Here is a 54,957-nt window from a genome sequence, read left to right as displayed (position 1 = left end):
CCAAAATGGTGGGCGGCCTTTCGCTCGCCACCAGCCGCGTTGCGGTCGAGAAGGCAAGCGACGCCATGGTCAAGGCGTTTGCGAACTGGGAAGTGGCCGAGCAGGAAACCATTGCCGACATTCTGAAATCGATGGAATCGGCTGACATGAAGGCAGAGGGCGCACTGCATCCGCCAAGCGAAGCGGAAGTCGAGGCGATGCTCGATGAGGCGGGCAAAAAGGCTTTGGCCGATCTCAATGCGGCAAGCGGCGCGGCATTCGACAAGGCCTATGTCACGGCACAGCTCGATGGCCACAAAAAGCTTCTGGCAATCCAGGAAGATTACCTCAAGGTCGGTCAGAACCGTGAGCATCTTTCCGTCACCAAGCTCGCACGCGGTCAGATCAAGGAACACATCGACCACCTGACCATGCTGCAGTCCAAAGCAGGCTGAGCTATTTCACAATCAAATTTAAAAGCTCGCCTCTAAATGTCGCGATACAGTTCGCGTGCGTTCCCGTGAAGGCAAGCTCGGTACGTATAAGCCCTCGGACTAGGTTTCGGCCTAGTCGGGGGCTTTTTGATTGGTCAAGCAGGCGTTGGAACAACCCACTCAGATTTCCATTTAAAGCGGCTTCCATTCTAGCATTCAAAGGAGACGGCACATGGCAAAAGAGAAGACGCTTGAGGATCTGTTCTACGACACGCTCAAGGACATCTATTATGCCGAGCGCAAGATTCTGAAGACCCTGCCGAAAATGGCCAAGGCCGCGCAGTCGCCGGAATTGAAGGCTGCGATCGAAAAGCATCGCGACCAGACCGAAGGCCAGATCGAGCGCCTGCAGGAAGTGTTCGAGATCTTCGGCAAGCGCGCCCAGGGCAAGACCTGCGAGGCGATCGAGGGGATCGTGGCGGAAGGCGAGGAAATCCTCGACGAGTACAAGGACACGGCAGCACTCGATGCGGGCATCATCTCCTCGACGCAGGCCGTGGAGCATTACGAGATCACGCGCTACGGCACGCTCAAGCGCTGGGCCGAGACGCTCGGCCTGCAGGATGCGGCCAAGCTGATCGACCAGAACCTGGCCGAGGAAAAGCAGACCGATGCCGACATGACCAAGCTCGCCGACACGGCCGTCAACCAGAAGGCGGCCTGAGGCTGAACTTCGCCAAAGAGCGCAACAAGCCGTAGCACCCTTTGAAGCCCGCGATCCATCTGGTTGGTCACGGATTTCAGGTTAATTCCAATGGGCAGGAATATGCGTTTTCGTCCAAATAAGCCCAATCATTCGTCCACACCTATATCTATAACTTAAGGTATTTCAAAATTCGCGAACTGGGCGGAAACTGGTCGCTTCGCTAGGTGTATCTCTCCGAGATATGCCTATGGCCCCTCGTTTCGCAGCCCGCAGCAAGGCTGTATCTAGTCTTCTCAACAGTTCAGGTCAGAAAGTCCTCAGCCTATGCAGACGGATGGAAGCAGTAAACGACTGATCGTTCGTAAAACAGCCAGTCGCAGAAACACTTTCACCTTCGGTGTCTGCAATTGAAGCATGCTTGGTTCTGCCGGCAGTCTAACTTGCTTCGGCTCGTCATAAGAGGCGCGATCCTCAGCGTTGTATTTTTGCCGTTGATTGGCTGCGAAGGTGAAGTGCGGCCAGTGGAGGTGCGGCACCCGCTTAGTGCTCCAAACGGACCCAACGATCCTCGCATTTCCCAATATGAAGAGAACGCCTATCAGATCTCGCAAGGTGGGCGCTACGCGCTGTGGTACGGCTGCGAAGTTTGCCACGGTCCCAATGCAAGCGGCGCCATGGATCTCATGGACGAGAACTGGCAGCATGGCAGCGGTTTCCATGAGATCCATGCATTCATTGCAGACGGCCATGTATCGTCTATCCCTCGGTATGACGCGCATATCCCCGAGGAGCAACTTTGGCAGCTCACGGCCTATGTGCGAAACCTGAAAAACATCGGCGTGGAAAAAAGGCGCCGGGAGGGGTTCGACCAGGTTCGCGAGCCACGGTTATCGCCATGAGACGGATGGTCTCGAGGGCTGTATGGCCTGCCGTGCTTCTGCCGCTCCCTCTTCTTTGCGGATGCTCCAGCACCCAGTCCCCGTTGTTTCCTGCCGGGCAGCAGGCCGCGAATTTGTACGACCTGCTTTTACTCATGAGCATGGTTTGCGGCACCATCTACGTTCTGGTGCTTGGGTTTCTCGTGTTGAGCCTCGTGCGAAAGCGGCGCGCTTCTGTTGCGCCCAACACGGTTGTGGCCCCTCCTGATAAAGGGCTTCGCCATGTGCTCGTCGTTTGGAGCGGGTTTATCATCGCAGCGCTCAGTGTTCTGGTGCTGGGCAGCTTTCTCGCCGATCGTGGTCTTGCCCGGATGCAGGATGCCGAGGTTCTTGATGTGAGGGTTAATGGTCATCAATGGTGGTGGCGCATCGCTTATCGCGAACCGGGAGGCACAAGTTGGATCGAAACGGCCAACGAATTGCATCTGCCGATTGATCGGACCACACGCATTCAGCTCGTTTCAGGCGATGTGATCCACAGTTTCTGGGTCCCTAACCTTGCGGGCAAGACGGATGTTGTTCCGGGGCGCAATAATTCGCTCGATCTCACACCCCGCAAGACTGGCTGGTTTCGCGGCCAGTGCGCCGAATATTGCGGGCTCCAGCACGCTCACATGGCGCTCGACGTGAAAGTCGATACGGCTGGGGAATTTGCGGCATGGATCGCACGCCAAAAAGAAACGGCTCATCCTCCAACCGGCGACGCTGTTGCGAGCCGGGGCTTAGCGCTCATTGAGACGGGCACATGTGGGCTCTGCCATACGATCCGGGGCACTGCTGCCCAAGGCAGAGCGGGACCAGATCTCACACATATTGCCTCGCGCCATTCGCTTGCCGCCGGTTCACTTCCGATGAGCCGTGGCGCCCTTCAAGGATGGATCGCCCAACCCCAAGCTGTGAAGCCCGGAACGCTCATGCCGTTCATTCCTCTTGAGCCAGCCGATTTGAACGCCATCGCTCATTATCTCGAGCAGCGGCAATGACTTTTGCACTTCAATCAAATGAGCCCAAGACGTCGGAACGGCACGCTCGTCTTGCCCAGACATGGGCTGACGCCCCCGGCATTTGGGGCTTCCTAACCACGGTGGACCATAAGCGGATCGCTGCGCGCTATATTCTAACCACCGTTGTCCTACTGTTCGCAGCCGGCATGCTGGCGCTCCACATGCGTCTTCAGCTTTCCTTCCCGGAACTGAAGGTGCTCGGGCCACAAGGCTATAACGAGGCCTTCTCACTCCATGGCTCGACCATGCTGTTTCTGGTTTCCGTGCCTGTGATGGAGGCCATGGGGATATGGCTCGTGCCCCTGATGCTGGGACAGCGCGCCTTGGCCTTTCCGAGGCTGGCTGCTTTCAGCTTCTGGCTCTATGTCGGTGGCGTCATGACGCTCTGGGTGTCGCATGCGCTCGACATCACGCCCGATCTCGGCTGGTTTGAATACCCACCACTCTCAGGATCCGCGTATTCGCCCGGGCACCGCGCCGACATCTGGGCGCAGATGATTACCTTCACCGAGGTCGCCGCACTTGCAGCATCGGTTAACATGGTGGCGACGATACTGAAGATGCGTCCGCCCGGCATGACGCTTGCGCGAATGCCGCTTTTTCTCTGGGCGATGTTGGTTGCTTCGCTGATGACCATATTCGCCATGCCGGCGGTGATGTTGGTAACAAGCATGCTGATATCCGATCGGCTGGTTTCAACGGTCTTCTTTGCCCCGACACAGGGCGGGGACATCCTGCTCTTCCAGCACCTGTTCTGGTTCTTCGGACATCCTGAAGTCTATATGATATTCATCCCAGCAGTCGGCTTCATCACTGCAATCGTAGAAACATTCTCGCGCAGGACGATCGTTGGCCACACGGCCATGGTTCTGTCGGTGGTAGCTATTGGTGTGCTCGCCTTTGGCCTGTGGGTGCATCACATGTTCGCGGTGGGGCTGCCCAAGCTCGGCAATTCTTTCTTTACTGCAGCCAGCCTGGCCATCGCCCTTCCGGCGGGCATCCAAGTTTTCTGCTGGATCGCGACCATCTGGAGCGGACGACCGCAGTTCTACACACCATTTCTGTGGGTGATAGGCTTCATCATCACCTTCGTGATGGGTGGTCTGTCCGGGGTCATGACCGCTTCGGCCCCACTCGATCTGCAGCTAACCGACACCTATTTCGTGGTTGCCCATTTTCACTATGTCTTGGTGGGCGGCGCGATTTTTCCGCTGCTTGGCGCGTTCTGCTACTGGTATCCCAAAGCTACTGGGCGGATGATGTCTGAACGCTGGGGGTGGGCGAGCTTTCTACTGATCGTCGGTGGCTTCAATCTCGGCTTCTTTCCGATGCACATTCTCGGACTGATGGGCATGCCGCGCCGTGTTTATACCTACGATCCGTCGCTCGGCTGGAGTACACTGAATATGGTCGCCACGCTGGGCTCGGCAATTGCCGTTCTGGGTGGGCTGATCTTCGTCGCCAATGCATTTCTCAGCCTCTGGCGTGGCGCGCCCGCTGGGCCTGACCCTTGGGGCGGCTCGACGCTGGAATGGGCCGCGTCCTCCCCGCCACCGCAGCATAATTTCGATTATACGCCGGTGGTGAACAGCATCGCGCCCCTGTGGAGCGAAGACCCTCTCAGGATGCTCGATGGTGTCGGCGTCAGTAGGCGTGAAGTGCTGGTCAGTTCGCTGGCGGAAGCACATCCCGAATATCGCCAGAAGAGCGCGCAACCCTCGATATGGCCACTCCTGGCAGCCATTGCAGTCAGCATCATGTTCATCGGCAGCATTTTCACACCCTGGGCCGTCGTTTGGGGATCTCTGCCGATCGCTGGGGCGCTCACGGCATGGTTCTGGCCGCAGCGTCCGCGCAGCAAAACCGGTCCTTTGCGGGTGCGCGTGTAATGGCGACACAGAAGGAAGTTTCCGTCGTCGGTTCTCTTGCCGACCTTCCCGACCATGCCAACGGCGCGCGCCACCTGGTGTGGTGGGGCAATCTCGGATTCATGCTGATTGAGGGAACCGGCTTTGCACTTGCGATCGCAGCCTATCTTTACGTCCTGAGTCACAGTAGCGCATGGCCGCCGGCGGGCGACGCGCTGCCCGATCTCGGATGGAGCGGCGTCTTCACGCTTGGACTGTTGCTAAGCGAGATCCCCAACCTTTGGCTGCTGCGCCAAGCGCGTGCCAAGAAGGAACAAGCGGTGCGGATCGGCATACTTTTGATGACCGTCATCGGCGTCGGGCTCACAGTCATACGCCTGCTTGAGTTCGGACATCTGAATGTTCGATGGAGCGCCGATGGCTATGGATCGATGGTTTGGCTGCTGATGGTACTGCACACCACACATGTGTTCACCGAACTGGGGGAAACAGCCGTTCAGGCGCTGTGGCTCTTTACGCATGAGGTGGGTGACAACCAGTTCTCGGATGTGGAGGATACCGCCAATTACTGGACCTTCGTGGTTCTGTTCTGGCTGCCCATTTATGGCTTGGTCTACTGGATGCCGAGACTGAGCTGAAGGATGGTCAACTTTTCCGCCAGAACCACGCTCGCCATCGCTCTACTGATGCCGCCACTTGCCTGGATAAGCTTTGAGTATGGGCTGGCGATATCGGTAAGTTCAGCTTGCGTCGCAGTTGGATCGTGGCTCGGTCCTCTCTGGGGAGCCGGCGCGTTTTTTGCCTGTCTTATTGGGGCTATCATTGCCCAGCGCTCCATTCGATTGGGCCGAGCTCAACAGAAGGAATTGAATCGCTGGCTCGGAAAAGTAGCGCTTTTGGGCTGCGGAGTATTTTCTCTCGCGATCCTTTTTCAAACCGTTGCCACGCTCATCGTGCCGCCATGTGTCAATTGAGCAGGCATCTACTTGTCGCTTTTCCCTTTTCATTGGCAACGGTGCCGGCACTTGCCCATGGCAGCCACATTCATTTACCCGAGAGCTTTCCCTGGACATGGGACATTTGGATCACGGGCCCGCTTGCACTGCTCCTTCTTGTCTTTGCGCGAGGTTGGTGGCGGCTGAGATCTCGTTCAGCGCGTGGTGTGCCGGTTTTACAGCGTCGCGCCGTGACATTTGGAACGGGCTTGGGGCTGCTTGCCGTCGCACTGATTTCGCCGATCCACGCGGCAGGCGAGCGCTCCTTTCTCGTGCATATGATCGAGCATGAGATCTTGATGCTGGCGGCGACGCCTCTTCTTGTGATGGCGGAGCCTTTGCCTGTTATGTTGTGGAGCTTTCCGCCCCGAGGTCGACGGCTTTTGGGACGAGCAGGAGCGATGCTAAGTCGATCGGATTGGTGGCGGATCCTGTCTAGCCCGATCGGCGCAACGGTGCTTCAGGCTGCTGCGCTCTGGCTGTGGCATGCGCCCACACTCTTCAACCAAGCGCTGCAAAGCGATGCTTGGCATATCGTGCAACACCTCAGCTTCATCCTGACCGCCGTGATGTTTTGGAATGCAATGCTTAGGTGGCGCGGCACTCATGCCGGAGATACGGCTGCCAAGATGTTGGCGGTCCTCTGCCTCGTAGTCACCTCGTTGGTTGGAGGCGCGCTCGGAGCCTTGATGGCTTTCGCTCAAAGTCCCTGGTATGCGGCCTATCTAAAACTCGGCCCTCCGCCTTTCGGCTTGACCGCGATGGAAGATCAGCAACTTGCTGGCCTCGTTATGTGGGTGCCAGGTGGCCTCATCCATGTGGGCGCAGCACTTGTTTTAATGCGCCATCTGCTGAGTTCGACGGCTTCAACACAAGGCACCCACGATGCCGTCTAGCGTCAGATTCATGCTTATTCTTTTCACTGTCGCCTTCTTGGCCGGGACGGTCTCGCTGTCTCTATTTTATATTCAAACAGAAAAAAGAACGCGGGTTGCTGCCGAGCAGGCGACTGGTGGTCACGCAGAAGCGGCGCAAGCTCTGATGTCCCACTATGGCTGCGGCAGCTGTCATGAAATTCCCGGCATTGCAAAAGCGAACGGAAAGGTCGGTCCGTCACTGGAAGGGTTTGCAGGACGCGCCGAAATCGCGGGCCTTCTTTCCAATCAGCCTAATAATCTCGTCTTCTGGCTCCGAGAGCCACAGAAAGTCAGTCCTGGGAATGGAATGCCGGATCAGGGTGTAACAGAAGGGGAGGCGCGAAACATGGCCGCCTATCTCTATACGCTCCAGTGACGGATGATCTGATTCAATAGGCTAGTTGCGCGCCAGTTGCAAAAATGCGGATTGTTACCTTTCACGGCCATCCTCGCCTCGCTCTTTGGCCTCATTGAATTTCCGCAAAGCTTCGGCATGCCATTCGTGGTCGATACTGCCTTCTTCTGCCTTGTGGTAATATTGGGAGCACACTAGCCATCCCTTGAGTGGGCGGAGCAGTGCTACGCACAATCCGATGGTGAGCGGCAATGTCACAAGCAGATGTGCCCACAGCGGCGGATCGAAAGTGAACTGAAACCAAAGCGCGAATGCGAGCGCCGGGACGGCCACAATCGACATGGAGAAGAAAGCGGGGCCATCTGCTGGATCTGCAAATGAATAATCGAGTCCGCACACTTCGCAACTGGGCGCGAGTTTGATCAGGCCTTTGAACAGATGACCGCGCTGACACTGCGGGCATCGGCCGAGAATGCCGGTAAGGACGGGATTTGTGGTCGGCTCTATTGGCTTCTGTTCCATTGTTGAACCATCTGCCTTCAGCTTGCTTGAGCCATGATCAGTAAGGCAACCGGCTAGGCCGTGTTCAGTTGCCAAATTGCCCAACCACTCGTTCGTGGATCAAGACCGCGAGAGTGACGAAGAGGCGGTCAAGTGGCTGGAACTGGTCACCAAGCGTTTGAGTGAGGTCGTCAGCAAGCATCGCCACGTGTGGGAGGAACTGCTCGTGTAGATGGCAACGCAACAAACGTGGCCCGCCGCATTGCGACAGCGGACCTCAGAAGGGCAGCTTTCCATCGATTTTGCCCAAAACCGGACGGTTCGCTTCCGGACTAGAACGTGCCATTCCGTTTTGCGCCAAGCTGCCATCCGGCTACAAGGATGGCGATTGCCAAATCCACCCAGCGATCTTTGGGTGTGCTGGTCGAATGCATCAGAGGGTCGGAAGGGGCGACACAGTTCTCGCAAACGATCAGGCGAGTTCAAGGCCATTTCTCGGGCCTTCCGGCCAGTCGTTCAGAGTGCCGCCGTATGGCCCCACGGATATGGTCACATAGGAGCCGCACGCGTTTTGTTTGTCGCGTGTCGCCATGCGTTAGCAACCATATGTCACCCGTGTGTATGACTGGAGCGTCCGGCACACGCACGAGCAGGGGATCGGCGTCGCCCAGAAAGCACGGTAGGAGCGAGATTCCCATTCCCGTGCGAGCGGCTTCAAACTGTGATCGCATTTCCGCAAACCGAATCGGCGCGGCGGCTATCCTGATTCCACCTCCCGGCTGCCAAGACGATGGCACGGTCTCGTTGACACCTAGCAACCACGCGGCGGGAGGCGCACGGTCCGTCAGGAGATCTCGATGGACATAGTACCCCGTATGGAAGGCGCCGAGCTTGGTGCCATAAAGGTTCTCTGGTGGGGTCCGAGCGCCAACGACCACGCGAAGCGCGACATCCGCTTCCCGGCTGCTCAAGTTGGCTAGTGACGTCGACCCGATCACTTCCAAAGCGATGTCGGGGTACATAGTCCTGAACGCTGCAAGGCTCGGCATCAACAGGTCCGTCGCGAACGACACAGGCAGCGTGAGCCGCAGCGGGCCGGATACGCTCTGATCGCGCCCGAAGATCCTGGCCTCGATCCCAGATGACGCCATAGCCATCTGCTTGGCCAGTTCTACGATGTCGGCCCCTGCATCGGTCAACCTGTAGCCGGACGGCAGCTTGTCGAAGAGCTTGGTATTGAGCCTTTCCTCCAAACGTCCAATGCCGCGAATGATCGTCGCGTGATTGACGGCGAGCGCGTCGGCCGCTGCACGCACCGTGCCGCCCTCAGCGACAGCTAGGAACATGCGAACTTCGTCCCAGTGATCTATGGTGCGTAATCTCACAGCCCTTATGCGGAGATGGCGAGTTTACGCGGAATCTCGTGACGGCCATACAGCCATCACTTGTCAATCGGTGCGAATGCACACCGCTCGGTCATCGAACATAAGCTGTATCACGTCATCGCAGGGAGACATCATGAGCATATTGCCTTTACTGAGAAGCGCAGCATTCGTCGTGCTGGCCTCAATCCCAGTGAACGCTTCTGCGCAGGCCCTGTCCGATCTCAAACCTTCGGCCGAGCCTCTTGTTCTTCAGAGCCAAGGCAGCTTCTTCGTCGGCGGCAGGGCTGTCGAGACAAAGAACGCCGGTTGGGGCGAGTTGAAGGATGTTTTCGGGGAGCCATTCGAAGCCGGCCGAGTCTTGGTCGATCAGATGTACGTTCAGTTCCAGTCGCCACCGAACCCATCCCATACGCCTATCGTTTTCATGCACGGTGGGCTCCTGTCTTCGAAACAGTGGGAGACCACACCCGACGGTCGTATGGGATGGTACGAGTACTTCACCCGTCAGGGCTTCCCGACATATCTTGCAGAGCAGACAGGTCGTGCACGCTCGGGGTTCAACGGGACGGTCTTCAATCAGGTTCGTGACGGGACCATACCCCCCGGCGAGCAGCCTCGGGTATTCCTCGGCATCTCCGAGATGGCCTGGAAAGTGTTCCGCTTCGGCCCAAAACTTGGTGAAGGTTGGCCCGATGTGCAGTTTCCACTGGATCATGTCGAAGAGTTCTACAAGCAGGTCATCCCGGACATGATCGAGACGCAGGTGCCGAGCCTGCTTGGCGAACTGGTCTCGCCGGAAACGAGCAACCCGACTGTCAATAACGTTGCTGCACTCGCGCATGACCTTGGCGGCGCCGTTCTAGTTGGTCATTCTCAATCGGCAGGTTTCCCGACCCAGGCTGTTCTGAAGCAGAAGGGCGGCATCAGGGGCATTATTCAGCTTGAGACCGGTTGCTTCTCCAATTTGGCCAAGGAGCAGGTAGAGATCTTGGCAAAGGTTCCGATCCTGGTGATGGTCGGCGATCGTCTTGGCGAACAGCCCGACGCAGCTTGCCTTAGGCAAATGGGTCAGATCAAGGCTGCAGGTGGCGATATGACATTCATCTCACTTCCGGAGACCAAGCTTAGGGGGAATAGCCACATGTTCATGCAAGACAAGAACAATCTTAAGGTCGCCGATATCCTGGTGAAGTGGGTAAGCCAGCACGTCGATAAGGGGAGCCGATAGTGGCTCCACGTGGGCCGCTCTGGTGTGTGTCGTGCCGGACTAGGTTAGTCTGGACGTGTTCTGGACATCACTTCTATCCGCAGTTCGGATAGTCGCATGGACCGCGTCGATGCGCTTCGAGCGTTCGTCCGTGTCGTCGAGAGCGGCAGCTTTTCGAAGGCAGCCCGCGATCTCGGCATCGGTCAACCATATGTCAGCAAGACGGTGGCGGCTATCGAAGCGCGACTCGGGGTGCAGCTTCTTACCCGCACTTCGCGAGCTTTAAGGGTGACCCCCGCGGGACTAGACTATTACGATTCCGTGCGTCAGCTTCTGGACGCCTTCACGGCAGCGGAGGAGCGCGTGACGAGCGGACAGATCGCCCCGTCCGGCCTCGTACGTATCACCTCATCGCCCGCATTCGCACGTATGTTCGTTGTTCCAAAGCTCGGCGAGTTCCGGGCCCGCTATCCTGAAGTAATGATCGAGATAAGTGTCTCGGGCTCTCAAGTAGATTTGATAGGTCAAGGCATGGATGTTGCAATCCGCATCGGGCAGCTGGCCGATTCCTCTCTGACTGCTCGGCGTATTGGCACGATGAGGATGATGACGGTCGCATCCGCCGAATACGTACGCGAGCGTGGCCGACCGGAGAGGCCTGCCGACCTTGTCGGGCACGAGAAGATTGCCTACGTCTTCCATGGCGAAGCCATTGGTTGGCAATTCAACTCGCCGGATTGCGAACTGATGGTCGATTCTGCTGGCTTTTTTCGCACCAACGACGCTGAGCACTTGCGCGGCGCTGTGATGGCTGGCCTTGGAGTCGCGCACAGCGGAAGCTGGATTTTCGCCGACGCCCTGGCGGATGGAGATGTGATCGAGCTTCTCTCTCAATACGCGCCCCCACCTTCTCCCATCCACGCGTTGTCAGCATCCGGCCGCCGCATGCCGTCTCGCGTTCGCCTCTTCGTGGACTTCCTTGCGGAAATCTGTGCGCGCGAGCCGGAACTGCGACTGGAACGGTGAAGTGATTGCCTACCCGTTGAAGGGCTCTGCGACGGCCGTCGGGCCGTCGCAGAGCCTGACCGGTCTACGCGACCTTTCCAACGCCCAGACCGTCAAGCACTGGTAGGAGTTCCGAAGGTTCGGGACGCTTTGTATAGTCGGGATTGATTTCTGCGAAGGCGATAGTGCCGTCTGTGCCAATCACGTAGCGCGCCGGCATCGGCAGTACCCAGTCCGGGTTGTCGTTGATGCGTGGTAGCTCGTTGCCGAAGCTCTTGTAGACTTCGATGAGGTCGTCTGGCAGCGTGAAGCGGATACCGAACGCGCCGGCAAGATCCGAGTTGGTATCGCTTAGAATTGGGAAGCTGAGTTCGTTGCCGCGCTTTGACTTGCGGCTGTTGGCTTGGCTTTGCGGGGAGACAGCAACGAGCCTCGCGCCACGTGCCTCGATCGCAAGTCGCTCGGCTTCGAGGGCTTTTAGGTCCTCGTTGCAGAATGGGCACCAGACACCGCGATAGAAGGTCAGAACCAGTGGTCCCAAGGCTAGAAGATCGCGCGAAGAGATCGTCTCGCCGTCAGCGTCCTTAAGTTCGAAAGTAGGAGCTCTGTCGCCAGCCTTCAAAGCTCGGTCTGCTTGGCCGCTTTCGATCAGTGACTTCGTGGCACGCGCCATGATTGCGAGTTGCTCAGTAGTCGGGCGTAGGGGGAACCGGCCATTCTCAAAGGCATCCTTGATCGTGTCGAGCTTGTCCTGCAGTTTCATGCCATTCGTCCTCGTTCGGGTTTCGATGCCGACGAGATACGCAGCTGACCAGCACTAAGGAAACGGGTTGAAAGCTCATACAAACTATTCCGCAGAGGCATGCTGAAGTGGGCGCGAGAGTGTCCTCTGCGCCGATGACGAACTAGTCGCAACGTGCCATTCGGCAGGAGCGTCCAGCACCTAGTCTGCCCGATGGGCCGAGTGCTGTTTCCGATATTGTCTACGGCGGGGAAGGAGTCCGGAGCAGACGGCAGCTTTAAATGATCGGGCGCTTGTAGATAGACAATCCGTTCTCGGCCCAATCGCCACTGCTGCCGAGGCGTGAGAGGGCGATATTTTGAGTTTAGGATGCCTTCAGAATCCGGAACCCGTCGATTTCTTCGAACACCGGTAAGTCGGGCCAGCGCTGCATGTCGTGCAGGATGACCAGCCGGCTTAGGTCACCAGCGATATCATAGTTGATACGATCGAAAGTCTTGAGCTGATCCCAGACACTGCCCTCAAGGGCGCACGGTGTTCGTTGTCGGCGCGGTCAAAACTATCTGTCATTTGCGTCCTCCTCACGGGATCAGGCGATCGGTGCGAAGGCGCGCGAAAAGATCGAAGAACGCATCGTCCGTCGGTTGGTAGGCGGTGAAGCCGAGACGCCGGCTCTTGCTCATGTCGGTGACGACTTCGATCGGCCGCCCGAGATCTGCATCGGTGTGCCAGGGCGAGGCTAGGCGCGACAGGTCCGGCTCGGCAAGGCCGTCGCGCTCGGCAATCTTCCGCCAGACAGGCGCGTCATCTTTCATCTGTTCTTCGAGAGGCTGAATCGTGCCGTCGAAGGGTGCGGGTTCAAGCTCGAACCATTCGGCGATTTGTGCCCACATCCATTTCCAGCGGAAGACATCCCCATTGACGATGTTGAAGTCCTCGTTTGTCGCCTCGGGCGTGGTCGCGGCCCAGAGAAGCTGGCGTGCCAGCTGCCGCGCGTCCGTCATGTCCGTCAGCCCGTTCCACTGTGCGTACGAGCCGGGAAAGCGGAATGGTCGGCCCATTTCTCGGCAAAGCGTGGCATAAACGGCAAGCGTCGTGCCCATGTTCATGGCATTGCCCACCGCCTTGCCGATCACGGTGTGCGGGCGGTGAACGCTCCAGCGGAAGCCATCGCGCTTCGCAGCCGCGAACACTTCGTCCTCTTGCGCATAGTAGAAGTTTGCCACATCGAGGCGGCCCTGGGCTTCGCGAAAGGGCGTCTGGGGCAAAATACCCTTGCCATAGGCTTCGAACGGCCCGAGGTAATGCTTGAGGCCTGTGACCAGCGCGACATGGCGCGCCGGTGTCGCAGACGACCTCAGGCCATCGAGCAGGTTCCTGACCATGGCGGCATTGACGCGGATATTCTCGGCCTCCGAATCCTGACGAAGCCAAGTGGTGATGAAGACGGCGTCGGGCTTCAGTCTCTGCAGAGCGATTGTCGTAGCTTGTGCATCCTGGAGGTCTGCGGCGATCGGCTCAACGCCGTCCTGCGCAAGCGGGCGACGCGCAAGCCCGTAGACAGTCCATCCGTTCTCCAGCAGAAGCGTAGCCGTTGCGCTGCCGACGATGCCGCTTGCACCCACCACCAAGGCTGTTTTTGACATAGGTTGTTCCTTCTCGACAGAACGCGAGCTAGGCACGAAGGCATGCAACGTCCAGAAGGCACCATTTGGTGACCCGGCAGGAGAAGGAGCCTTTCAATGCAACAGGGCACGCCTGACGAGGAGTGGCGTGAGGACTGCGGGCCGCGCCGGGTCCTCGAACTGTTTGCGACGAAATGGACGAGCATGATCCTGCACACGCTTCATGTCCGCCATGGCGGCACGGCGAGAACGGGAGTGCTTCTGCGCAGCCTGCCCGGCATCTCCAAGAAAATGCTGACGCAAACGCTGCGTGAACTGGAGGCGAGCGGACTTTTGACGCGGCATGTTCAAAGCACCATGCCGCCAGCGGTGGAGTATCACCTGAGCGAACTGGGACAACGCTTCGTTGAGCCCGTCGAAATGCTTTATGCCTGGGGTCGGCGAAACGCCGATGCACTCGACCAGATGGGTGCCCGGCCATCCTCGCGTCGGAACTGAGCGTACCTCGCGCGGTCCAACTCGTCTGCAACTTGACTGGCCATCATGCGGTAGGAACTGTTCAGATGGTGGGGCCTCGCGATGGGTTCGACCCAGCGCGCAAGTGCGCAGAGGAATGTCCGCATATCGGCATACTCATTGCGTCAGGCTTAGCCGATCCGGGACCGGGCGATATCCCCGAGGGCGCCATCTTTCTTCGCAAGCCGTTCAGTGCTGACGTGGTGCACGAGCGGGTGAAGCAGCTTCTACCGGATGGATAGTTACCTGAGCCTCCATGAGGCTGACCTTGCGTGGACCGCGCCGAACGCCAGACAGGCCAGTCACAGGTCAAAGAATTAGGCCGGGGAAGCTGCTTGAACACGAACGTCTGCAATTTGGGCCTGGGCTCTCCCGTCAACGCGGCTAGGCGTTCGGAACAGCCGGGCCGGCACCGTCCCGCACCTCCCATCAAGTCTCCTGCCTAGCGGCGGTGGGAGGGCTTCGAGGATCGATCTCCGCAGTGGCTCGAGTACGCATCGACCGATCGCCTACGAAGACTTTCCAACCCAGCGTCGATCCCGCAGCGGCAAGGAGTATGGCGCCGACGCCGAGGCTCTGGACGAGCCCGAGACGCTGCCCGAAGGCGACAAAGTCGACCATGAGCGCGACGATCGGATAGATAAAAGACAAGGCGCCCGTCAGGCTCGTCGGTAGCTTCTGGATGGCGCCATAGAGGAGGACATACATCAGGCCAGTGTGGACGATGCCGAGCATGAGCAGCCACAGCCAGCCCGTTGGATCAACAGGCAGAGCCGAGAAGTCCGCGAAAGGCGCGAGCATTAGAATGCCAACCGAAACTTGGATCAGCGCGATAAGGTGGGGTGGCACGTCTTTGAGCGCCTTGGCAACGATCGCCGCGAGCGCATAGAGAAAAGCGGCGCAGAGCGCGTAGGCCACGCCCACCAGGTAGCCGCCGGTTTCGCCTCCAGCGTTTGGGCGCCCCTCCACGATGGCGAGCATACCGGCAAAGGCAACAACGAGCCAAAGGACCTTCGCCAGGCTCGGCCGCTCGCCGACGACAAGGGCGCCCAGCGCCACCAGCATGAATGGCTGCGTATTGTAGGCGGCAGTCGCAATCGAGATCGAGGCCAGCGGGTAGGCTGCGAATAGAAACAGCCAGTTTGACACGATGGCGACCCCGCCGAGCGCTGCAAGCCCTGCCTTTCCCCACGTAATGACCCTACCCTTGAGCAAGCCAAGCGTAGCGCAGACGAGGAGAAGAGTGGCCGCCCCGACGGCGCACCGCCAGAAGACGACATTCACAAGCGGTTGCTTGGACAAGACGACAACAAGTCCGATGGTGCCGGAAATGACCATGGCCGCCGTCATCTCAGCGATGCCCTGCGTTCGCGTTTCGACCATTGGAGGGTGTCCGTTGAGGTTGCGCTGCTATTGTGCCGGGACAGGTGCAGGTGTTCTATATGAGATATGAGGCGTAGCGCTGCCTCGCCCTGTTAATCTCAGGTAAAACGGGAGTGTTGCCTCATCATGACTGCTCTGCTCGACGAGAATGACCGCCGCATTCTCCGTGCGCTCGCTGACGACGCACGTTTGTCCTTGAAGGAACTGGCCATGCGCGCCGGCCTGTCGTCGCCCAGCACCTCAGAGCGGCTAAAGCGTCTTGAGGAGCGCGGCATTCTCCGAACCTTCTCGCTGGACATTGACCCTCAGGCGCTTGGCTACACGCTTCAAGCTATGGTCCGCATCCGCCCGCTACCGGGCAAGCTGCACGCCGTGCAACGGCTGATTGAGGAAATTCCGCAGGTGGTCGAATGCGACAAGGTCACAGGCGAGGACTGCTTCTTCGCGCGGATGCACTTGCGTAGCATTGATCAGCTCGATGAGATCTTGGATCGTATCGCCGACAAGGCGGAAACGCATACGGCAATCGTAAAGTCACAACCAGTACGACGCCGCATGCTGCCACTAGACTGAAGCGCGCCTCAGAAGCGGTTTCAGAGCAGGCATCATTAGGATCAGGGCTGCTATGTGATATTCAAATGGTCTCGAACAGCGAGCCTCATATCGGAGTGGAGTGAGGGAAGGACGAACGTCTTGGAAAGGATCGTTAGACGAACGTCAGCATTCGCTCGACGGTCGTCTGAAATCGGACAGTCCGCTTTCGGCCCAGTTCCTGCCGTTCCACTCTGCGCCTCATTCCAGCCACTCCGGCTGATTTAAAAATGTCTCGAAAACTGTCATTGCTGGGGTCGGTAGGAATAAAGAAGCAGGGTGGAACTAATGAACTGAACTGCCGCATTGAGGATGCCACCCAACAACGTGGAAAAGAAAAGCCCGCTGTGGAGGAGGTTCAGCGGGCTTCTACTGGGGATACGGCGCAGGAGGAGGATACACCGCATTAGTTATCGGCAACTCACCTGGGAGGAAAAGATGGCCGACGCACAGAGTCTAAGCCGATAGCGATTGGTGCAAAGCACAAATTTGCATGCTGCGCTGGCTATACTGTTGCAGATGAATGCTACTCGCGAATACCGCGGAAAGCCGCTGGGCCAATTATGTGGAAATCCTCGCTTCGGTCTGTAACCAGCGACGAGAGCCGCGTAAGCCTAGTGGATGACTGCCGGCACATTCGAATGGGTGGACGGAGCATCGAAGGCCACTCTGGAAAACTGGTGGTAAGCTACCCAGCCGGCTACCACGCAGAGACCGATCTTCAACAGCAGCGCGACGGTCACATAAGGACGTCGTTTGGCTTCCAGTTCCGGCGTGCCGTTGTTCCACTTATCAAGCCGGGGCAAGAGGGGCATCAGTTAGCCTCCGTTTCGGAGGCTTCGGCGTCAGCGCTGTTCCTAATCGCACCGACGCGGGAAAACCCCCATACGGATACAAAGAAGAAAGCAACAACGACGAATGATAGAAACGCCAGGATGATTGTACGGGTATGGTTCATTGACCAGTATACCGCTCTCAGCGTGTCTTATGTGTGTCTCGCTTTTCAATCTTCAGATCGGGGAGGTCGGGACGCTTTGATTTGATGCCGGCATCTTTCAACGCCGTGTAACCCACCCTTCTTAAAAGCGCGTCCGTTTTTGCCCGCTCTTTATCCAGCGGGCTCCTGCCTCTCGCCTTCGGCATCCTACCTTGTCCCTTAGCTTAGCGAACCCGCTATGCTATTCCTGCCCGAGCCTGATGCAGTTCATCGTCGCTCATCAGTATCGTGCCACCGACGTGATCAGGTCCCAGTGCACCATAGGGGATCTCAAGGTAATTGACGCTGTGCGATGATGTTTGGCCCATCGACGAAAGAAACCGAGGTTCGGAGTTTACGACATAGGACCCGGCAGGAAGCTCCTGCCCGGTACGTGGCAGGGTGTAGGGCTTGTGCAGCACAAGGTCCTTGCGGCTTGCATAGCTCATGGGTGATCCTTCGGGCAGACTTGGACCTGAGCCGAAGTCGGCTCAGCATCGCGCTGCCGGGTGAAGCATATACGGGATATGACCGAGATGCACGTGACATCGGCCGATGGTGTATCAGTCGAAACGCTGCATAACGGAGATGAGGGCCTCCAAACGGTTCTCAGAACGCCGTAACCAGTTGCCCGTATCGTCTTCCCAGGCAGGTGCTTCGCCCTGGCTACGAGTGATTCGAAGCCTGCCCCTTTGCATGTCTTCAATATCCTTGCGCGTGCAAATGATCTCTCGCTGTAGGGCATCGCGTTGGTAGGCCCATAGGTCGCTCATGCTGATCCTCCGCTTACCATTTGACACACCTGAGCACCTGAGCGCGACGATAGCAAATTAAAGGTCACGCATGCTCGACATCCGGGAGATCCCGCTTGGTCCGAACATGACGTTGATCTTTGCGCGCAGTTGGAAGGTCGGCGAGAACTGATCCTCTCGTCATGCTGACAGCCATGCGCAGCGAGATAGTGTTGAAGCGCGTGCCGCTCAACGTTTGGCCGAAGGTGGACAAAGGGCTGAAATTGCCGACGAAGGTAGACCCAGAACCGGAAGGCTACGATGGGTAAACGTCCGACTGCTTATCAATTGGTATGGGAACAATATGCGAACGCGGTGTCGTCCTTATGCTTCACCGTAAAAAGGGCTCCGGATAGGAAGAGGGGTGGTCCGGTCTGAAGCTCTTCACGTCTCGGGACAACAGGCCCGGCGCCTGCCTCGGGGGTTGATAGGTACGGCGCCGGGTTGTCCGCCGGCCACAGCTTGCAGGGAGCAGCCAGCACTGAGAGTGGATCATACACTGGCTGCCTAGCCAATCCCAACAATTGTTTGGATCTAAGCCGTATCAGCTGAATGCGATGCTGCAATGTGCGCAATGTTGTATTCTATAAAGGTGCGCGTTCCACACCCGTCGCGGTGCTTCCTTCAAACGAGCAGCCGCGAGCCCTGAGCACAGGTTCGCTTTGCGTAAGCTGAGCTCGAGGTGGAATTCAATGCGGGGCTGGTAGCTGTTACTAACCCATCTCGGCCGATTTGTGCATCGCACTATCTTTCAAGCTGGAAAGGGCGCAGGGTGATACATGGACAACCTCTCTTTCCGTATTCCACTCGTGATCTTCGCCAGACGTCCACGTGAAGTGGTTCTCGTTTCGACGGTGGCGGAAGCGTTTGCATTTCTGTTCATGCGGGCGAAGCTAGAGGACAATCGTCATTGGAAAGCTGCGCTCGAGTCCTGCCGGATTGCTGAATTGGGCCGAGGCACGGTGACAGCAGCACGCTCCACCTTCGTTGCCGCCGTTCGCCAAGCAGGTATGTCGGTGGATGCGAAATTGGTCGCAATCTAGCAGCGTTCTTGATCGCACTTATTGCGGCCTCAATTGCAGCGCATGGTGATCCATGTCCTAGACATCTTTTGAAGTTCCGCTCGTCGTGTTCTCTACGGCGCCCAGCAACGTTTGCCTTATCAACAACGCCGACGAAGCCTGGAATTTCCTAGTTGCCCATTGGCCATTGAATGCGACCGACGAGTGGCTAGATGCTATGACCTACTGTCATCTAGCCAATCCCGGGCATCTTGCGAACAAACAGGCACGTGCGAGCTTCGTTAATGCAATCCGATTGGCCGGCATGACGGTTGATCAGTCTCACTACCGGTTCTGACGCCGTGTATTTGTGGAGCATTGGGATTGGTGTAACGGAACGAACTGCTGGCCTCGCAAACGGCATAGCGCTCGTGGCGTGGTTTGGCCACTTGCAAGGTTCTGAAGGATTCTCCGTTCTGACGTCCCTTCTCGTGGCCATAACGACGATTGGAACCCCATGCCTGAACTGACGTTGCGTTATCCTCGGGAGCAGTGCTCCCTGCAAGAATATCGTTTCCGAGCTCCAAGCCCGCCTGATCCGCTTCAGGCGGGCTTTCTGCTGTCGGTGGCGTGGCTGAGCCACATGGGCGCGTCATGCCTGCCGCCTTGCCCCTGAGGCCATTGGTCTATCGATAACAACTTCAATGGTGGGCCGGTCCAGCACTCCCCGTCTACCCCAAAGCTGGGCGGGCTTCCGATTTGTACGTTAGCGTACAGAGCCGCTACGCTCTATTAAAAGCAAGCGCCTGCTTGCCTCAGCGTTGTTAGGTAGGGGGCCCATCCAACATATCGCCCTGATTGGCTGTTTCCGTCTGGCATTGGGTCCTTGGATGAAAGGCGACCATGCGTGATCTGTTCTGGCTGTCGGACGAGGCTTAGGCGGTGTTGGAGCCGCATCTGCCGAAGAACCAGCCAGGCAAGCCGCGTGTCGATGACCGGCCAGTGATCTCGGGCATTCTGCATATTCTGAAGACCGGCGGGCGCAGGTCTGATGTGCCGCCTCAGTACAGGCCGGCCAAGACGCGTCTCACAATCGCTCTATCCGCTGGGCACGGCGCGGCGTCTGGCAACGCATCTTCGCCAAGGTCGCAACGGCTGGTGCCGTTCCGGACGAGCTTTGCCTCGACAGCACCCATGTGAAGACTCATCGCTCGGCTTCAGGCGGAGTTCGAAGGATCAGAAAGATATCCAGTGGATGTCCTTCCCGGAGAACGGGGAGTTCAGCCATGCGGCTGCGTCTCGCGTGGTGGCCGAACAACGAAAATCCATTGCCTGGCCGACGCTTGTGGCCGGATCGTCGCCATCGCCCTGACGCCTGGCAACATCGCCGACATCACCATGGCGCTGCCGCTTCTGCAGGCCATGACGCCGACCCAGCGCCTCATCGCCGATAAGGCCTATGACGCCGACCGTCTGCGAAACTGGCTCGTCGAACGGGAGATCGAGCCCGTCATTCCCGGGCGAGCCGCACGCGATGTCATCTACCCGTTGAACCGCACAGCCTACCGCCGGCGCAACATCATCGAGCGCATGTTCGGCAGGCACAAGAACTGGAAGCGCATCGCAACCCGATACGATCGCCTCGCCATCAACTATCTCGCCGCCATCGCTCTAATCGCGACGGTCACTCAATGGCTTGGGTGAGTCCCCTACCTAGTCTGAGCCAAGCCTTGCAGCAGTTCTAATGCCGCTTGGGCAAGTTGCTTGGCTGCAGCGCCGACCAAGTTACGGCCTATGAGATGCTGCCGCCAACTTGCACGGGCATTTCCCACCCACTCGACAGCAGTAGCCTTAAAATGAGCGAAGCACCACGTCCAGCAGCGCGAGGAAAGCGGTGCTCCGAGCGGAACATGCGTTCACCGACCAAGGGAAGGACATCGGCGACATCCGACACACCTTTTTCATTTGGGTGATTATAGGGATGGTCCAAGATTGCCTAGTTCGGGTTGGTGATGTGAGGCCATGTAGTCGTAGGTGAAAGGTCAACGTTCCGAGGTTGGAAGGTTTCCGCACGATAAACCAATGCGCTGGAATGACCGTCGCACAGCTACTAGGGCGGCGCGACTGACCGCTTCACACAAAGAGGGAGAGCAAGATGACCGTGACGGCTGCCGCGAAAGCCACTTTGGCGAGTAACGAACGGTAGTCATATAGGTAAAGAGATGCTGGAATATGGAGCTTCACGGCGGTCTCCAATCGTTATTCCTGCGGCAGCTGTGGCGGCCACGTCTGTGCATGCATTCAAGATAACGGTAAAATTTGGCAGGTTGTAATCGCTAAGGCTTGTCGGCCGCACCGCCCTCGCTGTCCCAGCGGCCGATACTTTCAGAAGCGCTTGGCTGCGGATTGGACGTGAAATCCTTGCCCTTGATCCAGTCTCTTACATCTGTCCAGGCATCAGCCTCTGAAAGACCGAGACGAACTTTGACCATCTGCTGCAGCTGGGCCTCGTTCTTGATCGTGGACATGTCGTAAAGAGTGATGAAGGACCAGCGCTGTCGCGCATCCGTCATGTAGCCCCTTTTGCGGGCCACGGTCTCGCGGCTCTCGCCACCTTGAAATCCGAACATTGTCGTACTCCTGCGAAGCGTTCAGCCGAAGGCTGAGCGGGAGTTCCCGCAGTATAGGATCTGCGGTCTCTCAAGCTTGCTTCTGCAATACAACATGGGGATGAGAGACGTTTTTAACAAGCCATCGATACCTAATTGCTGAAATAAAACCCTTATTATCGAATAAATCCGCGAACTTCACTGTAGGAAGATGATAAATGATAGGTATTGGTAATTTGAGAGCACATGGGTAGGTGCAATAAGTAGAGGAAATAACTATCAGTTGTGGCCGCATCCGCCGGGACGAGCTTAAATTTATGGAACAATAAACTTGGCGCGATGTTGAGAGTGGTGGCAGCCATGAAATTGTTGGCTCTTGCCCCCAAATAGAAACGAGTCACGATAATGGACAACCTTACGCCATCCGCGTCGGTTCCGACGCGCAACAATCCCGTGCACATTGCCATTCTTTTCGGCTTGGCCGCTGCGGCCATTGGTGCTCTCTTCGTCTACCAGACTTATGATGTAACGCAGATCGGCAGCCGGACGCAGATTGAACGGACGCAGTAATCAACCTGCTGGCACGATAACGTCGGACAGGTATGGTGATGCATGCCGCGCTGCGAAGTCAGCTCGAATTAAGGGCCCATGACCATCGCAACGCGTTCCGTGCGTTCCTTTTCCGGCGAATTGATTCAGGCGTCATTGGACGAAGCGGTCCCTTCGGCAGGCGATTAACGAGGTAACTGGACCCGCGATCCAATTTTACACATGGGGTCATCCAGTCGAGCTCTTTCAAAGACCTCCCGTTGAGAGCATTTCCGCGTAAACCTTGCGTACGGATACCACCGGAAGTGTTCGCTGACAGCGTCAGATGTACCAAGACAGATGGCCTGATTCCACGAGGAAGGGTAGAGCGCCTTGCCCATCGCATTCTCGACAATGAGGTAGGCGGCAGTCACGCCTAGCGCTGCCAGGCTCCGCCGCACGAACGCGAGTGATCCGCAGCCCGGCACTTCACCCGGAAGGTAATTCTCATATGGCACTCAGCTTCCTCAACCCAAGTCGCTCATACGATGCGGAAAATCGCCGTGTTCGCTTTATTGGACATGATGGCATGCGGTCGGTGCCTTTTGCGATCGAGATCGGCGCTCTCCGGGCAAAAGGGCTAAGCCTGCTCAATGGCGAGGCTGAGTCACTTGCCGCCTTCGATGCCTCCTTGGGCGCGATTCACGACGTTGCGCGGGAGGTTTACAAAAGCAACCGTCAAACAACCTACCTGCTGCGCGCCGCTGATTTCGACTGACCGTATGGGCAGGCCCTAGTTCATGGCCGCATTTACGCACTAGCTGGCAGCTTTTGCCCTTCGTATCGAAAGCCAGACAGTCTGCTCCCCGCTCAACTCCTGCCATTCCGCTTCGCGCCTCATTCCAGCCGTTCCGACTATCCTGAAGCTGTCCCGAAAGCTGCCATTGAGAAGCGGAGGTTTGGACGACGGAACTGGGGTGGTCTCCCGCCCGTCCGTTTCGGGGCCAATAGCTTCGTAATTTGCCTTCCGCGAACGGCGCATCCGTTGCGCATCGCTAGAAGAGTCTGCGTTGAAGTCAGGCTACTGCCTCCATCTGCAAGCGTGCCTGGCGAATTTCCCGCGCCGGTGGTTGTCCGAACAGGCGGCCATACTCGCGGGTGAACTGCGACACGCTCTCGTAGCCTACACCATAGGCCACATCCGCGACGGCGTGCCCCTCCGCCAACATGCGTCTTCGTGCTTCGATGAGCCGAAGCTGCTTTTGGAATTGGAGCGGCGACAACGAGGTGATGGCCCGGAAGTGCAGATGGAATGCTGACAGGCTCATGTTGGCGACGTTCGCCAAGGTTTCGACTTTGATGGCCTCGGCATAGTGTGATCGCAGGAGCCCAACGGCTCGCCCGATCCGTTGGGCATGGCTGTCGCTGATGCCAAGCGCCCTGATCGCCCGTCCATGTTGACCTTTGAGGAGCCAGTAGTGCATTTCACGGCTGAACTGTTGCCCTAATATCGAAAGGCTGTCCGGCTTATCGAGCAAGCGGAGCAGCCGACAAGCCGCATCTGCGAGTTCGTATCCAGTTGGATCGACCTGGACCGGTTCATGGACCTCGAACGTCGTTGCCCCCATCTGGCTGACCAGTCCTGCGATCATCGCGGGGTCGAGTTCAAGGACCAAGGAGTAATAGGGCAAGATCGGGCTGGCTGCCGTGATCTGGCTGACAGTTGGGACATCGCTGGAGATAACAAGGGACTCGCCCGCTCCGAAGTCGAGTGTCCTGGTCCCCATCGACACGCGCTTGTTGCCCTGCAAGACCAAAGCGACCAACGGCTTCGACACTGCGTATTGCAGTCTAGTCGGCGCGGTTTCGCGAAGGACCGCCAGACCGTTCACTGATGTTGCAGTCACGCCGTTCACGTCAGCATGGGCGTCAGCGTAGCGGCGGGCATGGTAGAGAAGCGTATCATGCATATGCTCACCGTAGGCATCGGAAGAGACGGCGCCAACCGGATTGGACAATCAGGCAAATTTTGCGGACGATCGCGCAACGAGGATCGGGATAGATGCGGCACAAGGAAGCTCCAAGCAACCCGGAGACATCCATGACCACGATTTCCCTTGTCACAGGCGGTAGCCGCGGCCTCGGACGCAACACAGCGATCAGCATCGCACGTCATGGCGGCGATGTTGTCCTAACCTACCGCAGCGGGAAAGTTGACGCACTGGCGGTCGTTGCCGAGATCGAAGCGCTCGGTCGCAAAGCAGTAGCACTGCAGCTCGACACCGGCGACGTCGCCTCACTTTCCACTTTTGTGGCAACGCTTCAGAACACCTTGCGTGTCACCTGGGGCCGCGACACGTTGGATCATCTCGTTAACAATGCCGGTCACGGCGAGATGGCGGACTTCGCGTCGACGACCGAAGAGCAGTTCGACACGCTGTTCGCTGTTCACGTGAAAGGCGTATTCTTTCTGACGCAGGCGCTTCTGCCAGTGCTGACGGATGGCGGGCGCATCGTGAACTTCTCCTCCGGACTGACCCGCGTTTCCTTCCCAGGCTTCTCGGCCTATTCGGCCGCCAAGGGGGCAATCGAGGTCTTAACGGTCTATATGGCCAAGGAGCTTGGTGCTCGCGGCATCACCGCCAACACCGTCGCTCCCGGCGCAATCGAGACCGATTTTCTCGGCGGAGCGGTGCGCGACATTCCTGACTACAACACTGCATTTGCCAACATGACGGCGCTTGGCCGCGTTGGCTTGCCCGACGACATCGGCCCCATGGTGGCCAGCCTCCTGGGTCCCGATAACCGTTGGGTGAACGGCCAGCGTATCGAAGTGTCGGGCGGCCAGACCATCTGACGCTTGGGCTTCCAATTATCTCGATGGGTTCCACGACTGCTGCCCATTGGGATGGTGTATGCATCTGAACGTCCGCTCTTGGGACGTTACGGGCGGTTGAGGTCTCGGAAGGGTCGATTTCAACCCCGGCAACGTACCGAGCACTATGCCGAGCGGCCGTCGGCTCTCAGAACATCCATCGACAAAATGGATAGCAGATTGCTCGGCGCCCTCTCCATCGAACCGCATCCCAGCTTAAGCGGAGAACATCATGATTTCACCCTACACGATCAACATACCCGACGAACGGCTCGCCACGATCAGAGCAAAGGTCGAGGCTTATGACTTTAGCCAGTTGCCGGATGCGGGGGGCTGGTCAGCGGGGGTCGGAATTGATGACCTCAAGCGGCTCGTCGCGTATTGGCAGGACAGCTATGACTGGCGTGCGGTTGAACGGCGCCTCAATGCACTCCCCAACTTCACGGCCAACGTGGAAGGCGAGCACCTCCATTTCGTTCATGTGAAGGGCGACGGCTCCAAGCCGCCCGTCCTGTTTCTCCACGGCTGGCCGGGCTCGTATCTCGAGTTCGAGCGGCTCCTGGAGCCGCTTGCAGCGGACGGGCACAATGTTGTCGTCCCGTCGCTGCCGGGCTTCGCGTTCTCCAACCCGATCACGCGCCCAATCGGCCCGCGGCGTGCTGCTGCGCTTATGCATGGGCTGATGATCCAACTGTTCGGCGACGCGCGGTATTTCATTCAAGGGGGTGATTGGGGCCACGCCATTGCGGCTTGGGCAGCGCATGATCGACCGGATGCTCTGCTCGGCATCCATATCAACATGATGACCATGCGTGTGGAGGACGCCGCTCCGACGACTGGCGAGGAGAAGGCCTTCGTCGCCCAGCGGGCCGCGATTGCCGATCGGGAGAGCGCCTACTTTCACGAACAGGCGACCCGTCCGCAGACGCTCGGCGTCGCGATGGCCGACAGCCCAGTCGGAGTGGCGGGCTGGATACTCGAAAAGTTCGGCAAGTGGGCCGATCTTCCGACAACCGCCGATGGCGACCCCAACATCTGGAGCAAGTTTTCCGAGGAGGAACTCCTCACCAACATCATGCTCTACATTGCGCCGGCATCGTTCGTGACTGCAACCTGGATCTACTACGGCAGCCGGCTTGAGAAGTCGATGATGCTTCCGGCCGGCACCCGCATCCAAGTGCCGACCGGCGTTGCGGCCTTTCCCGATCCAGTGTTCTTGCCGCCGCCGCGCTCGTTCGCGGAGAAGACCTACAACATCGTGCATTGGACCGACATGCCGCGGGGCGGGCATTTCGCCGCTCTGGAGGAGCCAGACCTGATGCTGGCCGACTTGCGCGCCTTTATCGCGACGGTGTCGGGAGCGCGCTCCTGAAGGTGGAGTTCTCCGTTCCCGAAGCGCGGCGCTTGGCGCTAGCGGCGCAGGGCTTCAATGCCCTGCGTCGTCACGATCGCATCGGCGCAGGCCAGCAGGCGTCCATCGAGATCAAGGGCATATACGTCGAGACGCGCCGCCCCGAGCTCTCGATCAGAATATTGAAATCTGACATCGGCGTGGTCGTCCGCTCCGTCGCGGACGACCCCTTCTGCTCTCACTATGTGAGCACTCTGTCTGCATTGAAGTGGGAAGCGGAAATACCTGATCCATCGTCACCTCAAGCGTTGTTGTATGCCCAATGACCCTTGGCGCCGAGTGCCTTGGCAAAGGCTTCTCGCCCGCTACCTGTAAGCCATGTGGAAACTTGTATGAGGTCTGGTTCAAGCTCGCGCAAGGCATGGATATCCGCGTGTCCCGCAAGCGGGCCCTCATCCAAGAGGTTGGTCAGCTTGGAGAGAAAGAGGTTGGCAGCCAAATCATCGTCAGAGAAACGGGCATAGGTAATGGGACGGCCGGCCGCCTGGGTGAACAGCGTCTCCAGTTTGTGCCCCGTCAACTCATCACCCGCGATCTCGAACGTCTGCCCGCCGAACCGCTTGGGATCGGCGAAGACCGCAGCGACGATCCGGCCGATATCTTCAACGGCGATGAACTGCATCGACTGGTCTGGCCGGACGAAGAAGGTGAAACGGTCCTTATCCAGCCCGAAGCCCGGCATCACCAGCATCTCCATGAAGGTGGCAGGGCGAACGATCGTCCAAGTAAGCGGCAGGGAGCGGACATGCGCCTCGATGCGTCTCTTCGTATCGAAATGAGCGACACCGGTTGGCTTGTCGCCGACCGCAGCGCCTGAGCTGTAAACGAGGTGCCGAACGCCCGCCTCGACTGCCAAGTCCGCGACTGCGATGCCGTAGCGTACCTCTTCCTCGTCTGTCACTGTGCCGCCAGGCGAACTTGGCTGAACGCTGAAGACGCCATGGACTTCCTGCATGGCTTTCTGCATCGAGGCCTGGTCGGCGTAGCTACCCTCGACCAATTCGGCGCCGGCGTCGCGAAGCGCCATGGTAGCCGGTGACCCTAGGTCACGCACAATGGCCCGCACGGGGCGCCCCGCTTTCAGGAGTGCGGTTACAACTGATCCGCCCTGCTGACCTGTGGCACCGAACACGAGGATCGGCTGGCGATGTGACATGATTGAGAACCCTACTTTGTCTCGAGGGTTACCCATCTATACTCATGCCGCTCGGCTCGGAAGACGGCACACGAGCTACCCTCGGGCACAGGGATGATACAAATGGAACGGCAGATCTACGGACGGCCCTATCAGGAGACAGAGAAGGGTCCTGTATTCCGGCCCTGCGCCCCGAACGGCGTGCTGGCACGCCTTGGCGACAAATGGACTGTCCTCGTCATGAGCCACTTGGCGGTGGCATCTTCGCACCGCCTCCGCTTCTCGGAAATGAAGGCGGGCATCGTGGGCATCACGCAGCGCATGCTGACGGTCACCCTGCGCAACCTCGAGCGTGACGGGCTGCTGACGCGCCACTACTTTCCCGAAGTGCCACCACGCGTCGAGTATGAGCTGACCGAGATGGGCGCGAGTATGCTGCCAGCACTAGAGGGCTTCACCTCTTGGATCCGAGATAATTGGCCCCGTATTGCGGAATGCCGTCGTCGGTTCGACGGCAAGGAGAATTCGGTTCCATGATAGTCGGCCGGAACGCCGATGAACCAAGCGGTGGTAATTGCTTACACAGACGAAGCTGCTTCCCATGAGTGACTGGGATAGGGTCGGGAAATGAAGGTCAGCTTTTCGTTGCTTGTGCCTTAACCCGGACGGTATGGGGTCGGCCCAGCTTATGCCGTTCCGCTTTGCGCCTCATTCCAGCCATTTCGCCACTCCGACAATCGCCTATAAGCAGCCATTGGTACGACGCGTTTCTATCGTCCGGAGTGGATGGGAGGCAGACAGGTAGGTCTCGGAGATATACGACGTCAAAGTCTCCTTTCATTCCCTAAAATAAATACGTTTTAAGAATATTTAATCCGGTAAAACCGAAGTATTACATCGCGCAAAAACACAACACCATCCATCTCATTCGCGATAAGACGTTGCAGTCACGAGCCGCTTGGTGGAGAGAGGCAGTAAATTGTCTAGGATATGATGTGCACCTGACCGAGACCGGTGAATATCGACCTCTGCGTAAGGAATTTGAGTTTGGTGTTCATGTGAATCAATTGATGCCTAGAGCATTTTTGCCAAATTATCGCTGTTCCTGAACCCCATCGCCATGATTGTGAGAACAGGGTTGTAAGCCCCATTGGTTGGATGAAGCGAGGCGTCGCTCACGAACAGATTCGGGTGGCCCCATACCCGACCGAATGGGTCCGTGACCGATATCGCTTCGTCGTCCCCCATGCGGCAGGTGCCGGCTTGGTGCTGACCTGCAGAAAGGCGCGGAGCGGGCAACGCACCCCAGGTCCGGATTGTACCTGATGCCTCAAGCCAAGCCTCCGCCTTCTCATGCATGGCTGCGACCGTCCGCAATGTTTCCGGATGCACAACACCGCTGAGCCGCGGGACGAAGCGTCCGAATCGGTCCTTGCAGGTCTGATCCAGCGTAACGCGGCAGTCGGGAGCCGGAACCTCGTGAACGGGCCCCTTGATCTGAGAGACCCGCCGATAATTGTCGCGCATGAAATGCTTGGCCTTCAACCCAAAGCGTGGGAGATCGGGCGGAAGAGCCTGTTTCCAGAAGATTGCCGGCAGCATCACGAAGTCATCCGCTAGCATTGCGCCCGCAACCACGCCTTCGTTCCCGTGCACGAAATCGGTCGTGGCAATCGTGACGCCGGGTCCATGGCTGTTCTCCACCTCGTCCTCGAAAAGCCCGAAGACAGTCGGGTAATAGTGTCCCTGAAGGTTGCGGCCGACGAGGTCACGATTATTGCCGAGGCCATGAGGTTCGGAATCTGTGGCGGAAGCCAGAAGCAGGCGTGCGCTTTCGATGGCGCCTGCAGAAAGCATCACTGCCCTGGCAGTGATGCGGCGCCGTATCTCGGCATTACCTTCGCCCATGTCGATCAGGTCAATGCCGACCACGCGACCGCGGGCATTGGTTGCGATCCGCTCCGCGACTGTGCCGGTCATGATCTCGCAGCGGCCCGTCGCGAGTGCGCGCTGAATCACGGTGTTCTGCGTGCCGTTCTTGGCGTCGCTCGGACAAGGGAAGCCGACACAGGAGCCGCACTGGACGCACGCGGCGCGGCCGTCACGCGGCACCGTGTTGATCAGGATCGGCGGCGTGAACGTGCTGATGCCGAGATTTGTGGCGCCTGCCCTGAGTTTCGCGGTGGAGGGCTTGGGCGGAAGCGGCGGCATGGGATAGCCGCGAGTCCGTGCTCCTGAATTGGTGTCTCCATCATGTCCGGCGACGCCGATCTCCCATTCGGCGCGCTCATACCATGGAGCGAGTTCGGCATAGGAAATCGGCCAATCGACCAGAGATGAGCCCTTCGGCACTCCATAACGGCTCTTAAGGCGGAAATCGTCTGGGTGGAAACGCCAAGCCAGGCCGCCGTAAAGCAAGGTACCGCTGCCAACCGTGGATGCGTTGTTGTGATATCCGTCGTCATGGGGGCGCACCACATGCGTCTCACCCGATGCATCGACGAAGATGCGCGGATGGCCATCGACATAAGGGCCAGTGTTGATGCCGTGAGCCTGAAGCCGGTGATTGCGCAGATGGTCCCGGTGCCCGCTGTTGGCATGCGAACGCCAGCGCCCCTGTTCCACCAGAAGAACGCGCTTGCCTGCTTCCGCCAAGACACAGGCCGCAATGCCGCCTGCGGCTCCGGCACCCACCACGATGGCATCGAAATCCATGCTCATGCCCAAAGCTTGCCCATGCGGGCTTCGGATCGATTGGCGGGAGGCCCGTCCGGACCTTCCGGCAGGCCATGCTTGTAGCCGATCATGTGCCAACTGATGGCATCGGGGTTCGCGCCATTGCCTGGATTGGCATAATAGCCCTCGGCAGCAAGCTCGCAGAGTTGCCGAAACCAGACCGTTGCGGCGACCTGTTCCAGAAGCGTGTCCTGGGTAATTTCGGGAGCATCAGCGAAGCTCGCGTAACCCGCATGGCTGGCGAGCTTATCGAGTTCTTCAAGCCCGGCCGCTGCTGAGCCAGCCGACCCATCAGCTCCGCTCTGCCAGAGCGCAAGAATGAAGCGGTCAACGCCTGAAGTCGTCGCCGATGGCCATTCATCAACTGGGATGATGCGGTCGAGAAGGGCAAGAAAGGTGGCCGATGGCATCATTTTCCCGAGCCGCCGAGAAGCCCTCGCACGAATGACTTCTGGAATATCAGGAATGCCAGCATGACCGGAACCGTGGAGACGAGGGTCGCGGCCATGAGCGGCCCATATTCCACCTGAAGGCTCGATGCGAAGCCGGCAATCGCAACAGTCGCGGGGCGGGCATTGTCGCTGCTGGTCAGCGTCATGCCGAAGAGAAGATCGTTCCAGATCGCGCGGCTCTGAATGATGGCAAGTGCGGAAAGACCGGAGGCCGATGCCGGCAGCAGCAGACGCCAGAAGTAGGAAGCCGCGCTGCAGCCGTCGATGCGAGCTGCCTCATACATGGAGCGTGGAACAGAGGAGAAGAAGTTGCGCATGAAGAAGGTGCAGAAGGGGATGGCGTAAGCGGTGTGCACCAGCCACAGGCCACCGATCGTGTCATAAAGGCCGATCGAGCGGATCAGAAAGAAGAGCGGGATCTGCACGATCTGGAAGGGCACCAGCATGCCGGTCAGAAGCACGAAATAGGTGAAGCGGCCGCCGCGCCCATGCATGAAGGCGAGCGGATAGGCGGCAACGCAGCCGATTGCGATCGACAGCACGACGGCCGGCGCCGTGATCAGGATGGAGTTGAGCAGGCTCCGTCCCATTCGTTCGAAGGCCGTGGCATAGTTCTGCCAGTACAGTTCGGTGGGCACCGAGAGAACGCGCGTGATCTCGGCCGGCGATTTCAGCGAGGTCAGGATGGCGAGCACGAGGGGCGCCACGAAGACCAGGGCGAAGACGATTGCGACCGTGTAGGGAACGGGCCCGCGCCGGTTGATGGTCTGCGCGCTCATCAGTCGGCCTCGCTGTCGGCGACACGGCGCGACATGTATGCGATGTAGGGCATGATCACGACTCCCGCGATCAGGAGAAGGTAGACGGAGATCGCGCTCGCGCGGCCCATCTCGAAGCGGCCGAAGGCGACGTCATACATCTGCGTGGCTAGAACCTCGGATGCGTAAGCGGGGCCACCGCTTGTCGTTGCCCAGACGATATCGAACAGGCGCATGGCATCGATGGCCGAAATGCCGAGCACGATGATGGTGGAAGGCCAAAGAAGCGGGAAGCTGACACGCCAGAAGCTCTGCCAGGGCGTGGCACCCTCGATGCGGGCAGCTTCCAGCAGTTCGACCGGAATGTTGCGCAGGCCTGCGAAGAAGACGAGAAATGCAAAGCCCGTCGTCCACCAAAGCACGGCGCCCATCAGCGCGAAGTTCACAACTCCCGGATCGCCCAGCCAGTTTTGCGCGAACTCGCCCAGACCCACATTGCGCATCAGTGTCGTCAGCAGGCCGTTGGAGGGTTCGTAGACCCAGCGCCAGATGGCCGCGACGGCCACCGCCGGAATGGTGAAGGGCAGAAAGAATATGATGCGGAAGGCGCGTTCGCCCCGCAGGCCTCGATCGAGCACCGCTGCAAGCAGAAGCCCCAGCGCTGTCGGTCCGAGCAGCATGAAGACGAGCCAGGAAATGTTGTTGAGCACCGCATGATAGAAACGGGGCTGGGCGCTTAGGACCCAATAGTTGCGCAGGCCGATGAAGCGCATGTTCTGCGCGACACCATCCCAGTCATGCAGCGAAAGGTAGAAGGTCGAGACGATCGGGTAGAGGAAAAAGACAGCGAAGAGCGCGACGGGAAGTGCCAGGAACCCGGCGAAGGTGAGAGTGGTTCGCGACCATCCGGCTTTGGCTGGCATGTGCGCCATGGGCCATGGCTCCGTCAGAGTAAGAATGTCAGGCGGCAGGAAGAGCTTAGCGCGCTTGCCTGCCTTGAATGGGGACGGCGCGCCGAGGGAGCTTCGGCGTGCCGTCTCCTAGGCCATCACCACTTGGTGTAGGCTTCTTCCGCGAGAGCTTCCTGGCGCAAGGCTTCCAGCGTGCTGATCACCTCGTTTTCAGTGCTCTCGGAGGGGTCGATGGCGAAGCGCTCGATCTGGTTGCCGAGTTCGGTGCCGACCTTGGTCGGCAGCAGGAAGAAGAGGTTGGGCAGAACCGCGTTCGCCTTGGAGGCCGCAGCATACTGCTCGGCGAACTTCTTGCCGGCATAGTCGTAGATCGAGGCCGGAACAGCCGTGGACGGGGCAAGCGAGCCTTTCGGAACTGCGAAGGATTCGAGCCCCTTCGGCGAGGTTGCCGCCCGGATAAAGCCTTCCGCGGCCTTCACCGTCGCTTCCGGTCCCTCGGGAACCGCGAAGGCATCCATCTGGAAGATCACCTTGCCATCAGTGCCGGGTGCGGGGAAGACATCGAACTTCTCGCCCGGCGCAAAGCCGGCCTGCTTGAAGTAGGCGGAAGCCCAGATGCCCATCATGAACATGCCGGTATTGTTGTTGACCACGTCATCGGCGGTCTGCGTCCAGGTCTTGCCGCTCCAGTTCTTGGCGTAGCAGCTCACCATTGTGTCCCGGTAGAGTTGAAGCGCCTTGCGGAACTCCGGCGTGTCGAAGCCCATCTCGCCGCTGGCGATTTTGTAGTAGCCGTCGACGCCGACGGTAGAAACGAGCGGGGCGTAGAAGTTGTAGAGGCTCCAGAAGGGACCACCGGCATTGCCCAGCGGCTCGACCCCACCCTCACGCAAAGTCTTGCAGGCGGCCACCAGCTCGTCCCAATTCGCGGGCGGGGTGATCTCCATCTTCTCGAAGATCGCCTTGTTATAGAAGACGTTGTTGATGAGAGAGAGATCGAAAGGAATGCCGTAAGGCTTGCCGCCGATCTTGACGACGCGCTGGATGCCTTCGGGGAATATCTCATCGCCTTTGATTTCGGCCCAGACGGCGGAAAGGTCGTGGAGACGGCCACCATCGACGAATGTCTTCAGCTCCGACGCCATTGAGCTTTGATAGGCTGCCGGCGGCTGGCCGCCGAGAAGGGCCGTTTGCAACTGACGGCGCAGTTCCACGACGTTTCCAGGAATGACACGCTGGCCGACCGGGTTATCGGGGTTTTGCTTGTTTGCATAATCGATCAGGGCGTCGATCCCGGCTTTTTCCGAGCCTGCCGCGTAGTAGTGCCAGATTTCGGGTTTTTCCTGCGCCCGTGCCGAGCCGGCCAGCGCCGTCGCTGCAGCAAGCGCGCCAAGTACGGCGGCAAACTTCTGAATTCGCCTCATAATCTTCTCCTGTTCCCGCTTTCGCTCCTGGCCGAACACCACCGCGGTGTCGTAGCCGGATTTATCTTTGTAAAAGAAAAACTGGCGGCGATTTTTCGGTCTGTCAATGCGAATCTTTGCGGATGTGCCTGATCCGCCTCCGGCTGCTCCTTGCTTGCGGGCATTGGAAGTCACAACAAACCGCTGATTTAACGGGCATATATAAATTCCTCATCTGTTCGCTGGAAAAATGCATCCGAGTCGACGCTTGACACGGCAACATATTATCGGACATGTTTTTCTTGTTTCGAGATTAAATTGATGGGAGGGTCGGACATGAAAAGCTCGTTCACACGACGCTTCCACGCCAACGAGATATTTCACTGCATCCGTCTGGTGCCGCAGATCTCGCAGCGCGACATCATCGAGAAGACTGGTTTCGACAAGTCGACCGTTTCCTCCGTGATCAATCGCTTCGATGCCATGGGCCTGGTTGTTCGCGCGCCCAAGCAGGGCGAGAACCGGCCCGGCCGGCCATCGGAGGCGCTTGCAATCTCGCAGCAGAGCGGGCTCTTGGTCGGCGTTCAGGTGGAGCTGGGGGAAACAATCTTCGTGGCGAGCGGCCTTGATGGTTTGCCGATCGCCCAGCACCGAACGCGCTTCGGCGGGCAGGTCGGTGAACTCGCGCAGCATGTCGCCAAGGGTATCGAAACGGTGCTCCATATGAGTGACCGACAGGCTGAGCTGCTGGGCGTAGGCGTTTCATTGCCCGGGCTCATCGACCGGAACGGTACCCTGCTGCATGCTCCCGTTCTGGGCTGGCGCGATGTTCCCGTTCTCGATCTTTTGGCCGGGGAAATCAGCACGCCGCTCTACGTGGGCAATGACGGCAAGGCGGCAGCCACCGCCGAGCATCTTTTCGGCAGCTGCATCGGCGTCAAGGATTTCATCTACCTTTTTTCGGGGTCCGGCGTCGGCGGCGCGCTCTTTCTCGACGGCGAGACCTATCTCGGCATGAACGGGCTTGCCGGCGAACTCGGCCACCTCAAGGTTGTGCCGCAGGGCCGCATCTGCTCGTGCGGCTCTGCCGGCTGCCTTTCGGCCTACCTGTCTGCACCGGCTCTTTGCCGCGAAATCAGTGCCGCCATGGGCAATACGGTCGTCTCGTTCGATCAGATCATGTTGCAAGCGGGCGAGCGTGAGCCGGTGACGCTGGCAGTGCTCGAACAGGCCGGTGCCATTCTCGGCTCGGCGGTGGCGAGCCTCATCAACACGTTCAACCCGCCCGTCGTCGCATTCGGAGGCGACATGGCCCGCGCGGAAGGCTTCATCCGGCCCGCGCTGGAGCACGCGATCGGCCGACTTGCGCATCCCCGGATGGCCGAGGCGACACGCCTGCTGTTTTCCGAGATTTCAGTCCATCAGCCCTATCTCGGCGGCATCGCGCTCGCGCTTGATGGCGTCACAGGCCTCGAAGGGCCCAGCGTACTTCCCTGAAAGAGTTCCTCCAATCCATGACCCAGAAGAGCCAAAGCCGCACGCGCGTCGCGATCGTCGGTCTGTCGATCGAGATCATGCTCGACTCGCCCCTGCATACCGACCGTGCCGCGGTTCAGCATTATTCCTCCGAACAGATGCGCGACGGCGATCTCTGGATGGTGCGAGGCATGCTCCAGCGCATTGCCGAGGACGCTGATGTGGAGGCCGCGCCCTTGCAATGGGCGACCGCGCTTCCTGGCGGACCGCTCGCTGCCGATGCTTACAGGGATGTGAAGGAGCAAGCACTTGCCTTGCTCGCACAGCACGGGCCTTTCAGTGGTGTGCTTGTCGTCAATCACGGCGCTCTCGAAGTGGAGGGACTGGATCGTGATGCGGACACCGATTTTGTGGTCGCCATCCGGGACCTTGTCGGGCCCGATGTTCCGATCGGGCTTTCGCTCGATTTGCATGGAGACATGACACCGGAACTACTCGATGCCGCAACAGTGTTCAGCGTGCTGCGCACGGCGCCTCACCGCGATGATCGCCAGACGGGATACCGCGCGGCCGATCAGCTACTCCGTGTCATTCGCGAAGGAATCGTGCCGAAGAAGGCCGCCGTCAGCGTGCCGATCCTGATTCCCGGTGAGACGGCCGTCACCGCCGCCACACCGGCGCGCGAGCTCTATGGAAGCCTGCCCGGCTACGACGAAAAAGCGGGCATCATGGAAGCCAATATTCTTGTCGGTTTCGCCTGGAACGATCGGCCGTGGACAGCGGCGACCGCAATTGTGGTCAGCGAAGGCGACCCTGCTCTTGCCCGGCGGGAAGCCATGCAACTCGGCCAAGCGATCTGGGACCAGCGTGCGGAGTTTCGGCTGCGCATGGAAACGGCCGAGGTAACGCAAGGCCTGCACCGTGCCGCGACATGCGCAGAACGACCAGTTTTCGTCTCCGATTCTGGCGACAACACCACCGCGGGCGCGGCAGGCGATCTCACGAGCGTGCTGCAGGCGGCGCTGCAGGACCCGGAGGTGCGGGGCGTTGTGATCCTCGGCATTACTGCACCTAAGACGGTCGCCCAGCTCGTCGGAGCGGGAAGGGGCGCCGATGTCCAGATTACGCTTGGATCGGAGCATCTTTCACGACCGAAGACCGCGTGGAATGTATCGGCCCGTGTGGTGGCCTGCGGCGAGTATCTCGAACTCGGCGGCTTCCAGCCTTACCGCTCACGCGAAAGCGCCTGGGCGCTGGTGCGCATTGGTCATGTTCTCGCAAGCTTTCATGCGCAGCCGATCGGCATCACCACGTTGGCGCATTTCGAGGCCATGGGTATTGATCCGACTGCGCATAAAGCTTGCGTCGTCAAACTCGGCTATCTGCATCCGCAGCTGGAAGACATCGCGGCACGCCATATCCTGCTCTTGAGCGACGGTACCTCACAGCTCGACATGACGCGGCTCGACCGCAAGGCGCTGCCACGCCCCACTTATCCCCTCGACCGCGATTTCGCGTGGAGCCCTGAGCAGGGTCTTTACGGTGACGAATAACGTGGTCTGCACCTTTCAGGAGATTTCTCGATGAGTGTTGAACTGAAACCCATCACGATCCCCGATTTCGGGGCAGCGCATCAGGCCCCGCGCATTCCGGCCGAAATCTACGAGGCACGCGTGCGCGCGGCTTATGCCAAGGCCGGCACCGATTGGCTGGTGGTTTATGCCGACCGCGAGCATATCGCAGCGATTACTTACCTTGCGGGTTTCGAGCCGCGTTTCGAGGAAGCGTTTCTCCTGCTCGGACCCGGTGACCGCCGTGTCCTGCTGACGGGCAACGAGTCGGAATCCTACGCGCCGCTTGCCGGCCTGCCCGGGCTTGAAGTTCTGGTCGCGCAATCGCTGAGCCTGATGGGTCAGGACCGATCGCGCTTTCCCCGGATCATCGACCGCTTCCGCGATGCGGGCATCAAGCAAGGCGACAGCATCGGTCTGGTGGGCTGGAAATATCTCGAAGCGGAAGAGGATGAGGACCTGTCGGACGCCTTCTTCGTGCCGGCCGTCCATCTCGCCATGCTGCGTCGCGCGGTGGGTGAATCTGGCAGCGTGCGCGACGTGACCGCGGTGCTGTTTCATCCCGGGCATGGCCTGATGGCAAAGCTCGATGCCGATCAGCTTGCCGTTTTCGAGTGGGCCGCGACACGTGCCTCGCTTGCCGTCTGGCGCATCGTCTCGGGTGCACGCGAAGGCGACGACGAGTTCCGGGCCGCCGCACGGATGGGTTATGCGGCCGAGCCCCTCAACGTGCACACGATGCTTGCTTCCGCTTCACCGGGCGAAACGGTGATCGGCTTGCGCAGCGCGAACGGACGCAAGATCGGGCGCGGCGACGGCATCACCACGGCTGTGGGCATGTGGGGTGCACTCGCCTCGCGCGCGGGGCTCTTCGATGAAGAGAACGGGGAATTCCTAAAAATTGCATCCGCCTACTTCGAAGGCTTGGCCACATGGTACGACACCGCCGATATCGGTGTGGCGGGCGGCACGCTTTACGAGGCCGTTACCGCCAAGCTCGCCGAAGGAAACCTGCGCTCCGCCCTTAATCCTGGCCACCTGACAGGCTACGAGGAATGGACCCACAGCCCGGTGCGCCCCGGCTCCACTGAGACGCTCGCTTCAGGCATGGCGTTCCAGGTCGACGTCATTCCCGTGCCGATGCCCGGCAACTGGGCACTCAACTCGGAAGATCCGGTGTTCTTTGCCGATGAGGCCTTGCGTGCGGAGCTCAAGGCCAAGCATCCCGAAACCCATGCCCGCATCGAGGCGCGCCGTGCTTTCGTGCGCGATCAGATTGGCATCACCATCAAGAGCAACATCCTGCCCCTGTCATCCACGCCGCTTTGCGTGCCGCCCTTCTGGCTTAAAAGCAGCCACCTCCTCACCAAGGCTTGATGCGCTCCCTCGCGCTCTGAAAGGAAGACCGTCATGGCCCAGCTCGCTCTCAGCAAGGTGTTCAAGTCCTATGGCGAGCTCGCCACCGTGCATGGCATCGATCTCGATGTGGCAAGCGGCGAATTCATCGTGCTGGTCGGCCCCTCAGGCTGCGGCAAGTCCACAACCTTGCGGATGATTGCCGGGCTTGAGGACATCACCGATGGTGAGATCCGCATCAGCGGCAAGCGCGTGAACGAGCTCGAGCCCAGCGATCGCGATATTGCGATGGTGTTCCAGAACTATGCGCTCTACCCGCATCTTTCCGTAGCCGACAATATCGCGTTTGGACTCAAACTGCGCGGCACGCCGCGTGACGAGATCAGGCGCCGGGTTGCGGAAACCGCAGCGATCCTGGGTCTCGAGCCGCTGCTGGAACGCAAGCCGCGCCAGCTTTCGGGCGGTCAGCGCCAGCGCGTCGCCATGGGCCGTGCGTTGATCCGCAAGCCGAGCGTCTTTCTGTTCGACGAGCCGCTATCCAATCTCGACGCCAAATTGCGCGTCCAGATGCGCACCGAGATCAAGGACCTGCATGCGCGGGTTCCGACGACCACTGTCTACGTCACTCACGACCAGATCGAGGCCATGACGTTGGCCGACAGGGTGGTTGTGATGAACAAGGGCCGCATTGAACAGGTCGCCCCACCGCAGGAGCTCTATTCGGCGCCGACCACGAAATTCGTCGCGGGCTTCATCGGCTCACCCGGCATGAACTTCCTCCCCGGCCGCATCGAGGCTCATGAGGGAAGCCCGGCCTTCCGCCTTTCCACTGGCGACCTGCTGCCGCTCGCGCAAAAGAATGAGGCAACACTCATTTCGCACCGGGACAAGCCGATGCTGGCTGGCGTCCGGCCCGAGCACTTCCGCCAATGTGCGGGAGGATTGGCGCCTGTGACCATATCCATGGTCGAACCTTTGGGCATGGAGACCCTGGTCCACTTCAAGCTCGCAGGCGAAGCGTCGGTTGCACGCCTTCCGCCAAGCAACACATTGCGTCCGGGCACACAGCTGCCGCTGCAAGTTCAATCGGAGCATATCCACCTGATCGACCCGGAAACGGAAAGGGTCGTGGGGTGACGCGAAAGCGCGCCGCTGTTCGAAACTCGCTCAGCCTGAGGCTCGAGACGAAATGATGCCCAGCCGCTGAATGCCGTGCGCCAAAGTTTCTGGAGCGCACGTGTTTCCTTTGTGGGCATAGTGAACTTTAATTTCGTCGAGTTCTGTTTCACGTATGGAATTTGACCTTAAGAACCTACCCACCATCGATGCGATGGAGGACTGGTCAATGAGGGGGCGACATGTGCGAGATAGTCTCGCCGAAAATCCTGTCACACTTGGTGACTTGTTAGTCTCAAGGAAGGAAACGTCCGCCTTCGGAAATGACCTACAGGGCGATCTATGACCCAGATCGGGTCCAATGCGGATTGTCGGCTGTTAAAGAATATGCACCAAATCCCGACAGTCCAGCCATGGCCCATGAACTGCTATTCCGCTTTGCGCGAGAGTCATCATCATTCGCTTGCCACTGGGCTCGGCCCGCGCTCAAGGTAGGTCGATAGAGCAATGTAGCTCCTCGTACCCTTGAAGCCCTCGATGGAGTGGATCCGTTCCAAAAGGTCCTCAAGCGCCTGCGTATCCCTTGTCCTCACCTTGAGGAGCATCGCGCTCTCGCCGGTCACCGTATGAATCTCCTCTACCTCCGGTAATTCCTTCAGGACAAGTAAGTGGCGCGTTACGGCCCAGCTCGTCGTGTCTACATGGACGAATGTCAGGAGCGGCCTTCCAATCTTGGCTCCGTTGAGGATCGCCACATTCGCCTTGATAACTCCGTCCTGCCGCAGGCGCTTTACACGCTCGTGGACGGCTGGAGGAGAAAGGTTGAGGAGATTACCGAGCTCGGCGTAGCTGCGGGTGCTGTCCTCGGCAAGCAGGCCTAACAGCGTTCGGTCCTTGTCGTCCAAGCGAGCTGGAGGAGCATGCTTCGGGCGAATGCGGTTCGTATCTTCCTTCAACGCGCCGATCCCTGCTTTTGCCGAATGGCTTTCGGCATTATCACCTTCCCATCTAATCATATCTGGCATTCTGTTTATGTTGCTAGCCGAAGGTTAAGCATGTTCGATACGAAAATCGCCATTTTGGTTCTGGACGATCTTGCAACCTGGCAGAAGCTGAACGTCACCGCGTTCCTTGCCACGGGCATCGCCGCGGCAGCACCGGAGGCCATGGGTGAGCCCTACGTAGATGCTCGAGGACGCCAGTTCGCCAGCCTCCTCGGACAACCGATGCTGATTTTCGCCGCCGGGTTGAATGATCTCCGCCGCGCCCATCGGATCGCAGCGGAGAAGGGTCTCCTGACGGCGGTATATGTCCGAGCGATGTTCTCAACGGGCCACGACGCGGCGAACCGCGAGGCATTCAAGGCTGAGCCGCTTGAGGCTCCTGACCTTGTAGGCATCGCGATCCGAGGCTCAAGGAAGGATGTCGACAAGGCGACCAAGACCGCAAGGCTGCATCCATGAGCGCGTTGTCGATGGCCTCATCCAGTTGCTCCTACCCTTTGTGACCGTTGCCATCTTCGTCTGCATAGCGCTTGGCGCAACAGGACGGTCTCAGGCGTCCCAGTCGGCCGCGGCCACCGCGTCGGCTCCGGCCGGAAGCTTCATCGGGCAACTTGGGTCGGTTGCAGCGCGCCAGACGGCTTCTGCAACATCAGTCGACCTGGTGACCGGACCGGAGTGCTGCCGCATCTTTTCGACTGTCGCGTTCGTGAAGTCCGCATAGGGCTCTGGAAATCCGCCCGCGCCCTCAATGCGACCGAACGCATTCTTGCCAAAGCTCGTCTCGGGCGCGAGGCCTGGCAACACGATGCGAACAGCAATGCCGAACGGCTCGAGTTCGATTCCGACGGATTCGGTGAAGGCATTCACCGCCGCCTTGCTGGCCGTGTACACAGAAAGGAGCGGCAGCGGCTTCACCGTGACCGTCGAAGTCACGTTCACGATTTTGCCCGACCGCCGTTCGCGGAACTGCGGCAGGACGGCCTGCATGGTCCGCATGGTCCCGATCGTGTTGGTCTCGAAGATGTCTCGCGCGATATCCATCGGCGTGCCTTCGAGAGCGTTCAACCAGCCGATGCCCGCATTGTTGACGAGAACGTCGATCGGGCCTGCTGCCTCGACTGCTTGCCTGACGCTCTCATCGCTTCGGACATCAAGCGGCAGGATGCGGAGGTGTTCCGAAGCGGGGAGGACGCTCTCGTCAGGCGTGCGCATGGTCGCGATGACCCTCCAACCTTGCCCGAGGAAATGTTTGGCAATGTCGAGCCCGAAGCCGGACGAGCAGCCTGTGATGAGGACGGTGTTCATGGTTTCTCCTTTCGTGCTTGTGCACGGGAGACATGTGGACGCCGTCATCCAGACTTCCTATCATCGCAAGTCCGTATAGCATTCGCGAGCGTCCAGAAATGACTGATCCCTTCGCCGAGGTGGTGGCACTGCTCCAGCCAAGCCTGCCCTTCTCGAAGCAGGCAAGTGGCGCGGGGTCGTGGCGGATCGACGTGTCGGTGACGAACGATCCCCTGTTTTGCGCGATCTTGGAGGGAGGCGTGCTGCTGTCCTTGGAAGGACGTCCGCAGCTGGAGCTGAAGGAGAACGACTTCGTGCTCGTTCCAGCGGCTCGTGACTTCACAATGAGCAGCCTCGACGGCGGTCCACCCAAAGGGCAGTCAGTCCATTCCATGCTGGATGACGAGATGAGGCACGGCGATCTGGAAGGACCCGCGGACGTGCGCATGCTGGCCGGCCGCCTTGCCTTCGGATCGCCCGATGCCGAACTGCTCCTGTCCCTCCTTCCCGAGTTCATCCACGTTCGGGGGCTGAAGCGGGTCGCCACACTGGTGCAACTCGTAAGGAACGAGGCGCGAGACGATAGGCCCGCTCGGGAGATGGTCATAGGGCGCCTGCTCGACGTGTTGCTCATCGAGGCATTGCGGGCCGCGTCGGACGATACTGCTCCGCCGGGACTACTCCGGGGACTGGCGGACGCCAGGCTGGGCAGCGCCATACGCTGCATCCACCGTAATCCCAGTCACGGCTGGACGGTAGGACGATTGGCGAAAGAGGCATCCATGTCCCGCTCGGTGTTCTTCGACAGGTTCCGGAAGGAGGTTGGTGTGCCGCCGATGGAGTACCTCCTGTCGTGGAGGATGGCCCTTGCCAGGAACATGTTGCGGCAAGGGGACGGCGGAGTGAAGGAGATTGCTGAAACCGTCGGATACGGATCCGCCAGTGCCTTCAGTGTCGCGTTCACCCGGTTCGTGGGTGTGCCACCCATCCGGTTCGCACGTCAAAACAGCGTCGAGGCCGGCTAGAGCTGCCAAGATCATGTCCGCTTGGAGACGCTCGAGAATAGGAACTCCATGACGTAGAAGGAGTCGGAACGGACAATCCGGCACGCTGCCAATCGCGACACCAACGCGCACGCGCCCAGTCGCAGACCCGCTCAGTTCGGTGTCATCACTGTCTGCCAGGCTCGGTCCTTGAGATCGATAAGCGGCGGTTTGGATAAGACTGCGGGTGGGTTGGTGCCCGTCTCGCCATCCACGGCGATGACGGACACCGTGATCTCCCCATCGGTCCAGTAGCGGTCGCCCTCACCGTTGCGGCCAAAGAGCGTCGGTCCGATGCCAGACACCTCGTAGGTCTCGGTGATCAGTTCAGTCTCGGCGAGCTGTGTGGAAAGCGTGTCGCGCATGGCGTCGATGTCAGGCGCAATGGCATGGGTGACCTCGCCCGTATAATGACTGAAGCCGACGCCGCTATCGAGAGTGGCAGCGCCGAGCCACACAGGGCGTCCCTCGCGGCCCTTGCGCAGAGCCTGCCAGAAGCGGACATGCATGCGCCGATCAGCACTGCGGCCGATGGCTTTCTCAAAGGCGAGGTCCTGCTTGCGTCCTTCGAAGAAGAGCGGACTGACAGGCGCATCTGCGTAAGCGCGGTCAAGCAGAACGCTGCCGATGATCTCGATGCTGGTGCGCAGCGTCACAGGGTCGGCCGGAAACCAACCTGCTTTGTGCATGACACCGACAACCTGCCTTTGTGTGCCCACAAGACCGATGTTGAACGGATCGCCTGCCATGCCGTTTGCGGTCTGAGTCACCATCGGCAGAACACCGAGCGCTTGCTGATGCTCGTAGTGGCGAAATGCGAAGGGTAAGAGCAGATATGCCATCACAAGCCAGACCAGGAGGCTTGCCACAATCAGGAGCAGCACACGCTGTAGACGGTTCGACAGGCGGCTCAGGTGATGGGCTCCTGGTTCTTGGAATAGCGCGTCACGGACTGTGGAACGCAGTAGATCACCACTCATGTCCGTGTCTGCGTATTCATGCGCAAACGATCGAAGACCTGTCGAGATAACGATGATTTAGGCGATCTGGTAGTCTACAGGGCATGGAACACGATCATGCTGATGCAGAGCTGAGGGCGCAGGCGATGGCAACCATCGCTGCACTGCAGCCTGCCAACGCCGAGCAGTCTGCATGCTACTCCCCGCCCATCCCTTCGTGGCCGAACAGCTTCTCGCTGCCCTGTGCGAGACTTGGCAGAGCAGCACGCTTCTCCACCCCGCCCCCGGTACGGGCCCCTTCTGTTGGGGGTGTGGGGTCATGCGGGTCGGGCCGGCCCCGACATCGTGCTAGCGCCAGACCTGTTTGTCGCGTTTCGTTTCGTTTTGGACGCCCATGACTGAGCCGCTTTTCAATGTCTGATCAGCATGCGCTTGGAGTCCAAGCCTAGCCTACCGACCGTGTCGAGCGGCATGCGGTTGCTTCCCTGATCCCGTATGCCAGGAACGCGCGAACCCATAGTCAGCAACAGGTTGCGCAGATTGCAGCCTCGATCACTCAGTGGGGTTGGACCGTGCCGGTGCTGATGGACGAGGCCGGCGGCACTATTGCCGGCCATGGCCGCTCGCAGGCTTGGACTAGAGAACTTTTCGGGGGGCAGGCCACAACGTAACTGGTAGCCGTGAAGGAACCTAAGCAGTCTGACGCCGAGGGTTTGGACCTCCTTAACGCCGGACCTGACCGTCGACGCAGTTGAGCAATCGATAACACGATGCTCATCGCTCTACTCACCATGGGATCGCCATGCCAACCGACATGAACACCATCTTGCCGGGCTTTACCTGAGCGCAGGCGTTCGACCTGCCGCAAGGCTTCGTGCTAGCGGGCGATGCCTTCCGCAGCTCATGCGTTAGTTGGGGAAGCGGTAGCCAAAGTGTTCGATTTCGTCTGCATACACGCGCTCGACGATCTCTCGATCGCCCGGCTTGTAGTATGAAGCTGCCACATGGTTCTTAGGCGCATTCGACTTCTCGCGGGTAAGGTTCTCAGGCTGGTACGGAATGCCGATCTGAGAGCATATAGTTCCAAAGTCGGCAGCAAGCTGTTCCTGCCGCGCTACGAAATCGACGGCAATCTTGTTGTCGCGCGTGTAGAGGTCCCAAGTCTGCCAGTTGATCCCATGCATGTCGGCGCAACCGTCATCAATCAGCCGAAGCATCGTCGAAAAAGATGGGCGGCGCTCGAAATTCCGGTATCTCCAATTGTAGAGCGAGACAAGACGCTCGAACGGATTCCGGACAACGCAAAACTTGAAGTACGCACCGTCATCGAAAGCTTCATGTGCTTCAATTTCAGCCAAGCTTGAGTGATCCCAAAGCTTGTTCGAGAAATGACGTTTGGTTGCAGTGTCGAGCATTTTTGCGATGCTGCGTCGGCGGACTGCGCTTCGTATCACTGAAAACGGCGAGCGATTGCGTAAGATAATGTTCGTCATGCGCCGGTTGAGCTTCGCACCGCCTGCTAGAGCTTCAGTCCAAGACCCGAGCATGAGGTCTCGTGGGCCGAGATACTTCGCTAGATGCGTTGCAATTGTCGTCCCCGCATTCTTTGGGACATGGACAAATACATAGCGATGCTGATGCGATACGATCATGCAGCAAGCGTAGAAAGAATTTCCACCGCTAACGCAAGGTCCGAGACACTTTGCGCGGGTTTGAGCGCAGGGCGAACACAAGTTTCTATTCAGGCGCTGTCGGCTCGGCACAAGCCTCGGGGGTAGAGACGCAAGTGCCGAGCCGGGGTTGCTGAACCCACGATCTTTGCAGGGAGCATGGGAGGCGGCGTGCAGATAGCTGCGCCGGCTCAAATCCACCATCGGTAAAGCGACATTCCGTGTCGCCTGGAATGTGACGCCGCGTTCGTCATGTCGCGCGACTCAAGACTGAAGATAGAAATGGTCTCCGATGGACCTCCGTTGTCGACGGAGCAACGAAAACGGCCCGACACCACCCCACCGGAAGTGGGTGTCGGGCCGACCGAGAGGTTCACCCCCAACCGCTCGATGGTGCGCTGAATGCTGGCAACTCGATGAAGGGGTTAGACCGAGTTCGATACCGGAACACTTAGCTACTCGAACGAGTGGGGAGTTCAACCCGAGTAACCGCAAGGTGACGCTCAAAACAGCGCGTCGCACTCACCTGTATCAAGTTGGGGAAAGACTATGGACCGCACCGTTCCGCTCGCAGCGGCCCGGCTGCTCGACTTGGCGCGCGCCCGGATGACGCGCGGAAGCAAGGAGCCATCGATAAGGTCAGTGACCGAGGCTCGATCATTTAGTTCGCCCGACTCTCCTTCGAACCGACGGATGGTGATGGCTGCTCGGCGGAGTAGGGCACCTCGTTCCTGAATGCTCACGCGCTCGATCTCGTTCGCCGCGCGGATGAGTTCGGTGATAAAGGCATGCAGACTGTCGGTGTCGTCGGCGGTCATGATGGCGACTTGGTCCCTCGCCTGATAGCAAACTCTTTGTGCTATCATATGTTAACCGCACGGCTAGCTTTCGCTTCCGTTGCGTAATATCATTTGACACTCTGACCTGGCGAGCTTTCCCGTACTTGCTCGCTCGCCCTTAGCCCGCGTTGTCCCCCCGACTTCGCGGGCCTTCTTCTGCGCTTCTACAATCTGGTTGAGCTGCGCCTGCTCGATAAGATCGACAAGGTGCCCGAACTCGCCCCAGCTCGTTTCCGTGACCGACAGGAGGGCACCTATCGTCGCTGTGCTCGACCAATGGAGCGTGCCGCCCCGAGTTCGGTTGGAACGGTTCAGCGTGCATGAGTTCAGCCCAGCGTGGATGGCAAGGGCGGACGGACTGAGGTTCACTTGGACGGCAAGATCATCAATAGCCGTCCACAGCGCGTAGTGGCGGATCTCCAAGCGTTCCTCAGTCATGCCTTCCGCTCGCGTCTAGCCTTCCGCAAGGCCGCGTCTTCCGCCCATGGCGGGATCGGTTCGCCGGTGACATCGCGCAGCGTGGCAAGAAGAGCGTCGAATAGGCGATCGAGCGCCTGATCATGCGGGCAGTTCAGCTTCACTGTGCCGCGGTGCTTGCGGATCAGCCGGGCCACTGTTGTCATGTCCGTCTCGAAGTCGGGCAGGTTGATGATTTCGGCAGGCATTGCGCGCACGACCATGGGATACTCTCCGTGGATATGTTCGCGAACGTAAGCGAGTCGGGATTGCCCGCTCAAGGCATTTGTTCCTACTATGTTCTCATGAGCCGAGTCGCTGACACCCTGAAGTCCTACCCCAGCCTCAAGGTCGAGGTGGCCTGCGCTTTGTGTGGGCGGAAGGGCCGATACGACCGCGACGACATGCTGCGTGCTGGTGGTGGACTGAAAGGGTAGCTTGCCACCTTACGGCATCATGCAAGATAGAACGGTTGATTGGGCGAATGCTGTGAGTCGTCCTGGCGTGGGAGCAATCATTGGCTGAAGAGCACGTTGGAAGAACCATCATACCCGTGATCATGGCCGGTGGTTCGGGAGCGCGGTTGTGGCCTGTGTCGCGCGATACGATGCCTAAGCAGTTCATCGCGCTTTTAGGCGGGGGGCGGTCGACGTTTCAGGCGGCCGTCCTGCGCGTCGTGGGCCAAGGGTTCGGACGGCCGGTCGTGATTACTAGTGATGCCTTTCGCTTTATCTGTGCCGAGCAGCTTCGCGCGATCGGGGTGGAGGCGGACATCGTTCTAGAGCCAATGCGCCGAGACTCAGGCCCGGCGGTCGCCGTTGGTGCGGTACTGGCGCAGGCGCGGGGCGGCAACGAAGCGATATGCTTCGCAACCGCTGCCGACCATGTAGTTACGGATGACGATGCATTCCGGGCGGATGTTCAAGCGATCGGTGAGCTCGCTTCTGCCGGCCGGATCATGACGCTCGGGATCGTGCCGGATCAGCCTTCCACCGAGTATGGCTACATCAGACCCGCGGAGGAACGTCTCGAGTCATCTGGAACAAGCGAAGGCGGCGCCTACGCCGTCTCCAGCTTTGTGGAAAAGCCGGACCGAGCGACGGCCGAAAAGTATCTCGCGGATGGCTACCTCTGGAACTCCGGCAACTTCGCTTTCGCGCCCAAGACCATGCTTGATGAGCTTCAGGTCTTTGTACCTGACGTCGTCGAGGCAGCCCGGAAAAGTGTTGCCGCAAGTCGCCGCGATCTCGACTTCATCCGCCTGGATGAAGAAAGCTTCGCGGCCTCGCCTCAGATTTCGATCGATTACGCCGTCATGGAGAAGACGACGCGTGCCGGTGTGCAGCGCGCTACCTTCGGCTGGAGCGATGTAGGTTCGTGGGGCTCTCTGCACGCGGTTAAAGCCAAGGATGCAGAGAACAACGTGATCGAGGGCGACGCATTCGTCATCGACACCCGGGATAGCCTCGTGCGCTCGGAGGGGCCTCTGACGGCAGTCGTGGGCTTGAGCGACGTCGTGGTGGTGGCCTCCGAGGATGCCGTCCTGGTCGCCTCCAAGGTTCAGGCGGCGCGCGTGAAGGATATGGTGGCGACACTCAAGTCCAAGGGACACCGAGCAGCGTCCGAGCATCGGCGGCATCACAGACCCTGGGGTTGGTATCAAAGCATCGACCAGGGCAACCGCTTCCAAGTCAAGCACATCTGCGTCAAGCCAGGCGGAAAGCTTTCCCTGCAGCGTCACCACCATCGCGCCGAGCACTGGATCGTGGTTCATGGCACGGCAGAAGTCACTGTCGATGGCAGCACCAAGCTCGTCCATGAGAACGAGGCCGCCTATCTTCCCATTGGCTGCACTCACAGGCTTGCCAACCCCGGCAAGATCGAGCTCAAGCTAATCGAAGTGCAGGTTGGAAGCTATACGGGTGAGGACGATATCATTAGGATCGAGGACGTCTACGCGCGCGAGTGAGCATTCAAATGCATGAAGGCATGTCGCACTACTTTGGCAGATTCGTGGTGCGAAACGGGAGACTAATCCTCCCCATTGAACTGGTTGGCCCTGAAGTATCGCTTTGAGAGACTGAAGGAGGACGGAAGATGGCCAAGCGATCCAAGCCTGAAGAGGTCGCTGCGAAGCTACGGCAGGTTGATGTGCTGACGGCGCAAGGTAGGCCGGTGACGGAGGCGGTTCGCTCAATCGGCGTGACAGAAGTGATCTACTATCGCTGGTGAAAGGAGTCCGGTGGGCTGAACCTTGACCAGGTGAAGCGGCTCACAGAGCTTAATACGGAGAACCAGCTATTGCGAAAAGCAGTTGCCGATCTCACGCTCGACAAGCTGATCTTGGCGAAGGCGGCAAGGGGAAACACTCTCGCCCCGATCGCCGGCGCGCCTGTATTGAGCATGTCATTCAAGTGCTGAACCTGTCGGAGCGGCGCGTCTGCCGTGGTCTCGGACAGCATCGCTCAATACAGCGCCAAGTGCCGCGGGGCACCGACGACGAAGAGCAGCTCACAGCTGAGCTGTTCGAGCTGGCCTGACGGTATGGGGGTTCACGGCTACAGAAAGATCTCAGCTCCGCTTCGCGATGCGGGCTAGGTGGTGAACGACAAGCGCGTCGAGCGGATCTGGCGCCGAGGGGGGCTGAAGATCCCTGCCAAGCAGCCCAAGCGTGGGCGGCTCTGGCTCAACGACGGCTCGTGAATTCAGCTCAGGCCGGAGCGCCGGGCTCACTTGTGGAGCCACGACTTCGTGGAAGACCGTACCCACAACCGGCGCAAGTTTAGGATGTTGAACGTGATCGACGAGTTCACCCACGAGTGTCTGGCGATCCGGGTGGCGCGAAAGCTCCAGGCCCATGACGTCATCGACGTGCTGTCGGACCTGTTCGTGCCTCACGCGGTGTTCAGGAGCATGTTCGTTCCGACAACGGGCCGAAGTTCGTCGCCAAGAGCGTGCAGGTGTGGATCAAGGGCGTGGGTGCCAAAACCGCCTACATTGCTCCCGGTAGCCCGTGTGAGAACAGCTTTGTAGAGCGGTTCAGCGCTGGCCTGCCCAACGAACTGCTCGATGGCGAGGTGTTCCGCAGCCTGCACGAGGCCTAGATCATCATCGAGAGTTGGCGAAGGCGCTTCAACACCGTTCAGCTTCACGGCTCGCTGGGCTACAAACCCCAGAACCCGACGTGTTCGTACCCTCGTTGGCTGCTTCGCCGGGTGCGCTGACCCGACCAGCTCTGCCGGCCAAGCTCATCATGGCACCAAAACCAACCATGAACTAACATTCAATCCGTACTACCCAGTGGGGGGGGCGATCAGGTGGCCTCTAGAACCCACGGGCTACACTAATCGTCTGTCGACAGGTGGGCGTCAGGCGGAGCCTGCCCTCCACTGCTCTAGGAGTTCACCTTTCCTGACAAAAATCTTAACCGCGAGAGTATGGGATCAACCGCTCGTCCAAACGTCAGGTTTTCCCTGCTCTGGAGAGAACTGCCAAACCCTATTCAATGAACACGACTGTCAACAGCGGGCCGCAATCTACAACTTGGACAAGAGACGTTCGGTGAAGTATCCTAACTGCCTCATACAAGAGTTCAATTTCAACCGTTATGATGATGATTTTGTATTTCCGAAATGTAGTATGTACTCTTGAGTAGCTTTCTCAAGATCGTTGTGGCGCCCTATATCTAGCCAGTATTCATGTATGGGGAAAGCAACGCGTTGACTCGTTGGAACGAGTTCAAACAGACTTGGCATATCGAAAAAAATGTCATGTGGCACCAGATTGAGGGCTGCCGGGCTGATCACATAAATACCGGCATTAACAAAGAAGTCATAGACTGGCTTCTCAGTGAAGCGTTCTATGTGATGTTTATGCACATCAACGACGCCGTATGGTAACTGATACTGATAACGATTAAGCCCCATTGTGGCGATCGCGTCATTCTCGCGATGGAATGAAAGTAATTGATTGAAATTTACCGAAGTAAGAATGTCGCCGTTCATCACTATCATGGGTTGTAAAGGAGCGGGGCTAAGCAGCGATAAAGCGCCAGCAGTGCCCATGCGTTTGCTCTCTCTGACATATTCTATCTGTACGCCAAACCGGGTCCCATCCTGAAAGTGATCTTGAATGATTTCAGCCAAATGATTCAGGCAAAGAGTGACCTTGCGAAAACCCTGTTGAGCAAATTGCTCGATAATAATTTCAAGGATGGGCCGCCCTCCCACCGGGATCATAGGCTTGGGTATAGTTTCTGTTATCGGCCGCAGCCGTGTGCCGAGCCCACCTGCCATAATCACTACTGTATGGTCTTCAGATAAGGGGTGAGTGAGCTCGTCGGCGAAAAGAACATCTATCACCATGCCTTTACTCGAAAGTACTGGCACCTGACCAATTTGCTCGCGCCGAAGAAGTGTCAGGATATCCGAACGTGGCGTACCCTCGCGCACCGTTCGTGGGCTTTGGTTCGTAACTTCAAGGGCTGGGGTTTCCAAACTTACACCGCGCAGCAACCCTCGGCGGATATCGCCATCGGTGATCGTTCCGAGAAGCCTACCTTGCTCGTCTATTACGAGGGCGATTTCGCCACCGCTCGCTTCAATGCACGCAACTGCATCGGAGACCAGCTGATTGGGCTTGAGGCATATCGCACCAAGTAGTTCACGCATTCTTTCACCCTAGTGCAAAAGTAAGTGCCACCCATGGCTGAAGGAGCCGTAGAACGCAACATTCAATGCCCATGCGCATCGAATCTAGCTGTCAGCTTACTGCGTTCGGGTAGTCCGTCTTTGGGTCGACAGATTGATCAGGAAGTGCGATGGGGTGAGGAAGTGCGATGCTAGACTTAAGCCCGCGAAGAGGGAGACGATGCGATGAGTCGAGGCGATACATGCGTCGCGCTTATCACAGGCCGGGGTGGCTCAAAACGTCTGCCGGGTAAGAACGTCCGCCCTTTGGCTGGGCGCCCTCTTGTCGCTTGGACAGTTGATGCCGCTCAAGGCGCCAAGTCAATTAGCCGTGTGATCGTTTCAACGGATGATCCTGCGATTGCTGAAGCGGCAAAGGCAGCCGGTGGCGAAGTGCCGTTCATGCGACCACAAGAATTATCCGGAGATAACTCTTCGCATGTCTCGGTAATAGCTCACGCCCTTGACTGGTTGGAGGACAAAACAGGTGAAATTCCAGACTTGCTCTGCTTACTTCAACCGACGTCACCGCTTCGCTTGAGCGAGGATATCGACGCAATCGTGACCCTTGTTAAAGATACGGGGGCTGATTGTGGAATTACCGTTTCCGCAGCGCCCCATCACCCGGCCCATATGTTCAAAATCGACCTAAATGGTAAGGCTACGCCTTTCATGCCACCCACAACTGGCTATCAACGATCTCAAGATCTGCATCAATTACACGTTGTCAACGGAGCCGTGTACGTAATCCGCCCTCGAACATTCCGGGAGCGTGAGGCTGTGCTTTCTACTGATGTTGTTGCGCATATTATGCCAGATACTCGATCCGTAGATATAGATACGGAAGCAGACTTCCTGCGTGCTGAGAGTCTTATGAGGCAGCGTACGGCATCTTGATCAGTCCACAGACAGTCGTCCTCTCATTCGGTAGAAGGCTGGCGTGGAATATGACCCTTCAGGATACTATCGGCAATCAGATGAGCTGCTGTTACGATGCATTGATCATAACGATTGCTAGTTGGCGAAGCAGCCGGTGCGTTAGGTGTTTGATTCCAAGGTTTGATGGTGTGATCCTTTCGTTGGAATGGAAGGAAACCGTATGGGACAGGTTCGTCATGGCAGCGCCACGACCACGCACGCCATCCGAGCCGCAATACAGCGATCGCAAGCTTCGCTCGCGACGCTGAGCCGGGAGCCGGTATCAACCCGAAGACGGTGGCCAAGTGGCGTAAGCGTCAGACTTTGGAGGACCTGAAGACCAGGCCGAAGGAGCCACGCTCCACCACACTGAGTGAGGCCAAGGAGGCAATGGTTGTCGCGTCTCGCCGGCACACTCTTCTACCGTTGGATGATTGCGTCGACACCTTGCAACCGACGATCCCGCACCTGACCCGATCAGCGCTGGACCGCTGCCTCCAGCGGCATGGCATTTCCCGCTTACCGGAAATCGAAGGCGACAAGCCCAAGCGACAGCGCTTCAAACGTTACCCGATCGGCTTTTCCACCTCGATATTGCTGAGGTGAGCCGCTGCCGGTTTCGCGGACAGCGGGTTTAGCTAGCATAACGCTAGCTTCGAACTCCATGGGACTGATGTAGCCCAGTTTCGAATGCCGCGTGCGCGGGTTGTAGAAGCGCTCGATGTAATCTAAGACGTCGGCACGCGCTTCGTTTCGGGTTCGATAGACCTTGCTGGCTGTCCGTTCGGTCTTCAGCGGTGAGAAGAAGCTCTTCATTGCTGAACCGCCTGGTCGCGCCAGATGCGCTTCGACATGATCTGCGAAGCCAACGGTAATGAGCACCGCTTCACCAAGCCGAACCATCCTTGGACTAAGGGCGAGGCGCGAGCGGATGAACCGGACGATCAAGGAGGCGACCGTCAAACGCTTGCATTACGAGAGCCACGACCAGCTTCGAGCGCACCTCGCCAACTTCATGGCTACCTACAACTTCGGTCGCCGGTTGAAGGCGCTCAGTGGCCTCACATCCTACGAATACATCATCAGGATCTGGTTATCAGAGCCAGACCGGTTCATCATCAATCCGGTCCACCAAATGCCGGGACTTAACACCTAAGATCCTGTTTGGAACTTCAGGGATGGGCATATATTCGCTTAAGGTTTGCACCCATTGCGACGAGGATCGTTGCCCTTGAGACGTCGATGCGTCGCTCGTAGTCTCGCACGAGGCGCCGCCAGCGGATCATCCATCCGAAAGTCCGCCCGACGACCCAGCGCCGGGCAGGACCTCGAAGCTCTCGGTGCCGTCACGGCGACGGATGATCTCGACGACGAAGTCGAGCCAGGCGGCCTTGTCCATCAGCTTGCGGCGGTCGTAGGCGGCATCGGCGAAGAGATGCTTGAGCCAGGGCCATGGCTTGCGGATCGCGTCGAGAACGGTCATCGCACCGACGCTGTCTGCGATGTGGGCCGGGGTCAGATTGACTATCAGCAGGCTTCCGTCAATGTCGACCGCGCTGTGGCGCTTGCGCCCAACGATCGTCTTGTTCGCGTCGCAATCCCTTGCCGCAGCGTGCGGAGCCTTGACCGACTGGCTATCCACGACCGCTGCCGTTGGACTCGCCTCTCGCTCAGCCCGCTCGCGATCGAGCATCAGTTCGATGTCGTGGATCGTCTGGAACAAAAATACCCGGGCCAGTTCCCGGAACCAGTCATAGACCGTGCGCCAATTCCCGAAATGAACCGGCAACATCCGCCGCCCGCAGCCTGAGCACACCAGATAGCGCAACGCGTTGATCGCCTCGCGAAACTCGATCTCGCGCGCCCGCCCGCGCCGCCCGGGCTTCGGCATCAAGGGCGCCATCCGCTGCCACTCCTCGTCCGTCAGGTCCAACGGGTAGCGCTTCGTCTTTCGCGATCTTGGCCATTCGGCCCCGCTGCTCTGGTGTCCACATCCAGAGCTTGGATCACAGCCGGTCTCGCAGAGGAATCCAGCAAACATGGTTTTCCAAACAGGCTCTAAGCATGTAGCCAGCGCAGCAAGTTCGGTGTTCAGATTGTCGCTCTAACGCTTGATTGCTGTCGCGGTATCGTGAGCGTGGTACATGACATAAATAGGTATGGCGAATATATAGAGAGAAGAGTTAGAATACGGAGCAGTTAGTAAAAGTGCCCACGAGTTTCTGATGGATTGATCATGAACGTTCGGTCGCACCTAGATGACCATCGAACTTTTTTGGATGCTCGCAACGAAATGCCAAAAATCAACGAGTGCCCGGGGAAGACAGAAAATTGCCAAGGCAGGAAATCTATAGAGGTTGGTTGATACGCGAGAGGAGAGAATGTCTTAAGAAAATGGATAATCTTCTTCGCATCCAGACGTTTTCACCTCAGAATTCTAGCAGGTGAAAGCGGCTGATTTCCCCACACCTTGGGCTTTTGCTCGTTACATTTCGCACTCTTTGACCTTCTGTATCTAAAGGCGCTGATCGAGATTTGCCGCGGCGTCGCGATGGGTTTGTAAAAACCTTGGTTCTACCGCTGCAATAAGTTGCTTTAAATGACCCTTATCAAGCCCTTCATCAGATCGAGCATTCAACATGTCTGAAGCCAGTCTAATCGCGTCATCGATAGCTCTCCTTTCAGCGGGTGCGTATCGTACGGCACGCAGATTTGGTAGGCCGATCTCAAACGTGGTCTCTTCAGCCGTTGTGAATTCCTCATACGGCTTCTCACCAGCGGTATCGAGTGCGGTTAAGAGGAGTGGCCAGCGGCCCTTCATCCGCTCTGCAGCAACGTTA

At 58.7% G+C, this 54,957-nt stretch carries 54 protein-coding genes and 6 pseudogenes (2 of these 60 running past the window's edge); 33 read left to right on the top strand and 27 right to left on the bottom strand.

Features of this window, described 5'->3' with window-relative positions; all coding sequences use genetic code 11:
* From NGM99_RS10545 to NGM99_RS10505, 9 genes are all read left to right on the top strand, one after another.
* A protein-coding gene (locus NGM99_RS10545; protein ID WP_252818700.1) for a DUF4142 domain-containing protein crosses the window boundary here: on the top strand, nt 1-434 show its 3' portion. It extends 130 nt beyond the left edge of the window; the window shows 434 of its 564 coding nt (coding positions 131-564); the start codon falls outside the window, past its left edge; the stop codon is at nt 432-434.
* A 211-nt stretch (nt 435-645) separates the two neighbouring features.
* A complete protein-coding gene (locus NGM99_RS10540; RefSeq protein WP_252818698.1) occupies nt 646-1,137 on the top strand; it encodes a YciE/YciF ferroxidase family protein in 492 nt (163 codons plus the stop codon).
* Nucleotides 1,138-1,559: 422 nt separating this feature from the next.
* On the top strand, nt 1,560-2,018 hold the full coding sequence (locus NGM99_RS10535) for a c-type cytochrome (protein ID WP_252818696.1): 459 nt from the start codon (nt 1,560-1,562) through the stop codon (nt 2,016-2,018).
* Entirely contained in the window at nt 2,015-3,040 is a 1,026-nt protein-coding gene (gene coxB / locus NGM99_RS10530; protein ID WP_353937402.1) for a cytochrome c oxidase subunit II, read from the top strand. Before NGM99_RS10535 ends, coxB begins: the two co-directional genes overlap by 4 nt.
* Nucleotides 3,037-4,950 carry a cbb3-type cytochrome c oxidase subunit I gene (locus tag NGM99_RS10525; RefSeq protein ID WP_252818692.1) on the top strand — a complete coding sequence of 638 codons (1,914 nt, stop codon included), beginning with the start codon at nt 3,037-3,039 and terminating at the stop codon, nt 4,948-4,950. Before coxB ends, NGM99_RS10525 begins: the two co-directional genes overlap by 4 nt.
* A complete protein-coding gene (locus NGM99_RS10520; RefSeq protein WP_252818690.1) occupies nt 4,950-5,567 on the top strand; it encodes a cytochrome c oxidase subunit 3 in 618 nt (205 codons plus the stop codon). Before NGM99_RS10525 ends, NGM99_RS10520 begins: the two co-directional genes overlap by 1 nt.
* A 3-nt stretch (nt 5,568-5,570) precedes the next feature.
* Complete coding sequence (locus tag NGM99_RS10515; RefSeq protein ID WP_252818688.1) at nt 5,571-5,903, top strand: hypothetical protein; 333 nt, start codon at nt 5,571-5,573, stop codon at nt 5,901-5,903.
* Nucleotides 5,891-6,820 carry a cytochrome c oxidase assembly protein gene (locus NGM99_RS10510; protein ID WP_252818669.1) on the top strand — a complete coding sequence of 310 codons (930 nt, stop codon included), beginning with the start codon at nt 5,891-5,893 and terminating at the stop codon, nt 6,818-6,820. The genes NGM99_RS10515 and NGM99_RS10510 overlap by 13 nt, the downstream gene beginning before the upstream one ends.
* Before the next feature lie 10 nt (nt 6,821-6,830).
* A complete protein-coding gene (locus NGM99_RS10505; protein WP_252818667.1) occupies nt 6,831-7,217 on the top strand; it encodes a c-type cytochrome in 387 nt (128 codons plus the stop codon).
* Between the two features lie 54 nt (nt 7,218-7,271).
* On the opposite strand, the gene NGM99_RS10500 is transcribed toward NGM99_RS10505, so the two are convergent.
* Together NGM99_RS10500 and NGM99_RS10495 are read right to left on the bottom strand one after the other, a co-directional pair.
* Nucleotides 7,272-7,718 carry a DUF983 domain-containing protein gene (locus NGM99_RS10500; RefSeq protein WP_252818664.1) on the bottom strand — a complete coding sequence of 149 codons (447 nt, stop codon included), beginning with the start codon at nt 7,716-7,718 and terminating at the stop codon, nt 7,272-7,274.
* Nucleotides 7,719-8,179: 461 nt separating this feature from the next.
* On the bottom strand, nt 8,180-9,082 hold the full coding sequence (locus NGM99_RS10495; protein ID WP_353937401.1) for a LysR family transcriptional regulator: 903 nt from the start codon (nt 9,080-9,082) through the stop codon (nt 8,180-8,182).
* Nucleotides 9,083-9,215: 133 nt separating this feature from the next.
* On the opposite strand from NGM99_RS10495, the gene NGM99_RS10490 reads away from it, so the two are divergent.
* Nucleotides 9,216-10,310, top strand: coding sequence for an alpha/beta hydrolase family protein (locus NGM99_RS10490; RefSeq protein WP_252818661.1), 1,095 nt, complete (start codon nt 9,216-9,218; stop codon nt 10,308-10,310).
* A gap of 96 nt (nt 10,311-10,406) precedes the next feature.
* Nucleotides 10,407-11,315 (top strand): LysR family transcriptional regulator, encoded by a 909-nt coding sequence (locus NGM99_RS10485; protein WP_252818659.1) that lies wholly within the window; start codon nt 10,407-10,409, stop codon nt 11,313-11,315.
* Nucleotides 11,316-11,379: 64 nt separating this feature from the next.
* Here NGM99_RS10485 and NGM99_RS10480 read toward each other — a convergent pair whose 3' ends face one another.
* On the bottom strand, nt 11,380-12,057 hold the full coding sequence (locus NGM99_RS10480) for a peroxiredoxin-like family protein (RefSeq protein ID WP_252818656.1): 678 nt from the start codon (nt 12,055-12,057) through the stop codon (nt 11,380-11,382).
* 560 nt (nt 12,058-12,617) lie between these two features.
* Nucleotides 12,618-13,682: an SDR family oxidoreductase gene (locus NGM99_RS10475; protein WP_252818654.1), complete on the bottom strand. Its 1,065-nt coding sequence runs from the start codon at nt 13,680-13,682 to the stop codon at nt 12,618-12,620.
* Nucleotides 13,683-13,778: 96 nt separating this feature from the next.
* On the opposite strand from NGM99_RS10475, the gene NGM99_RS10470 reads away from it, so the two are divergent.
* Complete coding sequence (locus tag NGM99_RS10470; protein ID WP_252818652.1) at nt 13,779-14,159, top strand: winged helix-turn-helix transcriptional regulator; 381 nt, start codon at nt 13,779-13,781, stop codon at nt 14,157-14,159.
* Between the two features lie 447 nt (nt 14,160-14,606).
* On the opposite strand, the gene NGM99_RS10465 is transcribed toward NGM99_RS10470, so the two are convergent.
* Nucleotides 14,607-15,527, bottom strand: coding sequence for a DMT family transporter (locus NGM99_RS10465; protein ID WP_252818650.1), 921 nt, complete (start codon nt 15,525-15,527; stop codon nt 14,607-14,609).
* A gap of 168 nt (nt 15,528-15,695) precedes the next feature.
* Between NGM99_RS10465 and NGM99_RS10460 the strand changes: the two genes are divergently transcribed.
* Entirely contained in the window at nt 15,696-16,133 is a 438-nt protein-coding gene (locus NGM99_RS10460; protein WP_252819184.1) for an Lrp/AsnC family transcriptional regulator, read from the top strand.
* A gap of 632 nt (nt 16,134-16,765) precedes the next feature.
* On the opposite strand, the gene NGM99_RS10455 is transcribed toward NGM99_RS10460, so the two are convergent.
* From NGM99_RS10455 to NGM99_RS10445, 3 genes are all read right to left on the bottom strand, one after another.
* Nucleotides 16,766-16,966 carry a hypothetical protein gene (locus NGM99_RS10455; protein WP_252818648.1) on the bottom strand — a complete coding sequence of 67 codons (201 nt, stop codon included), beginning with the start codon at nt 16,964-16,966 and terminating at the stop codon, nt 16,766-16,768.
* A 358-nt stretch (nt 16,967-17,324) separates the two neighbouring features.
* Nucleotides 17,325-17,576 carry a hypothetical protein gene (locus NGM99_RS10450; protein ID WP_252818646.1) on the bottom strand — a complete coding sequence of 84 codons (252 nt, stop codon included), beginning with the start codon at nt 17,574-17,576 and terminating at the stop codon, nt 17,325-17,327.
* A 114-nt stretch (nt 17,577-17,690) separates the two neighbouring features.
* Complete coding sequence (locus NGM99_RS10445; protein ID WP_252818644.1) at nt 17,691-17,900, bottom strand: hypothetical protein; 210 nt, start codon at nt 17,898-17,900, stop codon at nt 17,691-17,693.
* Between the two features lie 797 nt (nt 17,901-18,697).
* Between NGM99_RS10445 and NGM99_RS10440 the strand changes: the two genes are divergently transcribed.
* From NGM99_RS10440 to NGM99_RS10435, 3 genes and pseudogenes are all read left to right on the top strand, one after another.
* Nucleotides 18,698-18,961: a DUF982 domain-containing protein gene (locus NGM99_RS10440; RefSeq protein WP_252818643.1), complete on the top strand. Its 264-nt coding sequence runs from the start codon at nt 18,698-18,700 to the stop codon at nt 18,959-18,961.
* 85 nt (nt 18,962-19,046) lie between these two features.
* Nucleotides 19,047-19,277, top strand: coding sequence for a DUF982 domain-containing protein (locus tag NGM99_RS21755; RefSeq protein ID WP_353937400.1), 231 nt, complete (start codon nt 19,047-19,049; stop codon nt 19,275-19,277).
* Between the two features lie 584 nt (nt 19,278-19,861).
* Nucleotides 19,862-20,623: pseudogene (locus tag NGM99_RS10435) on the top strand (IS5 family transposase).
* 632 nt (nt 20,624-21,255) lie between these two features.
* Here NGM99_RS10435 and NGM99_RS10430 read toward each other — a convergent pair.
* Entirely contained in the window at nt 21,256-21,549 is a 294-nt protein-coding gene (locus NGM99_RS10430) for a hypothetical protein (protein WP_252818641.1), read from the bottom strand.
* Nucleotides 21,550-21,933: 384 nt separating this feature from the next.
* Here NGM99_RS10430 and NGM99_RS10425 point away from each other — a divergent pair, with 384 nt between their 5' ends.
* Together NGM99_RS10425 and NGM99_RS10420 are read left to right on the top strand one after the other, a co-directional pair.
* Nucleotides 21,934-22,098, top strand: a complete 165-nt coding sequence (locus NGM99_RS10425; protein WP_252818639.1) for a hypothetical protein — start codon at nt 21,934-21,936, stop codon at nt 22,096-22,098.
* Nucleotides 22,099-22,567: 469 nt separating this feature from the next.
* Entirely contained in the window at nt 22,568-22,834 is a 267-nt protein-coding gene (locus tag NGM99_RS10420) for a DUF1488 family protein (RefSeq protein WP_252818637.1), read from the top strand.
* A gap of 298 nt (nt 22,835-23,132) precedes the next feature.
* Here the strand turns inward: NGM99_RS10420 and NGM99_RS10415 are convergent, their stop codons facing one another.
* Nucleotides 23,133-24,026, bottom strand: coding sequence for an AraC family transcriptional regulator (locus NGM99_RS10415; RefSeq protein WP_252818635.1), 894 nt, complete (start codon nt 24,024-24,026; stop codon nt 23,133-23,135).
* 131 nt (nt 24,027-24,157) lie between these two features.
* Here NGM99_RS10415 and NGM99_RS10410 point away from each other — a divergent pair, with 131 nt between their 5' ends.
* From NGM99_RS10410 to NGM99_RS10400, 3 genes are all read left to right on the top strand, one after another.
* Nucleotides 24,158-24,913 (top strand): SDR family NAD(P)-dependent oxidoreductase, encoded by a 756-nt coding sequence (locus NGM99_RS10410; RefSeq protein ID WP_252818633.1) that lies wholly within the window; start codon nt 24,158-24,160, stop codon nt 24,911-24,913.
* 250 nt (nt 24,914-25,163) lie between these two features.
* Nucleotides 25,164-26,303, top strand: a complete 1,140-nt coding sequence (locus NGM99_RS10405; RefSeq protein WP_252818630.1) for an epoxide hydrolase family protein — start codon at nt 25,164-25,166, stop codon at nt 26,301-26,303.
* Between the two features lie 2 nt (nt 26,304-26,305).
* Nucleotides 26,306-26,608 (top strand): hypothetical protein, encoded by a 303-nt coding sequence (locus tag NGM99_RS10400; protein WP_252818628.1) that lies wholly within the window; start codon nt 26,306-26,308, stop codon nt 26,606-26,608.
* On the opposite strand, the gene NGM99_RS10395 is transcribed toward NGM99_RS10400, so the two are convergent.
* Nucleotides 26,584-27,498, bottom strand: a complete 915-nt coding sequence (locus tag NGM99_RS10395) for an NmrA/HSCARG family protein (RefSeq protein ID WP_252818626.1) — start codon at nt 27,496-27,498, stop codon at nt 26,584-26,586. The two genes, NGM99_RS10400 and NGM99_RS10395, sit on opposite strands and share 25 nt — an antisense overlap.
* Nucleotides 27,499-27,600: 102 nt before the next feature.
* Between NGM99_RS10395 and NGM99_RS10390 the strand changes: the two genes are divergently transcribed.
* Nucleotides 27,601-28,014: a winged helix-turn-helix transcriptional regulator gene (locus tag NGM99_RS10390; RefSeq protein ID WP_252818624.1), complete on the top strand. Its 414-nt coding sequence runs from the start codon at nt 27,601-27,603 to the stop codon at nt 28,012-28,014.
* A 537-nt stretch (nt 28,015-28,551) separates the two neighbouring features.
* Here NGM99_RS10390 and NGM99_RS10385 read toward each other — a convergent pair.
* From NGM99_RS10385 to NGM99_RS10365, 5 genes are all read right to left on the bottom strand, one after another.
* Nucleotides 28,552-30,198, bottom strand: coding sequence for a GMC family oxidoreductase (locus NGM99_RS10385; protein ID WP_252818622.1), 1,647 nt, complete (start codon nt 30,196-30,198; stop codon nt 28,552-28,554).
* The gene (locus NGM99_RS10380; RefSeq protein ID WP_252818620.1) at nt 30,195-30,623 is read right to left on the bottom strand and encodes a gluconate 2-dehydrogenase subunit 3 family protein; all 429 of its coding nucleotides are present in this window, start codon (nt 30,621-30,623) and stop codon (nt 30,195-30,197) included. The genes NGM99_RS10385 and NGM99_RS10380 overlap by 4 nt, the downstream gene beginning before the upstream one ends.
* Entirely contained in the window at nt 30,623-31,444 is an 822-nt protein-coding gene (locus NGM99_RS10375) for a carbohydrate ABC transporter permease (RefSeq protein WP_252818618.1), read from the bottom strand. The genes NGM99_RS10380 and NGM99_RS10375 overlap by 1 nt, the downstream gene beginning before the upstream one ends.
* Nucleotides 31,444-32,355 (bottom strand): carbohydrate ABC transporter permease, encoded by a 912-nt coding sequence (locus NGM99_RS10370; protein WP_252818616.1) that lies wholly within the window; start codon nt 32,353-32,355, stop codon nt 31,444-31,446. Before NGM99_RS10370 ends, NGM99_RS10375 begins: the two co-directional genes overlap by 1 nt.
* Nucleotides 32,356-32,471: 116 nt before the next feature.
* A complete protein-coding gene (locus NGM99_RS10365) occupies nt 32,472-33,758 on the bottom strand; it encodes an ABC transporter substrate-binding protein (protein ID WP_252818614.1) in 1,287 nt (428 codons plus the stop codon).
* Between the two features lie 315 nt (nt 33,759-34,073).
* Here NGM99_RS10365 and NGM99_RS10360 point away from each other — a divergent pair, with 315 nt between their 5' ends.
* From NGM99_RS10360 to NGM99_RS10345, 4 genes are read left to right on the top strand one after another with little or no spacing between them, the layout of a single operon-like run.
* Complete coding sequence (locus NGM99_RS10360; protein WP_252818612.1) at nt 34,074-35,234, top strand: ROK family transcriptional regulator; 1,161 nt, start codon at nt 34,074-34,076, stop codon at nt 35,232-35,234.
* Between the two features lie 17 nt (nt 35,235-35,251).
* Complete coding sequence (locus NGM99_RS10355) at nt 35,252-36,766, top strand: M81 family metallopeptidase (RefSeq protein WP_252818610.1); 1,515 nt, start codon at nt 35,252-35,254, stop codon at nt 36,764-36,766.
* A 30-nt stretch (nt 36,767-36,796) separates the two neighbouring features.
* Nucleotides 36,797-38,161: a M24 family metallopeptidase gene (locus tag NGM99_RS10350; RefSeq protein ID WP_252818608.1), complete on the top strand. Its 1,365-nt coding sequence runs from the start codon at nt 36,797-36,799 to the stop codon at nt 38,159-38,161.
* 33 nt (nt 38,162-38,194) lie between these two features.
* Complete coding sequence (locus NGM99_RS10345; RefSeq protein ID WP_252818606.1) at nt 38,195-39,277, top strand: ABC transporter ATP-binding protein; 1,083 nt, start codon at nt 38,195-38,197, stop codon at nt 39,275-39,277.
* A 434-nt stretch (nt 39,278-39,711) separates the two neighbouring features.
* Here NGM99_RS10345 and NGM99_RS10340 read toward each other — a convergent pair whose 3' ends face one another.
* Nucleotides 39,712-40,161: an Lrp/AsnC family transcriptional regulator gene (locus tag NGM99_RS10340; RefSeq protein WP_252818604.1), complete on the bottom strand. Its 450-nt coding sequence runs from the start codon at nt 40,159-40,161 to the stop codon at nt 39,712-39,714.
* Between the two features lie 150 nt (nt 40,162-40,311).
* On the opposite strand from NGM99_RS10340, the gene NGM99_RS10335 reads away from it, so the two are divergent.
* On the top strand, nt 40,312-40,719 hold the full coding sequence (locus NGM99_RS10335; RefSeq protein ID WP_252818602.1) for a DUF2000 family protein: 408 nt from the start codon (nt 40,312-40,314) through the stop codon (nt 40,717-40,719).
* Nucleotides 40,720-40,809: 90 nt separating this feature from the next.
* Here NGM99_RS10335 and NGM99_RS10330 read toward each other — a convergent pair whose 3' ends face one another.
* A complete protein-coding gene (locus NGM99_RS10330; RefSeq protein ID WP_252818600.1) occupies nt 40,810-41,565 on the bottom strand; it encodes an SDR family oxidoreductase in 756 nt (251 codons plus the stop codon).
* 98 nt (nt 41,566-41,663) lie between these two features.
* On the opposite strand from NGM99_RS10330, the gene NGM99_RS10325 reads away from it, so the two are divergent.
* Complete coding sequence (locus NGM99_RS10325) at nt 41,664-42,569, top strand: AraC family transcriptional regulator (RefSeq protein WP_252818598.1); 906 nt, start codon at nt 41,664-41,666, stop codon at nt 42,567-42,569.
* A gap of 131 nt (nt 42,570-42,700) precedes the next feature.
* Here NGM99_RS10325 and NGM99_RS10320 read toward each other — a convergent pair whose 3' ends face one another.
* From NGM99_RS10320 to NGM99_RS10300, 5 genes are all read right to left on the bottom strand, one after another.
* On the bottom strand, nt 42,701-43,429 hold the full coding sequence (locus NGM99_RS10320) for an LssY C-terminal domain-containing protein (RefSeq protein WP_252818596.1): 729 nt from the start codon (nt 43,427-43,429) through the stop codon (nt 42,701-42,703).
* 1,025 nt (nt 43,430-44,454) lie between these two features.
* Nucleotides 44,455-45,198 (bottom strand): sulfotransferase family 2 domain-containing protein, encoded by a 744-nt coding sequence (locus NGM99_RS10315; RefSeq protein ID WP_252818594.1) that lies wholly within the window; start codon nt 45,196-45,198, stop codon nt 44,455-44,457.
* Nucleotides 45,199-45,719: 521 nt separating this feature from the next.
* Complete coding sequence (locus NGM99_RS10310) at nt 45,720-46,034, bottom strand: hypothetical protein (RefSeq protein WP_252818592.1); 315 nt, start codon at nt 46,032-46,034, stop codon at nt 45,720-45,722.
* A 63-nt stretch (nt 46,035-46,097) separates the two neighbouring features.
* Nucleotides 46,098-46,493, bottom strand: a complete 396-nt coding sequence (locus tag NGM99_RS10305; protein WP_252818591.1) for a hypothetical protein — start codon at nt 46,491-46,493, stop codon at nt 46,098-46,100.
* Entirely contained in the window at nt 46,490-46,735 is a 246-nt protein-coding gene (locus tag NGM99_RS10300; protein WP_252818589.1) for a hypothetical protein, read from the bottom strand. The genes NGM99_RS10305 and NGM99_RS10300 overlap by 4 nt, the downstream gene beginning before the upstream one ends.
* 293 nt (nt 46,736-47,028) lie before the next feature.
* Between NGM99_RS10300 and NGM99_RS10295 the strand changes: the two genes are divergently transcribed.
* Nucleotides 47,029-48,480 carry a mannose-1-phosphate guanylyltransferase/mannose-6-phosphate isomerase gene (locus NGM99_RS10295; RefSeq protein WP_252818588.1) on the top strand — a complete coding sequence of 484 codons (1,452 nt, stop codon included), beginning with the start codon at nt 47,029-47,031 and terminating at the stop codon, nt 48,478-48,480.
* 128 nt (nt 48,481-48,608) lie between these two features.
* Nucleotides 48,609-49,791 (top strand): annotated as a pseudogene (locus NGM99_RS10290) (IS3 family transposase).
* A gap of 325 nt (nt 49,792-50,116) precedes the next feature.
* Here NGM99_RS10290 and NGM99_RS10285 read toward each other — a convergent pair.
* Nucleotides 50,117-51,181, bottom strand: coding sequence for a nucleotidyltransferase family protein (locus NGM99_RS10285; protein ID WP_252818586.1), 1,065 nt, complete (start codon nt 51,179-51,181; stop codon nt 50,117-50,119).
* Nucleotides 51,182-51,385: 204 nt separating this feature from the next.
* On the opposite strand from NGM99_RS10285, the gene NGM99_RS10280 reads away from it, so the two are divergent.
* Nucleotides 51,386-52,096 (top strand): acylneuraminate cytidylyltransferase family protein, encoded by a 711-nt coding sequence (locus NGM99_RS10280; RefSeq protein ID WP_252818584.1) that lies wholly within the window; start codon nt 51,386-51,388, stop codon nt 52,094-52,096.
* Between the two features lie 202 nt (nt 52,097-52,298).
* A pseudogene (locus NGM99_RS10275) lies at nt 52,299-52,722 on the top strand (transposase family protein); the annotation flags it as partial.
* A 31-nt stretch (nt 52,723-52,753) separates the two neighbouring features.
* On the opposite strand, the pseudogene NGM99_RS10270 reads toward NGM99_RS10275, so the two are convergent.
* A pseudogene (locus tag NGM99_RS10270) lies at nt 52,754-52,936 on the bottom strand (IS3 family transposase); the annotation flags it as partial.
* A 54-nt stretch (nt 52,937-52,990) separates the two neighbouring features.
* Here NGM99_RS10270 and NGM99_RS10265 point away from each other — a divergent pair.
* Nucleotides 52,991-53,273 (top strand): annotated as a pseudogene (locus NGM99_RS10265) (integrase core domain-containing protein); the annotation flags it as partial.
* A 16-nt stretch (nt 53,274-53,289) separates the two neighbouring features.
* Here NGM99_RS10265 and NGM99_RS10260 read toward each other — a convergent pair.
* Together NGM99_RS10260 and NGM99_RS10255 are read right to left on the bottom strand one after the other, a co-directional pair.
* Nucleotides 53,290-54,111 (bottom strand): annotated as a pseudogene (locus NGM99_RS10260) (IS5 family transposase).
* Between the two features lie 521 nt (nt 54,112-54,632).
* A protein-coding gene (locus tag NGM99_RS10255) for a polysaccharide biosynthesis protein (protein ID WP_252818583.1) crosses the window boundary here: on the bottom strand, nt 54,633-54,957 show its 3' portion. Its footprint extends 911 nt past the window's final position; only the last 325 of its 1,236 coding nucleotides appear in the window; its start codon lies off the right edge, out of view; it ends in the stop codon at nt 54,633-54,635.

The organism is Mesorhizobium liriopis (assembly GCF_024053505.1).
Taxonomy (GTDB): domain Bacteria; phylum Pseudomonadota; class Alphaproteobacteria; order Rhizobiales; family Rhizobiaceae; genus Mesorhizobium_B; species Mesorhizobium_B liriopis.
Note: the sequence above shows the minus strand (reverse complement) of the source record. Positions and strands in the feature narration are given on the sequence as shown.

What these genes read in the sequence shown, in the direction of transcription:
- NGM99_RS10540 (WP_252818698.1), top strand. Translation starts at nt 646, where the DNA reads ATGGCAAAAGAGAAGACGCTTGAGGATCTGTTCTACGACACGCTCAAG.
- coxB (WP_353937402.1), top strand. Translation starts at nt 2,015, where the DNA reads ATGAGACGGATGGTCTCGAGGGCTGTATGGCCTGCCGTGCTTCTGCCG.
- NGM99_RS10525 (WP_252818692.1), top strand. Translation starts at nt 3,037, where the DNA reads ATGACTTTTGCACTTCAATCAAATGAGCCCAAGACGTCGGAACGGCAC.
- NGM99_RS10520 (WP_252818690.1), top strand. Translation starts at nt 4,950, where the DNA reads ATGGCGACACAGAAGGAAGTTTCCGTCGTCGGTTCTCTTGCCGACCTT.
- NGM99_RS10515 (WP_252818688.1), top strand. Translation starts at nt 5,571, where the DNA reads ATGGTCAACTTTTCCGCCAGAACCACGCTCGCCATCGCTCTACTGATG.
- NGM99_RS10510 (WP_252818669.1), top strand. Translation starts at nt 5,891, where the DNA reads ATGTGTCAATTGAGCAGGCATCTACTTGTCGCTTTTCCCTTTTCATTG.
- NGM99_RS10505 (WP_252818667.1), top strand. Translation starts at nt 6,831, where the DNA reads ATGCTTATTCTTTTCACTGTCGCCTTCTTGGCCGGGACGGTCTCGCTG.
- NGM99_RS10500 (WP_252818664.1), bottom strand. Translation starts at nt 7,718, where the DNA reads ATGGAACAGAAGCCAATAGAGCCGACCACAAATCCCGTCCTTACCGGC.
- NGM99_RS10490 (WP_252818661.1), top strand. Translation starts at nt 9,216, where the DNA reads ATGAGCATATTGCCTTTACTGAGAAGCGCAGCATTCGTCGTGCTGGCC.
- NGM99_RS10485 (WP_252818659.1), top strand. Translation starts at nt 10,407, where the DNA reads ATGGACCGCGTCGATGCGCTTCGAGCGTTCGTCCGTGTCGTCGAGAGC.
- NGM99_RS10480 (WP_252818656.1), bottom strand. Translation starts at nt 12,057, where the DNA reads ATGAAACTGCAGGACAAGCTCGACACGATCAAGGATGCCTTTGAGAAT.
- NGM99_RS10475 (WP_252818654.1), bottom strand. Translation starts at nt 13,682, where the DNA reads ATGTCAAAAACAGCCTTGGTGGTGGGTGCAAGCGGCATCGTCGGCAGC.
- NGM99_RS10470 (WP_252818652.1), top strand. Translation starts at nt 13,779, where the DNA reads ATGCAACAGGGCACGCCTGACGAGGAGTGGCGTGAGGACTGCGGGCCG.
- NGM99_RS10465 (WP_252818650.1), bottom strand. Translation starts at nt 15,527, where the DNA reads ATGACGGCGGCCATGGTCATTTCCGGCACCATCGGACTTGTTGTCGTC.
- NGM99_RS10455 (WP_252818648.1), bottom strand. Translation starts at nt 16,966, where the DNA reads ATGCCCCTCTTGCCCCGGCTTGATAAGTGGAACAACGGCACGCCGGAA.
- NGM99_RS10450 (WP_252818646.1), bottom strand. Translation starts at nt 17,576, where the DNA reads ATGAGCTATGCAAGCCGCAAGGACCTTGTGCTGCACAAGCCCTACACC.
- NGM99_RS10445 (WP_252818644.1), bottom strand. Translation starts at nt 17,900, where the DNA reads ATGAGCGACCTATGGGCCTACCAACGCGATGCCCTACAGCGAGAGATC.
- NGM99_RS10440 (WP_252818643.1), top strand. Translation starts at nt 18,698, where the DNA reads ATGGACAACCTCTCTTTCCGTATTCCACTCGTGATCTTCGCCAGACGT.
- NGM99_RS10430 (WP_252818641.1), bottom strand. Translation starts at nt 21,549, where the DNA reads ATGTTCGGATTTCAAGGTGGCGAGAGCCGCGAGACCGTGGCCCGCAAA.
- NGM99_RS10425 (WP_252818639.1), top strand. Translation starts at nt 21,934, where the DNA reads ATGGACAACCTTACGCCATCCGCGTCGGTTCCGACGCGCAACAATCCC.
- NGM99_RS10420 (WP_252818637.1), top strand. Translation starts at nt 22,568, where the DNA reads ATGGCACTCAGCTTCCTCAACCCAAGTCGCTCATACGATGCGGAAAAT.
- NGM99_RS10415 (WP_252818635.1), bottom strand. Translation starts at nt 24,026, where the DNA reads ATGCATGATACGCTTCTCTACCATGCCCGCCGCTACGCTGACGCCCAT.
- NGM99_RS10410 (WP_252818633.1), top strand. Translation starts at nt 24,158, where the DNA reads ATGACCACGATTTCCCTTGTCACAGGCGGTAGCCGCGGCCTCGGACGC.
- NGM99_RS10405 (WP_252818630.1), top strand. Translation starts at nt 25,164, where the DNA reads ATGATTTCACCCTACACGATCAACATACCCGACGAACGGCTCGCCACG.
- NGM99_RS10395 (WP_252818626.1), bottom strand. Translation starts at nt 27,498, where the DNA reads ATGTCACATCGCCAGCCGATCCTCGTGTTCGGTGCCACAGGTCAGCAG.
- NGM99_RS10390 (WP_252818624.1), top strand. Translation starts at nt 27,601, where the DNA reads ATGGAACGGCAGATCTACGGACGGCCCTATCAGGAGACAGAGAAGGGT.
- NGM99_RS10385 (WP_252818622.1), bottom strand. Translation starts at nt 30,198, where the DNA reads ATGAGCATGGATTTCGATGCCATCGTGGTGGGTGCCGGAGCCGCAGGC.
- NGM99_RS10380 (WP_252818620.1), bottom strand. Translation starts at nt 30,623, where the DNA reads ATGCCATCGGCCACCTTTCTTGCCCTTCTCGACCGCATCATCCCAGTT.
- NGM99_RS10375 (WP_252818618.1), bottom strand. Translation starts at nt 31,444, where the DNA reads ATGAGCGCGCAGACCATCAACCGGCGCGGGCCCGTTCCCTACACGGTC.
- NGM99_RS10370 (WP_252818616.1), bottom strand. Translation starts at nt 32,355, where the DNA reads ATGGCGCACATGCCAGCCAAAGCCGGATGGTCGCGAACCACTCTCACC.
- NGM99_RS10365 (WP_252818614.1), bottom strand. Translation starts at nt 33,758, where the DNA reads ATGAGGCGAATTCAGAAGTTTGCCGCCGTACTTGGCGCGCTTGCTGCA.
- NGM99_RS10360 (WP_252818612.1), top strand. Translation starts at nt 34,074, where the DNA reads ATGAAAAGCTCGTTCACACGACGCTTCCACGCCAACGAGATATTTCAC.
- NGM99_RS10355 (WP_252818610.1), top strand. Translation starts at nt 35,252, where the DNA reads ATGACCCAGAAGAGCCAAAGCCGCACGCGCGTCGCGATCGTCGGTCTG.
- NGM99_RS10350 (WP_252818608.1), top strand. Translation starts at nt 36,797, where the DNA reads ATGAGTGTTGAACTGAAACCCATCACGATCCCCGATTTCGGGGCAGCG.
- NGM99_RS10345 (WP_252818606.1), top strand. Translation starts at nt 38,195, where the DNA reads ATGGCCCAGCTCGCTCTCAGCAAGGTGTTCAAGTCCTATGGCGAGCTC.
- NGM99_RS10335 (WP_252818602.1), top strand. Translation starts at nt 40,312, where the DNA reads ATGTTCGATACGAAAATCGCCATTTTGGTTCTGGACGATCTTGCAACC.
- NGM99_RS10330 (WP_252818600.1), bottom strand. Translation starts at nt 41,565, where the DNA reads ATGAACACCGTCCTCATCACAGGCTGCTCGTCCGGCTTCGGGCTCGAC.
- NGM99_RS10325 (WP_252818598.1), top strand. Translation starts at nt 41,664, where the DNA reads ATGACTGATCCCTTCGCCGAGGTGGTGGCACTGCTCCAGCCAAGCCTG.
- NGM99_RS10320 (WP_252818596.1), bottom strand. Translation starts at nt 43,429, where the DNA reads ATGGCATATCTGCTCTTACCCTTCGCATTTCGCCACTACGAGCATCAG.
- NGM99_RS10315 (WP_252818594.1), bottom strand. Translation starts at nt 45,198, where the DNA reads ATGATCGTATCGCATCAGCATCGCTATGTATTTGTCCATGTCCCAAAG.
- NGM99_RS10310 (WP_252818592.1), bottom strand. Translation starts at nt 46,034, where the DNA reads ATGACCGCCGACGACACCGACAGTCTGCATGCCTTTATCACCGAACTC.
- NGM99_RS10305 (WP_252818591.1), bottom strand. Translation starts at nt 46,493, where the DNA reads ATGACTGAGGAACGCTTGGAGATCCGCCACTACGCGCTGTGGACGGCT.
- NGM99_RS10300 (WP_252818589.1), bottom strand. Translation starts at nt 46,735, where the DNA reads ATGGTCGTGCGCGCAATGCCTGCCGAAATCATCAACCTGCCCGACTTC.
- NGM99_RS10285 (WP_252818586.1), bottom strand. Translation starts at nt 51,181, where the DNA reads ATGCGTGAACTACTTGGTGCGATATGCCTCAAGCCCAATCAGCTGGTC.
- NGM99_RS10280 (WP_252818584.1), top strand. Translation starts at nt 51,386, where the DNA reads ATGAGTCGAGGCGATACATGCGTCGCGCTTATCACAGGCCGGGGTGGC.